Origin of the sequence: Streptomyces sp. 796.1 (assembly GCF_047525675.1) — a bacterium.
GTDB lineage: Bacteria > Actinomycetota > Actinomycetes > Streptomycetales > Streptomycetaceae > Streptomyces.
This window is the reverse complement of sequence record NZ_JBLIWA010000009.1, coordinates 115343-173013: the sequence shown is the minus strand read 5'-3', so window position 1 is coordinate 173013 and position 57671 is coordinate 115343. Positions and strand designations below refer to the sequence as shown.

Annotated in this window: 40 protein-coding genes (2 of these 40 running past the window's edge); 18 read left to right on the top strand and 22 right to left on the bottom strand. The window is 73.5% G+C overall.

Translation table 11 applies throughout. The features are described from left to right. The 11 genes from ACMA1D_RS08955 to ACMA1D_RS08905 form a co-directional block, all read right to left on the bottom strand. Window positions 1-1452, bottom strand: partial view of a hypothetical protein gene (locus ACMA1D_RS08955; protein WP_414723324.1) — the 5' portion only. Its footprint begins 768 nt before the window's first position; only the first 1452 of its 2220 coding nucleotides appear in the window; the start codon lies at window positions 1450-1452; its stop codon lies beyond the left edge, outside the window. Further along, entirely contained in the window at window positions 1449-4043 is a 2595-nt protein-coding gene (locus tag ACMA1D_RS08950) for a hypothetical protein (RefSeq protein WP_414723323.1), read from the bottom strand. The genes ACMA1D_RS08955 and ACMA1D_RS08950 overlap by 4 nt, the downstream gene beginning before the upstream one ends. Further along, complete coding sequence (locus ACMA1D_RS08945; protein WP_414723322.1) at window positions 4040-8209, bottom strand: tubulin-like doman-containing protein; 4170 nt, start codon at window positions 8207-8209, stop codon at window positions 4040-4042. The genes ACMA1D_RS08950 and ACMA1D_RS08945 overlap by 4 nt, the downstream gene beginning before the upstream one ends. Window positions 8210-8313: 104 nt before the next feature. After that, window positions 8314-10608: a VWA domain-containing protein gene (locus ACMA1D_RS08940; protein WP_414723321.1), complete on the bottom strand. Its 2295-nt coding sequence runs from the start codon at window positions 10606-10608 to the stop codon at window positions 8314-8316. 136 nt (window positions 10609-10744) lie between these two features. Continuing rightward, a complete protein-coding gene (locus tag ACMA1D_RS08935) occupies window positions 10745-11296 on the bottom strand; it encodes a Pycsar system effector family protein (protein WP_414723320.1) in 552 nt (183 codons plus the stop codon). Further along, window positions 11296-12846 (bottom strand): hypothetical protein, encoded by a 1551-nt coding sequence (locus ACMA1D_RS08930; RefSeq protein ID WP_414723319.1) that lies wholly within the window; start codon window positions 12844-12846, stop codon window positions 11296-11298. Before ACMA1D_RS08930 ends, ACMA1D_RS08935 begins: the two co-directional genes overlap by 1 nt. Then, window positions 12839-15517 carry a hypothetical protein gene (locus ACMA1D_RS08925; RefSeq protein WP_414723318.1) on the bottom strand — a complete coding sequence of 893 codons (2679 nt, stop codon included), beginning with the start codon at window positions 15515-15517 and terminating at the stop codon, window positions 12839-12841. Before ACMA1D_RS08925 ends, ACMA1D_RS08930 begins: the two co-directional genes overlap by 8 nt. 5 nt (window positions 15518-15522) lie before the next feature. Continuing rightward, window positions 15523-16437 carry a hypothetical protein gene (locus ACMA1D_RS08920; RefSeq protein WP_414723317.1) on the bottom strand — a complete coding sequence of 305 codons (915 nt, stop codon included), beginning with the start codon at window positions 16435-16437 and terminating at the stop codon, window positions 15523-15525. A gap of 209 nt (window positions 16438-16646) precedes the next feature. After that, on the bottom strand, window positions 16647-17357 hold the full coding sequence (locus tag ACMA1D_RS08915) for a Crp/Fnr family transcriptional regulator (protein WP_414723316.1): 711 nt from the start codon (window positions 17355-17357) through the stop codon (window positions 16647-16649). 864 nt (window positions 17358-18221) lie between these two features. Next, window positions 18222-20690 carry a bifunctional serine/threonine-protein kinase/ABC transporter substrate-binding protein gene (locus ACMA1D_RS08910; RefSeq protein ID WP_414723315.1) on the bottom strand — a complete coding sequence of 823 codons (2469 nt, stop codon included), beginning with the start codon at window positions 20688-20690 and terminating at the stop codon, window positions 18222-18224. 112 nt (window positions 20691-20802) lie between these two features. Continuing rightward, window positions 20803-21561, bottom strand: a complete 759-nt coding sequence (locus tag ACMA1D_RS08905; protein WP_414723314.1) for a hypothetical protein — start codon at window positions 21559-21561, stop codon at window positions 20803-20805. A gap of 376 nt (window positions 21562-21937) precedes the next feature. Between ACMA1D_RS08905 and ACMA1D_RS08900 the strand changes: the two genes are divergently transcribed. After that, on the top strand, window positions 21938-22171 hold the full coding sequence (locus tag ACMA1D_RS08900; RefSeq protein ID WP_414723313.1) for a hypothetical protein: 234 nt from the start codon (window positions 21938-21940) through the stop codon (window positions 22169-22171). Between the two features lie 91 nt (window positions 22172-22262). On the opposite strand, the gene ACMA1D_RS08895 is transcribed toward ACMA1D_RS08900, so the two are convergent. Then, window positions 22263-24716 (bottom strand): SpoIIE family protein phosphatase, encoded by a 2454-nt coding sequence (locus ACMA1D_RS08895; protein WP_414723312.1) that lies wholly within the window; start codon window positions 24714-24716, stop codon window positions 22263-22265. 260 nt (window positions 24717-24976) lie between these two features. Between ACMA1D_RS08895 and aspS the strand changes: the two genes are divergently transcribed. Further along, entirely contained in the window at window positions 24977-26812 is a 1836-nt protein-coding gene (aspS, locus tag ACMA1D_RS08890) for an aspartate--tRNA ligase (RefSeq protein ID WP_414723331.1), read from the top strand. Between the two features lie 140 nt (window positions 26813-26952). Here the strand turns inward: aspS and ACMA1D_RS08885 are convergent, their stop codons facing one another. Further along, the gene (locus ACMA1D_RS08885; protein ID WP_414723311.1) at window positions 26953-28707 is read right to left on the bottom strand and encodes a tetratricopeptide repeat protein; all 1755 of its coding nucleotides are present in this window, start codon (window positions 28705-28707) and stop codon (window positions 26953-26955) included. A 292-nt stretch (window positions 28708-28999) separates the two neighbouring features. Here ACMA1D_RS08885 and ACMA1D_RS08880 point away from each other — a divergent pair, with 292 nt between their 5' ends. Then, on the top strand, window positions 29000-29803 hold the full coding sequence (locus ACMA1D_RS08880) for a hypothetical protein (RefSeq protein ID WP_414723310.1): 804 nt from the start codon (window positions 29000-29002) through the stop codon (window positions 29801-29803). An 84-nt stretch (window positions 29804-29887) separates the two neighbouring features. On the opposite strand, the gene ACMA1D_RS08875 is transcribed toward ACMA1D_RS08880, so the two are convergent. The 3 genes from ACMA1D_RS08875 to ACMA1D_RS08865 form a co-directional block, all read right to left on the bottom strand. After that, window positions 29888-30385, bottom strand: coding sequence for a hypothetical protein (locus tag ACMA1D_RS08875; protein ID WP_414723309.1), 498 nt, complete (start codon window positions 30383-30385; stop codon window positions 29888-29890). 448 nt (window positions 30386-30833) lie between these two features. After that, window positions 30834-32450 carry a methionine--tRNA ligase gene (metG, locus tag ACMA1D_RS08870; protein WP_414723308.1) on the bottom strand — a complete coding sequence of 539 codons (1617 nt, stop codon included), beginning with the start codon at window positions 32448-32450 and terminating at the stop codon, window positions 30834-30836. A 200-nt stretch (window positions 32451-32650) separates the two neighbouring features. Beyond that, window positions 32651-34729, bottom strand: a complete 2079-nt coding sequence (locus ACMA1D_RS08865) for a vWA domain-containing protein (RefSeq protein WP_414723307.1) — start codon at window positions 34727-34729, stop codon at window positions 32651-32653. 478 nt (window positions 34730-35207) lie between these two features. On the opposite strand from ACMA1D_RS08865, the gene ACMA1D_RS08860 reads away from it, so the two are divergent. From ACMA1D_RS08860 to ACMA1D_RS08820, 9 genes are all read left to right on the top strand, one after another. After that, entirely contained in the window at window positions 35208-37295 is a 2088-nt protein-coding gene (locus ACMA1D_RS08860) for a PhoX family protein (RefSeq protein WP_414723306.1), read from the top strand. 566 nt (window positions 37296-37861) lie between these two features. Continuing rightward, complete coding sequence (locus ACMA1D_RS08855; RefSeq protein ID WP_414723305.1) at window positions 37862-38626, top strand: alpha/beta fold hydrolase; 765 nt, start codon at window positions 37862-37864, stop codon at window positions 38624-38626. A 142-nt stretch (window positions 38627-38768) separates the two neighbouring features. Beyond that, window positions 38769-39278, top strand: a complete 510-nt coding sequence (locus tag ACMA1D_RS08850; RefSeq protein ID WP_414723304.1) for a hypothetical protein — start codon at window positions 38769-38771, stop codon at window positions 39276-39278. 147 nt (window positions 39279-39425) lie between these two features. Then, complete coding sequence (locus ACMA1D_RS08845) at window positions 39426-39941, top strand: hypothetical protein (RefSeq protein ID WP_414723303.1); 516 nt, start codon at window positions 39426-39428, stop codon at window positions 39939-39941. 147 nt (window positions 39942-40088) lie between these two features. Beyond that, complete coding sequence (locus tag ACMA1D_RS08840; RefSeq protein ID WP_414723302.1) at window positions 40089-40982, top strand: TIGR03619 family F420-dependent LLM class oxidoreductase; 894 nt, start codon at window positions 40089-40091, stop codon at window positions 40980-40982. Continuing rightward, a complete protein-coding gene (locus ACMA1D_RS08835; RefSeq protein WP_414723301.1) occupies window positions 40979-41416 on the top strand; it encodes a nucleoside deaminase in 438 nt (145 codons plus the stop codon). The genes ACMA1D_RS08840 and ACMA1D_RS08835 overlap by 4 nt, the downstream gene beginning before the upstream one ends. A gap of 150 nt (window positions 41417-41566) precedes the next feature. After that, entirely contained in the window at window positions 41567-42325 is a 759-nt protein-coding gene (locus ACMA1D_RS08830; protein WP_414723300.1) for a class I SAM-dependent methyltransferase, read from the top strand. A gap of 203 nt (window positions 42326-42528) precedes the next feature. Then, complete coding sequence (locus tag ACMA1D_RS08825; RefSeq protein ID WP_414723299.1) at window positions 42529-43875, top strand: hypothetical protein; 1347 nt, start codon at window positions 42529-42531, stop codon at window positions 43873-43875. Window positions 43876-44062: 187 nt separating this feature from the next. Further along, window positions 44063-44917, top strand: coding sequence for a class I SAM-dependent methyltransferase (locus tag ACMA1D_RS08820; protein ID WP_414723298.1), 855 nt, complete (start codon window positions 44063-44065; stop codon window positions 44915-44917). Window positions 44918-44974: 57 nt separating this feature from the next. Here the strand turns inward: ACMA1D_RS08820 and ACMA1D_RS08815 are convergent, their stop codons facing one another. Together ACMA1D_RS08815 and ACMA1D_RS08810 are read right to left on the bottom strand one after the other, a co-directional pair. Further along, window positions 44975-46066 carry a restriction endonuclease gene (locus tag ACMA1D_RS08815; protein WP_414723297.1) on the bottom strand — a complete coding sequence of 364 codons (1092 nt, stop codon included), beginning with the start codon at window positions 46064-46066 and terminating at the stop codon, window positions 44975-44977. A gap of 119 nt (window positions 46067-46185) precedes the next feature. Continuing rightward, window positions 46186-46479, bottom strand: a complete 294-nt coding sequence (locus ACMA1D_RS08810) for a hypothetical protein (RefSeq protein WP_414723296.1) — start codon at window positions 46477-46479, stop codon at window positions 46186-46188. A 478-nt stretch (window positions 46480-46957) separates the two neighbouring features. On the opposite strand from ACMA1D_RS08810, the gene ACMA1D_RS08805 reads away from it, so the two are divergent. Continuing rightward, window positions 46958-49291, top strand: a complete 2334-nt coding sequence (locus tag ACMA1D_RS08805) for a heavy metal translocating P-type ATPase (protein WP_414723295.1) — start codon at window positions 46958-46960, stop codon at window positions 49289-49291. 967 nt (window positions 49292-50258) lie between these two features. Beyond that, a complete protein-coding gene (locus ACMA1D_RS08800) occupies window positions 50259-50801 on the top strand; it encodes a class I SAM-dependent methyltransferase (RefSeq protein WP_414723294.1) in 543 nt (180 codons plus the stop codon). A gap of 187 nt (window positions 50802-50988) precedes the next feature. On the opposite strand, the gene ACMA1D_RS08795 is transcribed toward ACMA1D_RS08800, so the two are convergent. Next, window positions 50989-51723 carry an alpha/beta fold hydrolase gene (locus ACMA1D_RS08795; protein WP_414723293.1) on the bottom strand — a complete coding sequence of 245 codons (735 nt, stop codon included), beginning with the start codon at window positions 51721-51723 and terminating at the stop codon, window positions 50989-50991. A 101-nt stretch (window positions 51724-51824) separates the two neighbouring features. Here ACMA1D_RS08795 and ACMA1D_RS08790 point away from each other — a divergent pair, with 101 nt between their 5' ends. The 4 genes from ACMA1D_RS08790 to ACMA1D_RS08775 all read left to right on the top strand — a co-directional run bounded on the left by ACMA1D_RS08790 (window position 51825) and on the right by ACMA1D_RS08775 (window position 55262). Then, window positions 51825-52772: a helix-turn-helix transcriptional regulator gene (locus tag ACMA1D_RS08790; RefSeq protein ID WP_414723292.1), complete on the top strand. Its 948-nt coding sequence runs from the start codon at window positions 51825-51827 to the stop codon at window positions 52770-52772. 494 nt (window positions 52773-53266) lie between these two features. Next, entirely contained in the window at window positions 53267-53500 is a 234-nt protein-coding gene (locus ACMA1D_RS08785) for a hypothetical protein (protein ID WP_414723291.1), read from the top strand. After that, on the top strand, window positions 53493-54194 hold the full coding sequence (locus tag ACMA1D_RS08780) for a Crp/Fnr family transcriptional regulator (protein ID WP_414723290.1): 702 nt from the start codon (window positions 53493-53495) through the stop codon (window positions 54192-54194). Before ACMA1D_RS08785 ends, ACMA1D_RS08780 begins: the two co-directional genes overlap by 8 nt. Window positions 54195-54290: 96 nt before the next feature. Continuing rightward, a complete protein-coding gene (locus ACMA1D_RS08775; protein WP_414723289.1) occupies window positions 54291-55262 on the top strand; it encodes a hypothetical protein in 972 nt (323 codons plus the stop codon). A gap of 187 nt (window positions 55263-55449) precedes the next feature. Here the strand turns inward: ACMA1D_RS08775 and ACMA1D_RS08770 are convergent, their stop codons facing one another. The 3 genes from ACMA1D_RS08770 to ACMA1D_RS08760 form a co-directional block, all read right to left on the bottom strand. Continuing rightward, the gene (locus ACMA1D_RS08770) at window positions 55450-56235 is read right to left on the bottom strand and encodes a VOC family protein (RefSeq protein ID WP_414723288.1); all 786 of its coding nucleotides are present in this window, start codon (window positions 56233-56235) and stop codon (window positions 55450-55452) included. A gap of 244 nt (window positions 56236-56479) precedes the next feature. Beyond that, window positions 56480-57352, bottom strand: coding sequence for an ABC transporter permease (locus ACMA1D_RS08765; protein WP_414723287.1), 873 nt, complete (start codon window positions 57350-57352; stop codon window positions 56480-56482). Continuing rightward, a protein-coding gene (locus ACMA1D_RS08760; RefSeq protein WP_414723286.1) for an ATP-binding cassette domain-containing protein crosses the window boundary here: on the bottom strand, window positions 57349-57671 show its end. It continues 739 nt past the right edge of the window; the window shows 323 of its 1062 coding nt (coding positions 740-1062); the start codon falls outside the window, past its right edge; its stop codon occupies window positions 57349-57351. The genes ACMA1D_RS08765 and ACMA1D_RS08760 overlap by 4 nt, the downstream gene beginning before the upstream one ends.

Sequence of the window (57671 nt, the reverse complement as noted above, 5' to 3'; positions counted from 1 at the left end):
CGGCCTGGTGCGGCCCTGCGCGTCGGTGATCAACAGCGCCTCGATCAGCGAGGCGAAGCCGGTCAGGCCGAGGCCGCCGGTGTGGCCGAGGACCTGGCCGTTGCGGAGCGGCTGGACCCATTCGCGGACGAAGCGGGCGTGTTGTTCGGGGTTGACGGACTGCCAGGAGAGGCCGAAGGGCTCCAGGCCGCCGTCGGTGATCTCGGCGATCATCTGGGTCAGCAGATGGGTCTTGCCGGTGGAGGACTGGCCGACCATGGCGATCGTCAGCGGCCGGCCGTGGGTGAGGTAGGGCACCGGGATGTAGTGCTCGGGGAAGTCCGGGTCGGCGGCACACTTTTGGACGGCGGCGCGCATCACGTCCTTCAGCCGCACCGGATTGCCGATGCCGGAGATGTCGAGCTTCTGGTACTGCATCCGGTCGTCGGCCGCGTACAGGGCGCCCAGGTCCAGCCGGATGGTCTCCAGGCAGTACGGGCACAGCAGCCCCTCGTCCGGGTGCTCGGCGCCCGGCCTGCGGGGCCGGCCCGGGGCCTGCTGCTTGAGGCGCAGGGCGTGCGCGAAGGCCCGCGCGTGCGGGGCGCCGTCCTCGCCGGGCGTGGGCAGCACGATGCGGCCCGGGCTGCCGGGCGCGAGCAGGTCCAGGAGCTCGGTCGGGGTCGGCCGGTCGGCGGCGCGCGGCGCGAACGCCTCGCGCAGCGTGCCGGCCAGCACCCGGTGTTCGCCGAGGTCGGCCGGTGCCCGGTCGGCCGGCCCGGCCCGCCCGGTGACCAGTTGGTAGAGCACCTGGGCCACGCTCCACAGGGCGTCCCGTGCGTCCGCCTCGCCCTCGGCGCGGCGCTGCTCGGGCGATGCGTAGGGGGCTCGGCCCCAGCGGGTGCGGGGCCGGCCGGTGCGGGCCGCCGACTCCAGGCCCCACAGTTGGGCGGCGGTGCCGTCCCACAGCACGCTCGCCGGCGAGATGCCGCGGAGCACCGTCTGCTGCCCGTCCAGCAGGTGCAGCGCCAGCAGCAGGTCGCGGGCGAGTACCCGCTGGTCGGTGGCCGAGATGACGTGGGTGCGCAGCGCCGGGGTGCCGCGCGGCGCCGCGTACAGCAGGTACGGCTCGACGGTGTCGAGTTCGTGGCCGACGATGCGCGGGAAGAGCTGCGCGTACTCGCTGTCCTCCACGGTGCGGTGCAGGTGCAGGGCCGTGCCGACCTCGGTGTCGAGCAGGGCGCGGGCAGCCGGGTTGGCCGCGTCCGTACGGGCCAGTCTGACCTGCACGATCGGCTGGCCCTCGTCGCCGAGGAGTCCGTTGCGGACCAACTGCGGCAGCGCCGGGTCACGCCGGGTGGTGGGGCCGAACCTGATGGGGGCGGTGTGCCGCTGCCCCGCCGGCGTGCTGAAGGCCAGCATCGCCCGGTGCGCCCCGGTCTCCGGCGCCCGGTGCGGCTGTGAGGTGCTGGTCACCAGCGGTCGCCGTCCCTTCGCTCGTACGCGTCGACCCGGTCGCTGTCGTCGGCGTGCCGCGGCCGTACGGTGTCGACCACGCCCATCCGCAGCGGGGTCAGCCTGATCAGCCCGGCGTACCGGCCGGTGGTGGTCCACAGGGCGTCGTCCGCCTGATCGGTGCCGGTGGCCCGCCAGGACCGCTCGACGTCGCCGCGCACCGCTTCGGGGGCGAATCTGATCCACACCGCGGCGCCCGGGTCGCGGCTGAGCAGCGTGGCCTGTTCGGGCGACGACAACTGGACGACGATGTGCCGTTCGGCCTCGGCGCCGACCAGTTCGGCCACCCGGTGCGGGTCGGTGCCCAGCAGGTTGGTGCAGGTGGCGCGGGTGCGCTGGCGGTCGGCGAACGGGGGCGGGGCGAGCACGCCGGCCCGCTGGAGGTGCCGGCGTGCGGTGGCGAGGAGTTCTCGTACCCGGTCCTCGGTGCGCTGGACGGCCAGCGCACCGGCCTGCCCGCGCTCGACCGCGCCCCAGTACGGGCGCATCGCCTCAAGGGCGGCGTCGGTGAGGTCGTCGGCCAGGGTGGCGACCAGTTCGGGGCCGCCCTCGCCGGTCTCCCGCTCCAGCCAGCGCGGGGTGTGGGCGGCGCTCCACGGTTCGGCGGGGAACTCGGCCGGCTGCGGCGGGACCGGGTCGGCGGCCACCTCGCCCGCGCTCGCCTCCTCCCAGGTGCTCGCCTCCTCCCAACTGCCGCCGCCTTCCCAGGAGTAGGCGGTGGCCCAGTCGTCGTCGCCCGCCTCGGTCGGCAGCGGGCCGGTCTCCAGCGTGGAGGTACTGTTGAGCCAGTCGTCGCCGGCGAGCGCGTCGGGCGAGGTGGGCCCGCCGGCCGACGGCGCGGACACCTCGCTGGCCGCCTCCGCGTCGGCCGCCGCCGCGGTCGCCCGCAACATGCCGGCGACCGAGCGGGCCGCATCGGCGCAGTACAGCCGCTCGTCGGCGGCCCAGTGCTCGCGCACCGCCTCGGCCAGCAGCCCGTCGAGCCCGTCGAGGACCTGCCGCAGCGCGGCGATGCCGTACGCCTCGGACCACGCGTCGGTCGCCGCGTACCACAGCCGGCGCGCGGTCTCCACGGCGAGCACCAGGCCGACGACGAGCCCGGACACCCCCAACCACAGTGGTGGGGTGGCGAGTTGGCCCGCGGTGATGCCGGCGCCCGCGCCCAGGCAGACCGCGACCCGGGGGCCGACCGCCCACCGGTCCGGGTGGCCCGGGCCCCACAGCCGGGCGGCGCCGAGCAGCACGATGCCGATGAAGACCAGCGGCACCGCGGCGGCTGCGGCGAGCAGCGGGCCCGACCACAGCGCGCCCAGCAGACCGGCCGCGCCGGCGGCTGCGGTGCCGAGCGCCGGGGCCGGCACCGGCGCGCCGTGCTGTGCGCGGCGGGCGACCCGCTCGGGCGCGTGCTCGGCGAGGCCGGGCAGCAGGGCGCTGCCCGGCACCGGCTCCACCCGGCCGGCGAGGCCGACGAACCGCTGGGCCACCGCCCGCAGCGCCAGCTTCTGGGCCAGGAGCTTGCCGGCGAACTCGCGCAGCCCCTCGCCGATCCGCTCCCCCACGCCGTCCGCGGACGGCACCCGCAGGCCGAGTGCGGCGAGCCGGGTGGCGGCCTCGGCCGCGGCCGGCGCGGAGCCGGTGGTGCTGCCGCTGCGCAGCGCCGTGGCGACCAGGTCGCGGTAGTCCACCAGCGCCTGGTGGGCGCGGTCGATCTCGTCCTCGAACGCCTGCCGGCGGGAGGGGGCGAGCAGCCCGGGCAGCGTCTGGAGTTCCAGCAGCGCCTCCTCGGCGTCCACCAGGGCCTGGGCGCATGCCAGGTAGGCGCCGTCGGCGACGCCGCCGGGCTCCCGGTGCGCCCGGCCCCGGCCGCCGCGGCCCGCGACCAGGCCGCGCAGCGGCTCCGGCAGGTCGGCGCCCGACCAGGCGCGGGTGGAGAGTTCGGCGCCGAGTTCGGTGTCCTCGCCGGCGAACCTGCTGAGCGCGTCGCGCCAGGCCCGGTCCCGCACCTCGGGCGGCAGGTCCTGTTCCAGCAGCCGCACGCCGGGCGCGGCCACCCCGTCGGGCAGCGCCCGCGCGTCGGCCAGGACGCGCAGGAACACGTCGGGCACCGACAGCACGTCAAGGAGTACGGCGAGCGCGTGCGGGTCGTCGGGGCCCGGCTGTTCCAGGGCGGTGCGCGCGGAGCGCAGGTCACCGGCCCACAGCAGGGCGGTGTGCGAGCCGCGCAGCACGGCGGGGCGCACCAGCCTGCGGTCCGGCTGGTACGCCCCGCCGGCCCCGTCCGCGGTGCCCGGCGCGCTGCCGACCAGCAGCACCAGCATCCGCACCTCGCCGATCGCCCGGTAGGTGGTGAAGAGTTCGTACTGTTCCTGGTGGTCGGCGAGGCCGCCCGGGGTGTCCACCACCAGGAAGAGCGGATGGTCGGGCTCGGGCAGCCCGGCCAGGCCCAGTTGGCGGGCGACCTTGGCGCGCACGGCCTGTGCGGTGTCGAGTTCGGCGGCTCCGGCCCGCAGGTCCACCTGCACGACGGCGCCGATCTCCTCGGGCGCGATCACTCTGCGTCTCCGTCCCAGGGGTTGTGGCGGCTGCGGTCGCGCGGGGCATCCCCGCCGGGTTCGCCGGCGGGGTCACCGCCCGGGCCGCCGCCGGGGCCGCCGCCGGCCCTGCGGGTCCCCGGGTCGTCCCACGGCGCCCACGGCCGCTCGCCGGTGGAGTACCCGTTGACCCGCTCGTCGGCCGCGCGCCGGGCACCGGTGTCCCGCGCCGGGTCGTCGTGGCCGCTACCGCCCGGCGCGGCGTGCGGGGCGCCGAGCGGCGCACCCGCCCCACCGGACGCCGCTCCGTAGGGCGTGCCGGGCGCCGCGCCGGCCGCCGCACTGGAGGGCCGGCCCGGGGGCGCGGCCGAGGCCCGGTCCCACGCGCCGAACTCGGCCCCCGCGCCGCCCCGCTCCCGCGGGTCCCGGCGGCCGTCGGCACCCCGCAGGTCGTCCGCGTCCCGCCGGCCCCCCGCCGCGGCGCGCTCGTCCGCGTCCCGCCAACCGTCGGCCCCGTCCCGGGCGTTGCGGTCGCCCCCTTCCGTACGGTCGCTCCGCTCCCCGCGCTCAGCGCGCTCCGAACGATCGGCACGCCCCGCACGTTCCGCGTGCTCAGCCCGCTCCGAACGATCCGTACGCCCCGCGCGCTCCGAACGCTCCCCCCACCCCGGGTCCTCGTCCCGGTCGGCCCGGGCGCCGCGTCCGCTCCACTCGGCCCAGTCGCGCGCGGTCCGCTGGCTCCGCTCGGCGCGGTCGTAGCCCTCACCCTGGTCGTACGCGCCACCGCGGTCGTACGCCTCGCCACGGTCGTACGCACCACCGCCGTACGCCTCGCCCCGGTCGTACGCCTCGTCGCGGCCGTACCCCTCGTTCCGGTCGGCGTCGTACGCCTCCGCCCGGTCCTGCGGGTCCCCGGCGCGCGGTCCGTCGTCGGTGGGGCGGGGCGGGTGCGGGGTGCGCGGGGCGGTGCCCCAGTCCTCGTCGTCCGGGGCGGGGCGGCGGGGGGCCGGGGCGTCTCCGGGGCCGGTGCGCCGCGGGGTGCCGCCGCGCACGTGCTCAAGGAGGGTGCGCAGGGTGGGTTGGATGGCCCGCTGGTCGGTGAACTCGGTGTCCAGCGCGGCCGGCAGGGTCTCCGCCCAGAACTCCCACAGCGGGCGCACCCACCCCTCCACCCGTTCGCCGCCGCGCTCCCGGCGCTCGGCGAGCAGGTCGAGCTGGCGCGGGGCGATCTTCTCCACCAGTTCGGTGAAGAGCGCGTGCGGCTCGCTGCCGTTCCTGGCCAGGCCGGCCGGCTGGGCGCCCATCAGCTCCCGGCAGTAGTCCTCCACGATCCGCTCGTCGTCCAGCACCGTCCACCTCTCGTACGCGCGCAGCAGCTCGGCCCAACTGGAGACGCCGCCGGGGAAGTCGCCGAGCCGCAGCCGCACGCCCGGCACCTGGTCGCCGGTCTCCGGGAAGAGCCGCAGCCGCACCCGCTCGGGCGAGCCCACCGCGCCGTCGACGACGTCCACCTGGCCGTTCCACATGCAGCACAACAGCCGGTGCAAGATGGTGCGCCGGTCCTCCTCGCTGCTGACCATCCAACTGTCACGGAAGCCCAGCCGCTGCCGCCAGCGCAGCACGTCCTGCGCCTGCTCGTGGTCCTTGGCCCGGGCCCACTGGCGCAGCACCTTGCGGGCCTCGGGCACCTGGGTCAGGCTCATCTCGCTGCGGAAGAGCACCACCGTGATGGAGTCGGACTCCACGCCGCGGTACTCCACCGAGTTCTTCGCGTCCGAGGGCAGCCGCAGCGCCTTGCCCAGGTACTCCTGCACCTCCTCGATCGCCTGCACCCGCGGGTGGGTGACCAGCACCCGCAGCGGCCCGGTGCCCTCCGGCGTGAAGCCCACCGGCAGCAGCCCGGTCAGCTTGCGCCCGAACAGGTCGAGCGCCTCCTTGCTGACCTGCTCCGCGGCGTCCGAGTCGCCGGCAGCCGCGGCCAGCAGGGTGCCCATCGGCGGCAGCAGCGGGCGCTCTTCGAGCTGTTCGCCGCTCTCCGCGAACAGTCGGGTGATCCGCCCTTCGAGCTGCGTCTTGACGGCCGCGACCGCGCTGTCGGGGGTGCGCCGGCTGAGTGCGTGCACCCGCCGCCAGGTGTCCCCGTCGACCAGCTTGAGCAGCAGCGCCCCCGCCTCGTCGTGCTCGCGCAGCCCCTCGCGCCGGATCAGCCGGGTGACCAGGTCCTCGTAGAAGTGGTTGAGGGTGCGTTGCGGCGGCAGCAGGTACGAGATGCCGGTGCGGTCCTCGTACAGTTCCAGGCCCTTCTGCGCGGAGACCTTGCGCTCCCGCTCGGAGTGCTTGAGGAAGGCGTTGACCAGCCGGGTCAGGTCGCCGGCCGCCGCGTCCGCCTGCGGCTGCCAGCGCTGCTGCTGCTCGCGCCACGCCTCGTGCCAGACGGTCAGCGAGCGCCACCGGTACCAGGCGTCCTGTTCCTGGATCGCGGCCTGCACGTCGTCGTCGCCCCAGCGGGCGGGGGACATACCGCCGAGCCGGCCCTTGATGCGCGGGGCCTTCGGCGGCTGGTCGGACAGGCCCGGCGGGCGCTGCGGGGCGACCGAGCGGCTGTTGAGCATCCCGAGGAAACCGAGCCTGGCGATGGGCTCCTCGCTCTTGGGCACGCCCCGTACGACGCGTTCGGCGAAGAACGGGTCCTCGGTCTGGAGCAGCTTGTCGATCGCCGGGCGCGGTGAGAACCGGTCGGCCATCGACGCGGCCTGCCGCTCGGCGATCGCCTGGAGGTCGTACAGCAGCCGCTGCATGTCGGTGATCCGCTCGCCGAGCGCCTGCTCGATGGCGCGGCTGCCGCGCGGCAGCGGATCGGGCTCCGGCACCGCCAACTGCCGGCGTTCCCACAGCTCTTCGAGCTGCGCGTCGGCGAAGAGCTGGCGGATCAGCGGGACCGCGTTCTCCGGCAGCGCGGTCCGCGGGCGCTCCACGAGTTCGGTGACCGCCTCCCGCAGCAGCCGGCCCGCGACCAGGTCGGCGAGCTGGTCGATGGGGGCGGTCATGGAGGCCACCAGGCTGGTGGAGACGCCCTGGCGGCCGATGCCGGTGGGCGAGATGGCGCTGCGGTGCACGCCGCGGTTGATGAAGCTGGCGGCGAAGGTCTGGAAGTCGTCGTCGGAGGCGAGCGCCCGCCCCCGCGCGGGCCCGTCCCCGAGTTCGGTGCCGACCAGCGACATCACCAGCGAGACGATGGAGCGCCGCAGGTCGTCCTGGCGGATGCCGGCGGTCGGGCTGAACAGGAACGCGGTCGGCAGGATGCCGGTGCGCAGCCGGACGGTGGTGGAGCCCGGGTAGCGGATGCCGAGCCCGGCGTCCTGGTCGAGGTCGCCGATCTCGGCGCCCTCGGTGGGCGCGTTCTGCCCGTCGACCATGCGGAACAGGTCGACCAGGGCGCGGGCCGCGTTCAGGTCGGCCTCGCGCCCGCCGCCGGCCGCGTTCGGGAACGAGGACGGCATGACGACCAGCGGGTAGATCTTCGCGCCGTCGAAGCGGCGGAGCTGGAAGGCGTAGTTGATCAGGTGCAGGTAGTCGAGGAAGATGCCGGCGCCGGTGCCGCCGGCGACCGAGAACGCCACGAACACGTCGCAGCCGTTGACCTTGCCGCCGCCCAGTTCGCTCAGCTCGCCGGCGGACCTGGCGATGGCGTCGATGGCCTGGAGCAGCGGTTCGAGGACCGGCGCCAGGCTGTGCCGGAGGGTGGCGAAGAGCGCGGCCCGGCCGACGGTGGGCAGTTGGCCCGCGCCGTTGTGCAGCGGGGTGACCTTGGGTTCGTCGATGCGCGGCGGCAGCCAGTCGGCGACCTCGTCGCGCAGGCTGGCCCGCAGCATCTTGGTGACCTCGGGCGAGCTGTCGAAGTTCGGCAGCAGGTTGTGGGTGGCGCGCGAGGTGTGCGCGTACGCGGCGCGCAGCGAGGGGTCGACGTTGAACTGCGGCAGTCGTTGCAGGTCCGACTCGCTGTAGTCGGCGTACACGAACTGGAGGCAGTCCGGGAGCTGGTAGGGGGCGTGGCCGCTGAGCCGGCTGCTGAGGGCCACGCCGTCGGGGCCGCAGAGTTCGCCGCGTAGTCGGCGCTCCAGTTCGGCGCCGACCAGGCCGCCGGTGCCACCCAGTCCGACGAAGAGCATCGGCTGGAAGATCTTCATGGGTTTTCCTCCCCGCTCGCGGCCCCCGCCTGGCGGCCGTCGTTCTCGCTTGCGTCTGTGTGCCGCGCCGCTGCCGTGCCGCGCTGCGACGCCCGGGGCGGGCGCTACCGGTAGGAGTCGTAGATGCTGGGCGCCCCGCCGCCGCTCTCGCCGGCGGGCGGGGTGCTGGGCGGTGCGGTCCGCGACCTGGTGGGCCCGGGCCGGCCGGTGCGCGGTCTGCGCGGGCGCGGCGCGTGGCTCTCCTCGCCGAGCCGCAGGCTCAGCTCCTCGGTGAGCGCCGCGGCCTGCTGGCCCTGGAGCCGGGTGCGCGCGCCGCCCTGCTTGCGGAGCACGGCGCCGCCCTCGGGGCTGCGTTGGACGGCGTACGGGCCGTGGGTGCGGCGTTCGATGCGCGGGTTGCGGTGCGGTTCGACGATGGCGAACTGGAACCACTGGTTGCGGCCGTGGGTTGCGGTCAGTCGGTGCAGTTCGTCGCCGTCGGGCGAGACCAGTTGCAGCACCAGGCCGCGCGGGTCGCGGCGGCTGCGGCGCTGGCGCAGCAGCAGGAGTACGGCGGCGGTGGCCGCGGCGAGCACGGCGGCGCCGGTGACAAACGCCCACCAGTACCGGTCCCAGAAGCCGGGCGCCGGCGTGACCTCGATCGACACCGGCGAGCTGACCAGGGTGCGGGCCTGGTCGGTCTCGTCCTGCACGGTGACGGTGGCGGCCAGCCGCAGCCCGTCGTCGTCGAGCCGGCTGCCGAAGGTGCTGCCCGGCGCGACCTTGAACCGCACCGTGCGGGTGCCCGACTCGCCCGGTTGCACGGTGATCCGGTTCGGGCTGATGCCGAGCAGGTCGGGCCGTACGCCGTCCAGCGACAGGCGCAGGGTGTGCGCGGTCTGTTCGGTGTTGCGGACGGCGAGGGTGCCGGTGACGGTGGCGCCCGGGTGCACGCCGGCGGTGGGCGCGGTGAAGGTGGCGGCGACGGCCGGGGTGCCGCTGGGCGCCTGCCCGTTGGCGCTGCGGGTGTCGGCGCTCAGCCCGGAAGCGGTGAGCGTGCCGCGCACCTTGAGTGCGCCCTTGGCGCCGGCCGGGATGCGCACCGAGCCGCTGAACGAGCCGTCGCTCGGCTCCTGGTCGGTGCCCCTGCCGTCGTCGGTCAGCCGCACCGGCACCGGCGCGAACCCGTCGCCGGTGAGCTCGCTGCGCACCCGCAGGCCCGCGTAGTCGGCCGGGTCCTCGATCACGTACCCCTCGCGGGTCTGGAGCCGCAGCGTCACCTTGGCCTCCTGGCCGGCCTGCGGGGACGGCGGGTCCATGGTGATGGCGCCGCGCAGTTCGCCCTGCCACAGCACGCTGACCGCCACCGGCAGCGAGCGGTGTCCCTCGGGAGCCTTCGCCACGATCTTCCAGGTGCCCGGCACCGGGTCGGTGATCTTCAGCGCCTCCACGGCCTGGCCGGCGCCGGCCAGTTCGAACTGGGAGTTCTGGTAGCTGCCGGTGGTGGGCACGGTGTGGCCGCTGGGGTCGCGGTAGCTGACGGTGACCTCGGGGTCGCCCTTGTCGACGACGATGCTGCCGACCGTGGCCAGCGGCGAGATGTCCACCTCAAGGGTGGCCGGCGGGCGCTTGCTGGTGCCCTGTTCGTAGCGCAGGCAGTGCGCCGCTGCGAAGATCTTCTCCAGCGTGCTGCCGACGTCGGCCGCACCGTCGACCTTGCTGGCCTTGGGGCGTGCGGTCTCCAGCGCGACGCAGCCCTGTTGGTAACCGCCGGCGGCGATCCGGTCGAGCTGTGCCTTGTCGGGGTCGTCGCCGAAGCCCAGCGGCCAGATCTGCACCTTGCTGCGGGCTGCTTCCTCCAGCGCCCGGGTCAGCTCCCGTTCGCCTTCGGCCGCGCGGTGCGCCGGGTCGCCGTACTGCGGGCTGCCGGTGACGTCCAGCTTGCCGTCGGTGAGCAGGAACAGGACGCGCGGCTCGCCCGGGTCGGTGCCGGTGGTCAGGTCGTGCACGCCCTGCCGGATGGCGCTCGGGAAGTCGGTCCCGGTGCCCTGGCCCTTGCCGCGGCTGCGCAGCTTGCTCACGCACGCGCCGATCGACTCCCTTCCTGTGGCGTCGAGTTGGGTACGGGGGCAGACCGGGTCGATGGCCCGCTGGTCCTCGGATTCGGCCGCGGCGAAGCCGAAGACGGAGGCGTGCGAGGTGTGCGAGACGTCGCCGAGCGCGATCCGGGAGGCGGCGGCCTTCTCCGCCTTCAGGTCCTCCGCCGCCAGGCTCGCCGACTCGTCCACGGCCACCGCGTAGTTGACCGAGGCGAAGGTCTGCTTGGGCCGCTCGTCGGCGGCCGGTGTCGGCGCCGGTGCGGCGCCGGCGGGTGTCAGCAGGGTCGCCAGCATCGCGGTGCCGCCGAGCGCGGTCGCCACGACGCGCCGCGCCCAGCCCCTCGATGTCTGCCGTCTTCCCCTGTCGGTTCCCACGGGCTGTTCCCCTTATGTCATGTATGCATCAGGTCGTGCGGTGCTGCGTGCCGTCACCCGACGGCGTCGTCGCGGCGGGGGGTCAGCGCGCGGTCAGGCCCCAGGTCAGGGCCAGCGCGGCGGACGGCGCCAGGGTGCTCGCGCCCCAGCGGATGGCCCGGTACTTGGCGGCCAGGATCGAGCTGACGTCCACCGCCTGCACCAGCAACCAGCGCGCCGGATCGCGGCCTGCCTCGGTCAACTCCCTGGTCAGCCGCCCGAAGTCGTGGGGCGGCAGCAGGTCACGGAAGTAGGTCACGCCGTCCTGCGGGCGGATGGTGCCGGTGCGCGGCAGCAACGCCCGTACCAGCGCCACCACCGCCGCCGCCCACAGCAGCCCCGCCAGCGCCAGCAGCAGGTCGCCCGCGCCGGTCCAGTCGGGCGAGCCGTGCCAGCCGACCAGGAACGCCGGCAGCGCCAGCGCCCCGGACAGCAACATGCCCGCCTTCGAATCGGCCCGGCCCAGGTCCTCCCGAACCGTGTTCAGCAGGCGTTCGGCGATGCGTTCCCCCGCCCGGTCGAGCCCGTGCTGACCCCCGTCCGGCACGAGGACGACCGGGTCGGGGGAGGTCCGTGCGCCGCCGTCGCCACCCATCACTCCTCCTCCGCCCAGGGCCACCCGTCGTCCTGCCGGCGACTGCGCCGCCGCGGCGGCTCCGGCTCGGCGCCCCCGCGCCCCGCCCCACCACCGGCGGACCCGGCGGCGGCCCCCGGCTGCACGGCGTCCGCCGGGTCGTACGGGGCGTTGCCCGGGTCGTACGGGGCGTCGGCCGGGTCGTGCGCCGGGGCGGGTCCGGCGTGCGGGTGGTGCGGGCGGGCCGCGTCGTACGGCGGGTCGGCGGCCGGCGCCGGATCGCGGTAGGAGGGGGCGGCCGGGTCCCGGTAGGAGGGGGCGGCCGGGCCGCGCTGCGGCGGCGGCTGCGGAGTGTCGTCCCACACCCAGTCCGGCGTGAACGGCTCCCCCGGCTGCCCGGGCCGCGCGGCAGGGCCGCGCCCCACCGGGTCCGCCGGGCCCACCGGGTCCAGCAGCCCCGCCGCGTACGGGCCGGCCGTCGGCGGTTCGGGCGGCGGCGGCAGTTGCGGGGCGCCCCGGTGGACCGGCGAGGAGCCGATCGGACCCTGCACCCGGTGCCGGCCCCGGTTCAAAAGGTGCAGGGCCTGCGTCTCCAGGTCGGTGTTCTGGATCTGGCCGCTGGTGACCATGTCGAAGAGCCGGTCGATGCGCTCCTTCTCGTCCTGCCGGCCCTCCTGCCGGATCTTCTCCAGGAAGTGCTTGGCCTCCTCCGGTTCGGCCGCCAGCATGTACGTGAGCTGCTCCAGGTCGCCGCCCTGCAACATCGCCCGGAAGTTGTCCTGGTGCACCCGGGTCACCTCGGCCGACGCGTGCGCGTCCCGGATGCCGTCCGCGTACTCGATGGTCCGGTCGTCCACCCGCAGCCGTACGTACAGCCGCACCCGCAGCCCGAGGTCGGCGCCGAGGTCGTCCCACCGGCCGCTGGCGCACTGCCGGGTGATGGCCCGGTCGGCGGCCTCCGCGTGCGTCACCCGGTGCTCGGCCGACACCTCCCGCAGCCGCTCAAGGGTCGGCCCGGTCAGCCGCTGGCCGACGTCGGTGACCACCTGGGTGGCGGCCAGGTACGGATCGACCACCGTCCAGTGGATGTCCACCTCGGCCTTGAAGAACGCCGCCCCACCGGCGGCCGGCAACTCCAGTTCCAGGGTGGTCACGTAGGTGCCGAGGGCGATCTCGCAGACCGTGCGCGGCCTGGCCAGCGCCGGTTTGTTGGTGTGCTCGACGCCGGAGACGGTGGCGATGGAGTAGCCGCCGTTGCGGTAGAAGAGCACCGACGCGGTACGGGCGCTGGTGTGCCGGAAGCCGCCCACGGGCTGGTAGTCCCGCAGGAACGGGCCGACCGGGCTCTGGCCCGCCCCCTCCTGTTCGTCGCCGTCAGGCTGCTGTCCGTCTGGGCGGCCACCGCCGTGCCCACCGGGCACCTGCCGCGCCCCTGCGCCCAACTGCCTTGCCACATCAGCCCCGTTGAACTGCAAGGGCGTGCCGTTCCCGTTGTACTTGGCGCGCCACTGCCCGGCTGCCCCCGGGCGGACGGCGCCCCCGCGCGCCGCCCGGTCCTCGTCGTCAACCATGGTTCTCCCTCTCCTCGCGCCGACCCCGCGCGGCCCCGCCCCCGGCACGCTCGCGCGGCGTGGCCAGCCACCACAGCTCGCGGGCCTGTGCCTCGGGGAGTGGGTCTTCGGAGTCGTTCATCATGCGGCGCAGCAGCCAGTCCAACTGACGCCGGTCGTCCTCGGCGGCGGTCAACACGGGCAGCAGCACAGCCAGGCCCGGCTTCGACTGCTGCGTACTCTCCTGGCGAACCGCCGACCGCAGCAAGTCTTCGAGCGCGTTCGTTGCCACTTCTTTCGACCGGTGCGTGTTGAGCGCGGTCCATACCAAGTCGGCCATCTGCTCCACGAGTTCTGGCCGCGTGTCCGCCAGCGCCAGCAGCATCGGCCAGTCGCTGCGCTCGCCCAGTTCCGTGCCCGGCTCGTCCACCAGCAGCTCCGCCACGTCGTGGCTGGCCATCCGGACGGTGGTGACCAGACCGAGGTCCTGGTGCGCGGCGCTGCGATGGTGTGTCCACTCGGAGATCCGGCGCAGCACCGCCGCACCGTCAGGACGGGCCAGCAGCCGCACCACGTTGAAGGAGGCGACCGCCAGTTGGTCACCGTCGCCGCGCACCCCGATCCGGGTCAGCGCGTCCAGCGTGTCGCCGGTGGTGGCCGCGGCATTGCCGTAGCCGAGCGCCCACGCCGCCGTCCAGCGCAGTTCCGCACTGCCGCGCCGGGTCCAGCGGCCGACCACCTTGCGCACCATCGTGCGGTGCGAGGCGTGCGCGGCCACCTGGTCGAGCAGGGTGGCCGCGAAGATCCGGCGGCGCGCGGTCGGCGCCTCCGCCAGCGGCCTGATCAACTCCTCGTAGCCGTAGTCGAAGTCCCGTACGCACAACTCGCCCGCGGCGACCGCGGCCCGCACCCACACCTGCGGCCTCGGGTCGTCCGCCAGCAGCCGCAGCCAGCGCACCACCGGGGCGCGCACCGGGAAGTGCCGGTCCCACACCTCGCTCAGCACGGCCGCGGGCAGCGCCGAGCCGCGGTACCAGAGCAGCCGCGCCGCGATCTCGTTGCCCAGCACCTCCACGGTCCCGTCAGTGACCTCCGCGCGCGAGAGCGCCAGGTCGGAGACCGGGTCGTCGCAGAACAGGGTGCGCGCCGGGGTGTGGTCGGGATCGGCCTGTACGGAGAGTTCCCAGGTCAGCAGGTGGGCGGCGGTGGAGACGGCGCCCTGGGTCGCGCCGCCGAGCGCGGCCAGCGCGATCCGGGAGGCCACCGGGTGGAAGAGCGCCGCGGCGTGCGAGCGCGCCCGCTTGCCGCCCCGCCCGTCCCGGCCGCCGGCCCCGTACCCGTCGCCGTCGCCGTCGGGCCGCGCCGTCAGCGCCCGGTCCACGCCGGCGAACCACTCCTGCGCCTGCACCGCCGCCAGGCTCCGGCAGCCGGCCAGCAGCTCCGCGTACGGCAACTCCTCCAGCAGGTGTTCGGCCAGCAGCGAGGCCAGCACCTCGGCCTCGGCCGGCCGCAGGTCCTTCAGCCCGACCGCGGCCCGCACCTCGGCCCGACTCGCCAACTCCTCGGCGCTGGCGAGCAGTTCGGCGACCGTACGGGTCGGCGCGCCGTCGGCGGCGTCCCTGGCCGCTGCCACGTGGTCCTCGATGCGCTCGCGCAACCGGGTGGCCAGCAGCTCCTGGGTGGGCGCCGGCGGGCACAGCATCCCGTACCTGCTGGACAGCAGCGGATTGGCGGCGGCCCCCAGGGTCACCACGAGCACCGCGTACGCACCGGCCGTGGCCAGCGCCGCGGCCAGCCGGTCCAGGTCGAGCACGGCGGGCGGCTGCGCGCCGGGCTGGGTGAGCGAGAGGGGCAGCGCGAGGAGGTAGCCGGTGGCCCAGCGCTGCTGGCCGTCGTCGCCGCCGGCGGGCTCGGCCGGCGTACCGGTCAGCGAGTCGGCGAGGCGGCCGACGCCCCCGTCGGGGTCCACCCGCAGCACCCGGGCGACGCACTCGCCCCGTTCGTCCTGCTGCCCCTGCTCGTTGGCGTCGGCGGCGGCCAGCGCGGTCACCTCGTCGAGCAGCGACAGGGCGGTACTGGTGCGGCCGGTGCCGGGCGCCGCGCCGAGCACCAGCAGCCGGCGCGCCCGCAGCGCGCTGCGCAGCCGCACGTAACCGGCGGGCACCACGTGCACCCGGCGCAACCGCCGCAACTCCTCCTGCGGCACCGGCCCGCTGCGCATCCCCGGCACCGACTGCCGGGCGTCCATCCGCAGGTGGATGTCGCCGATGTGGGCGCTCTGGATGTACGAGCGGTCGAAGCTGTTGAGGTCGCGCCCGGTGTCGAAGAGCAGCCGGGTGGCCTGCCGGGCCCGGGCAGCCGCGCCGAAGTCGGACGGGCCCTCGTCGCCCTCGTCGTCGGCCATCGGGTCCCTGGTGTGCTCGCGGAACCGGCCGGCCGCGCGTTCGTGTTCGCTCTCCTTCTCCTCACCGCCCTCACCGCCGCCCTCGCCGTCCGGCTTCCCCTCGCGGCGCTCGTCGTCGGCCTTCCCCTCGCCGCGGCGGTCGCCGCCCTTGTCCCGGTCGCGGTCGCGCTTGTCGCGGTCGCCGTGCTTCTCGCGGGGTGACCGGTCTGCGCGGTCCGAGCGGTCAGCCTTGTCGGACGCACGTCCGGCGGACTCGCCTCCGCCGCCGCCCTGCTCTTCCTCGGCCATCTCGGTCAGTCCTTCCGCGGTCCGGCGCCGCCGGTGTTCCGCCCGATGTGTACGGGCTGGTGGTAGACGTTGTTCTGGTGCTGGGACAGGTCGCCGTGAACGGTGTACCGGACGGTTTCGGGACGGGTCCCGAGATCGTCCTCGTCGGCCGCCCCGCGCCGGGCCTCCTGTCGGGCCTCCCCGCCCCCGCAGTCGTCGCCGTCCCCGGCCCCCGATGCGCTGTCCAACGCCTGGTCGAAGGCGTCGTCGTCCGGGTCGGCCGCGGGGGCCTCTGCCCGTACGCCGCGCGGCGGCACCACCCGGCGGTCAGGTCCGCCGGTCGGCAGTTTCGGTGCCGGCCGGCCGGGCACCTGGCACCAGGCCGTGACCTCGCCCTCCTTCAGCAGCAGCCGCGCCGGCGCGTACCGCTCGGGGTGGATGAACTTGCCGCCGCTGCTGACCACGTCCTCGTACAGCGCGTGCGAGACGACCACCACCAGGTCGGCGCCCTCGGCGGCCAGCAACTCCCGGGCCACCGGCGCGTCCGCCAGCCGGCAGGCCAGGTCGACGGCGCGCCCGCTGATGCCCCGCGCGTCGTGCCGCACCGGCCCCACGTGCAGGCCGATGCGCAAGCCCAGCGGGGTGCGCAACTCCCGGTTCTCCTCCCGCAGGTGCTCGTGCACCTCCACCAGCCACAGCCCCAGCAGCCGGGTGACGGCCACCCGGCCGGCCACCGAGACCAGCACCCCGTCGCCCCTGTCCTCCAGGTGCACGGCGTCCCTGGCCACCTTGGCCTGCCCGAACGCGGATTCCAGGACCCGGTAGACGCGCGCCCGCATGCGCGGCTTCTCCGTGTCGTCCCACCCGCCGGAGCCGCGGGCATCCACGCTGATCACCAGCTCGTAGCGCGCTTCGGCGGCGTCCCCCGGTTCCTGGTCCACGCCCGTCCCCCTGTCTCTCATCGCCCGTCCCCCTCAGCGTCCGCCGGGGGCGGCGGGGCGTCTGTAGCCGTTTACACACGGCAGGCGTCGCGTTTACGTGCTTTCGCGCGCGAGGCCGGTCGCCGTGCGCCCGGCCTTGTTCGTTCCTGGCCGTACCGGCCGCCGGTCGTGTCCGTTCCTGACGCGCTCGTCCCGGTTCCCGACCGCGTTCATTCCTGGTGGCCCTCCGCGAGCAGCGCGAGGAGCGCGGGGTCGAGGATCTCCACCTGCCGGTTGCCGGTCCGCACCACGTCCTGGTTGCGCAGCAGCCGCAGCGCCTTGGCGACCGCCTCCCGGGTGGCGCCCACGGTGGCCGCCAACTCGTCCTGCGCGAGCCGTACGACGGCCTCCGCGCGGGTGGTGCCGGCGCCCGCCGCGGCGTACGGGCCGGCCGGGTTGGCCTGCGCGAGTTCGGAGAGCCTGGTGGCGAGCCGTTGGAGCACGGTGAGCGAGGCGAGCGCGGAACGCTCCTGGTCGGCGCTGCGCAGCCGGAAGGTGAGCTGCCTGATCACCAGCCCGCTGACCCGGGGCTGCTCGGCGAGGAAGCGGCGGAACGCGTCCCCGGGGATCACCTGGGCCTCCACCGGGCCGAGCGCCCGCACGGTGGCGCTGCGCGGGTGGCTGTCCAACGCGGCCATTTCGCCGAGGAGTTCACCCGGTCCGCGCAGGCCGAGGATGAGCCGGATGCCGCCGCGCTCAGTGGCGACGGAAACGGTCACCCATCCTCGCAACATGATCATGACGTGGCTGCTTCGATCTCCTTCCGTCAGGAGATGGGCATTGGCGTCGTAACTCCGGCGGTTTCCCAGCGCCATGACGCTCTCGTATTCCTGGGCGGTCAGAGCCTCAGCGAACCCCAGTTCATCGCCGAGCAGCCCCATGGCCACTCCCCCCACGGCACTACCTATGGCCTGATTCCACTGGCGTAGATGGTCGCAGAGCCGAACCCGGTTGGGAGTGAAATGCGCCACATTACTGGCGTGCACACGTCGGGATGAACGACCAGGTAGATCGGCGGGCGCCCACCGATCCGTTGGCGCATTCCCCACCCTGCGCCCGGCGCACGCCCGGCTCGCCTTCCGCGCGTCCGGCCGGGCCACGACGCCGCGCACGAGGTCAGCACGGGGAGGTCGGTGGCCGCTCGGCCGGGGAGCGGGAAATCGGACAGGAAGGGCCGGCTTGGCGGAAAGTCAGGTTTCCGCGGCCGACGTGGTGTTTAGGGCTGCGACGCGGCGCGGCGGCCCGTCCGCACCGCTTCCCACCGCCCCGGGCCAGCGGCTCCGGGCCCCGGCCGCAGGCCGGTATTGGCCGGTCCGGCGGGGGTTTCCGGTGTCCACCGGGAGCGCCGGGCGAGGTCGTAACGGGCTTGCACCGTACGAGAGTTGGCCACTGCGAGGGCCACCGCCAGGCGGTCCGAGAGCCGCCGCTCGCCGCGGTCGGGATGCGTCACCCGGCGAAACGATGACCCGCCGGAGCGGTCACGGTCCGCGCCGGTACGGTCGCCTCCGGTCACCCGCCGATCGGGCCCGCACGGTTCCCGCCACGCGCCGCCGCGCACCGGCCCGCGCCGCTCGGGACCGGCCCGCGCCCGTCCCGCGCCGTCCGGACCCGCCGCGCTCCGGCCCGCGCCTTACCGCCGGCCAACCCGCGGCCCGTGCCCCGTGGCCCGCGAGCCACGCCCCACGCCCACCGGCCGCTGCCGCCCAGCACCCCAGCACCCCAGCACCCCAGCACCCGCCACGTCCCTACACGTCCCACGCACTCCCCACGTACCGGAAGCGCCCCCGCTCCACCCGGTAGAGGAACGACCCCTCCTGGGGCTCGTACCGGCCGTACTCCTCGCCGAAGGCGATCTCCTTGGCGACGCCCCGGTACCGCGCCGTGCGCAACCGGTCGAGGACCTGCTTGCGCTGCGGCGTGCGCACCCGCCCGGCCCCGGCCGACGCCGTCGCCGGCGCCGTGCCCCCGGCCCGCGGCGCGCCCGACCCCACCGCGACGGCGCTCGCCGAAGCACCCGGCTCGGGCGACGCGCCACCCGCCGCCGGCGCCCCGCTCCCGACCGACGGCGCCCCGCCGCCCGGCCCCGGTCCCGCACCGCCCGACGGCGAAGGGCCGCCGCTCGGGACTGTCCCGGCCGCGGCGCCGGTGGCCAGTTCGGTCAGCGTGCGCAGGATCAACTGGGCCACGTCGTACGCCTCCGCCGCGTGGTACGGCGGCTGCTTGCCGAAGCGCCCCCGGTACGCGGCGGCGAAGCGGGCCGCCTCCGGCTTGACCGTGGCGTCGATGAACGAGGCGTTGACCATCCAGCCGTTGGCCGCGTCCCCCGCCTCCGTCAGGAACTGCGGGTCGAGCGCCGGCTCGCCGGCCACCCGCGGGCCGGTGAACCCGTTCCGGTCCAACTCCTTCGCCACCTCGGCCGCCCCGTGCGGCCCGCCCGCGTACACCACCGCCCCCACCTTGCGGTCCAGCAACTCCCGTACCAGCGGCCGGTAATCGTTCACCAGCTTCGGCAGCACCCGCGGCACCGGCGTGAAGTCCGCCAGCGGCAGCAGCTTCACCGCCGTCTTGGTGGCGGGCCGGCCGTAGTCGTCCAGGTGCCGGTCGTAGATCACCGCCGCCGTCTTGGCCTTGGTCTCCTTGCGCAGGTAGATCGGGAACGGGCCGAGTTCGCCGCCGCTCTCCGGCCGCGCGTACAACAACGTCCCGTCGATCGACTCGCTGGGCACCACGATCTTGCTGAACGACACCGCGAGCCAGGCCAGCGAGGGCGCCTCGTAGATCGGACCCGCCGGGCCAGCGGTCGCGTCGGTGCTCGGCCCGACGACGGCGAGCACCGTGGGGTCGGCGACCAGGGACCTGGCCGCGGCGGCGGACCGCTGGGGGCGCCCGCCGTCGTCGGCGCTGCGCAGCCCCGCCTCGAACGGCCGCCCCCGACGGGCGTTGAACTGCTCCACGGCCAGCAGGGCTCCGGTCCGCTGGGCCTCGCCGCGCGCCGCGTACGGGCCGGTCAGCGCGGCGTGCAGGCCGATACGGAAGATCGGCAGGCCGTTGCTGGCCCGGGCGCGGTCGCCGCCCGCCCCGTCGTCCCCGCCGGCCCCGTCATCGGCGTCGTCGGTTGCGCGCAGCACGGCCCACCCGCCGACGCCGGCGCCGACGGCGAGCGCGGCGCCCCCGGCCACGGCCAGCAACCTGCGCCGCCGCGGCCGGCCACCGCCCGCCGCGCCACCGTCTCCGGCCGACGCACCCGAAGCCACCCCGGCCACCCCGGCCGCCCCGGCCGCCCGGGTCGTCCCGTCCGCGTCGGCCACCGTCGCCTCGACGTCGGGCAGGTCGAGCGACTGCGCGGACCGCCAGGCCACCAGGTGCGTCACCGGTCCGGGCAACCAGTCGTCGCCGGCCGGGCCCGCCCCGCCGACGGCCAGTTCGCGGCGGAGCGCGGCAGCGCTCGGGCGGCGCCGCGCGTTCTTCTCCAAACACCGTTCGACCAGCGGAAACAGCTCTTCCGGCACCCCGTCGATATCGGGCGCGTCATGCATGGTCCGGTACAGCAGCGCCGGCGCGTCGCCGCTGCCGAACGGGGCCCGCCCGGTCGCCGCGTACGCGAGCACGCAGCCGAGCGAGAACACGTCGCTGGGCGGCCCGACCTCCGCGCCGTCGGCCCGCGCCTGCTCGGGCGAGAGGTAGCCGGGCGAGCCGATGACCATGTTGGTCGCGGTCAGCGCCGTGTCGTCCAGGGCCCGCGCGATGCCGAAGTCGATCAACCGCGGCCCGTCGAGCGCGAGCAGCACGTTGCCCGGCTTGACGTCGCGGTGCACGAGCCCGGCCGCGTGCACCGACTCCAGCGCCTCGGCGAGCAGTTGGCCCAGCCTGCGCAGGGTGGGCAGCGGCAGCGGCCCGGTGCGCACCACGGCCTCGCTGAGCGCGGGGCCCGGCACGTACGCGGACGCCAGCCACGGGGCCCGGGCATCGGGGTCGGCGTCGACCACCGGCACCGCCCACGGACTCTGCACCAGCCGTGCCGCGGCCACCTCGCGCCGGAACCGCACCCGGAAGCCCGGGTCTTCGGCCTGCTCGGGATGGATCACCTTCAGCGCGACGAGCGTCCCCCCGGACGACCGCCCGAGGTAGACCACGCCCATGCCACCCGCACCGAGCCGGCCGAGCAACCGGTAGCCCGCGATGGTCGACGGATCGGAGTGCCGCAACGGTCGCATCAGAAACGTCCTTCGCACAGGTCACACGGGGTGCACAGGGTGCACAGGAGATCGCACGCGGGCTCGCACGCGCAGGGGTGCCCGGCCGCGCGGCCGGGTCGGTCCGCGGGCCTCACCGGAGCGCCTTCTTGGTCCGCCACTGGAGCTCGCCGAACGCGCGTGCCCGTATCTGGCTCACGCCCTCCGCGGAGTGCCCCTTGCTGCCGCGGACGGTGACCGTGATGGTGACGGGCCCGAGCCGCGAGGTCGCCCACTCGTACGGATAGGGCCCGCCGGTGGACCGGCTGCGGTAGCTGCCGCGCTCGAAGAGGTGGTCGTCGACCGTCTCCTGCCCGTTGCTGCCCCAGGCGTTGGCGTCCGACCGCAGGTCGCTGAGCACGTCGTCGGCGTTGAGCCGCTGCGTGGGGCAGCGCAACACCTCCTCAAGCGAGGTCGCCATCTCCCGGTCGGCGCTGTACGCGTCCCGGTGCACGGAGATCACGGTGGTGGCCTCCAGCGGGCCCTTGCCGCCCGCGGCGGGCTGCGCGTAGTGCCGCGCCACGCTGGTGAACACGGAACCCGGCAACTTGCCGCGCTGCCACGCACAGTCCGCGCCGAGCACGCCCCACTGGCTGCTGTCGTCCTCGTACGGCACGCCCCGCGCGAAGTCGGGCCCGAACGACCCCGGCTGCACCGTGATCGACCTGGCCAGCCGCTCGGCCCCGGCCCGGTCCCGCGGCAACCGGTCGGCCCGCGGCACGAACGCACTGGCCCCGGGCGCAGGCTCCGCCCCGGCGTCCCCCCGCTCACCGGCCTTCGCCGCGGCGTGCCCCCGGTCCTTCCCGTCGGCCCCGTCCCCACCGCCCGAACACCCGACGGCCAGCACCATCATCCCGACGACGGCTCCATACCCCCATCGCCCACCAAAACCGCGCATGTCGCGCTACTCCCCCCGCTCTCCCCGAGCCTCACCCTAGGACGCCGGACAGAGCATGAGACGCCAATTCCCCCAAGAACAACGGCTGTTCCTGGCCAACCCTGGGGGGTGTGGCGGTGGGGGCCGGCGGATGGACGGGCGGTTGCGGACGGCTGGCGTCAACGACGTGGCCACCCGGCACGGGGGGTGCGTCCGCACGGCGGGCGAACGGCGAGCCCCCGCGGGCGCCACCCGCACCCGCCTTGGCCGACTCCGCGCTGGCCCGACTCCCTTACGTGACGGCAGAGTTGGGGACTTCAGGTCGGAATCGAGGGAATGGGGGCGAACCGTCATGTCGCAGCGCGAGGAAGGTGAGCGAAGAACCAGCAACCCGGGCCTGCCGATCGGGGCCACGGTCCTCTTCGGTGTGGTGCTGAGCCTCGTCATGCGCGAGGTCTACGGCTTTGGCTACTGGATCACCTTGTTGACTACCGTTGTTGGTTCACTCGTCATCGGCGGCGCCGACCAGCTCATCCGCCGGGCGGCCACCGGCCGGCGAGAGCGCGCCACCGGCGACGGCGGCTGAGTCGTCGCTCGCGTGCCGCCGGGGACGAGCGGCTGAGTCGTTCGTATGCCGCCGGGGCCGGGCGGTCGGCTCGCCCCGGTGGCGTACGGGCCTACGCCCGCCCCGCCGACGACGACTCCGCGGCGCCCTCCCGCGCCAGCGGCTCCCGTTTCCGCTCCGGTTCCGGTTCCGGTTCCGGTTCCGGGGGCTGTTCGCGGAGTTCGAACCAGATGCACTTGCCTTCGCCGCGCGGGTCCACGCCCCAGTCGTCCGCCAGCATCTCCATCAGGAGGAGGCCGCGGCCGGACGAGGCGAGTTCGCCGGGGTGGCGGCGGTGCGGGAGTTCGTCGCTGGCGTCGGCCACGTCCAGGCGGAGCCTGCGGCTGCCGTGGGCGCCGCTGACCTCGGCGATCACCAGGGCGTCGCCGTCCGTGTGCACCAGCACGTTGGTGATCATCTCGGAGAGCAGCAGGACCGCCGACTCCACCTGGTCGTCGTTGGACCAGTCGTGCAGCGTCTGGCGCAGTTGCTGGCGGGCGTCGGCGAGCCGTTCCGGCTGGGCCTGGGCCACGGTGATGGCGGTGCGGCGGCGCGGCGGGCCGGCCGGTGGGTGTTCGGTGAGCCCGCGGGATATGAGCACGAAGGCGATGTCGTCCTCGCGCCGGTCGGCCAGCGGGCCGGTGCGGTAGTACGAGGGCGGGCCGTGCACGGCCTGGAGCAGCGCTTCGGCCAGCGCGTCCAGGTCCTCCTGGTTGCACAGCCAGGGCGCGGGCCCGGCCGCGTCCCGCGCGGCGGCGTCCAGCGCGTCGGCGGCGGCTTCGAGGGTTGCTTCGGCGGCTGCCTCGGCGGCGGCTTCCGTGACGGCTGCTGCGACCGCCTCCGCCGCGGCTTCGGCCGCCGCTCCGGTCACCCTTTCGGCCCTGCCGGCCCCTGCCTCCGCCCCCGGTTCCGGCCCCGCCTCCGGCGCGGCCCCCGCCTTCGGCTTCGGCTGCGCGAGCCGGGAGGTGACCTCGCGGAGGTGTTCGGTGAAGACCGTGCGGATGCGGTCCCACCCCGTCTCCAGGTCGTGGCCGCCGGTCTCGATGAGGCCGTCCGTGCAGACCAGGAGGGTTTCGCCGGGTTCCAGGGTGAGCCTGGTGGTGGGGTAGTCGGCGTCCGGTATGACGCCGAGCGGCAGACCGCCGGCCGTGGGGCGGACCAGGACCGTGCCGTCGTCGTGGGCTATCGCCAGGTCGGGGTGGCCGGCGCGGGCCACGTCCAGGGTGCCGGTGGTCGGGTCGAGCTCCATGTAGAGGCAGGTCGCGAAGCGCGGCTCGGCCTCCTCGCTGTCGTCCGGGCCCGCGCCGTCCGACCAGCCGCCGCTGTCGGTGAGGCCGGCGAAGAACCGGGAGGCCCGGGAGAGCACCGCGTCCGGGTGGTGGCCCTCGGTCGCGTACGCCCGCAGCGCGATCCGCAACTGGCCCATCAGCCCCGCGGCCCGCACGTCGTGGCCCTGCACGTCCCCGATGACCAGCGCGGTACGGCCGGACGGCAGCGGGATCACGTCGTACCAGTCGCCGCCGACCTGGAGCCCGCCGCCGGTCGGCACGTACCGGGCGGCGACGGTCAGCCCGGGTATCTCGGGCTTGCGGTCGGGCAGCATGGTGCGCTGGAGGCCGTCGGCGAGTTCGCGCTCGGTGTCGTGCAGGCTGGCGCGCGAGAGGGCCTGCGCGAACATCCGGGCGATGGTGGTGAGCACCGAGCGCTCGTCGGGCGTGAAGGAGACCGGCTCGGAGAACGCGGCCAGCCAGGCGCCGATCGTCTTGCCCGCCACGATCAGCGGCAGGAAGGCCCACGAGTGGCGCCCGTACGGCTGCGAGAGCGGCCAGGCGGCCGGGTAGCGGCTGCGGTACTCCTCGGGGCTCGGCAGGTAGATCGCGCGGCCGGTGCGTACCGCCTCGGCCGCCGGGTAGTCGGTCTCCACGGTCAGGTCGAGGAACGGCTCGGCGCCGCCCTCCCCGTACCCCTGGTGGCCGAGGACCACGATCCGGTTGCCGTCCACGCCGAAGACCGCGAGGCCGTCCGGGGTGAAGCCGGGCATCGACAGGCCGGCGGCCACCCGCAGCACCTCGGCACTGGACTGCGCCTCGGCCAGCGCGCGCCCGGCGTCCAGCAAGAACGCCTCCCGGTTGCGCCGCCAGTCGCCGGTGATCGGGGTGGCCGACGCGGTGCCCGGCAGCGGCTCGGGCACCTCCTCCAACGTGCCGACCAGCTCGAAGAACTCGCCGTGCACGACCGGTCTGGTGCGGCTGCGCACCGTGCGCAGCACCCGGCCGGCCTCGTCCACCACCCGCAGCCTGGCCTCGGCCAGCGCGCCCTCGGCCAGCGCCAGGTTGACCACGCCGTTGATCTCGACCCAGTCCACGGGGTGGAAGCGGGCCCGGACGGTGGACTCGGGGAGGTCGGCGGGTACGGGTGGCAGGCCCAGGAGACGGGCCGCCTCGCCGTCGAGGGAGACCTCCCCCGAGGCGTTGCCCCACCGCCAGAGGCCGGTCCTGATGGTGGCCAGAACTTCCTCGGTGCGCATTGCCCTACTTTAGGTTCATTTAGTCGGTACCTACCAGTGTGCTGGTGCGGGCGGCTGGCCGCCCGGTGCGGGGCGCCAGCCTGCCAGTACGAGGCGGCCAGCCGCCCGGCACCGCCTTGCATGGTGACACCGTGCGGGTGGGGCGCGGGCAGGGCGGTAGGCTGGCACCTTGCCCGTAGTGGCACTCGCGCCCGGGCCCCGGCCTTGCAAAGCCCCCCGCCCGAGCCGTCCACGCCCCGATCAGACGACTTGGATGAATGATGCATCGGTACCGGTCCCACACCTGCGGCGAGCTCCGTGCCGCTGACGTCGACACTGAGGTGCGGCTGAGCGGCTGGCTGCACAATCGACGGAACCTGGGCGGCATCCTCTTCATCGACCTGCGCGACCACTACGGCCTGGTGCAGCTCGTCGTGCGCCCCGACACGGCCGCCAACGAGGCGCTCAGCTCGATCAGCAAGGAGACGGTCGTCCGGGTGGACGGCCGGGTCATCGCCCGCGGCGCCGACAACGTCAACCCGGAGCTGCCCACCGGCGCCATCGAGGTGGAGGTCAGCGAGGTCGAGGTGCTCGGCGCCGCCGAGCCGCTGCCGTTCACGGTCTTCCCCGAGGACAACGTGAACGAGGAGCGCCGCCTTGAGTACCGCTTCCTCGACCTGCGCCGCGAGCGCATGCACCGCAACATCATGCTGCGCTCGCAGGTCATCTCCACGCTGCGGGCCAAGATGACCGCGCTCGGCTTCAACGAGCTGGCCACCCCCATCCTGTCGGCCACCTCGCCCGAGGGCGCCCGCGACTTCCTGGTGCCCTCGCGGCTGCACGCCGGCAAGTTCTACGCGCTGCCGCAGGCCCCGCAGCAGTTCAAGCAGCTCCTGATGATCGCCGGCTTCGACCGGTACTTCCAGATCGCGCCCTGCTTCCGCGACGAGGACGCCCGCGCCGACCGCTCGCCGGGCGAGTTCTACCAGCTCGACGTCGAGATGAGCTTCGTCGAGCAGGAGGACGTGTTCCAGGTCATCGAGAAGGTGATGACCGACCTGTTCAACGAGCTCGGCGGCGGGCGCGAGGTCACCTCGCCGTTCCCGCGCATCCCCTTCCGCGAGGCGATGCTCAAGTACGGCTCGGACAAGCCCGACCTGCGGGCCCGCCTGGAGCTCGTGGACGTCTCGCACATCTTCGCCGGCTCCGGCTTCAAGGCCTTCGCCGACAAGCACGTACGGGCCCTGGCGGTGCCCGGCACCGGCGAGCAGCCGCGCAAGTTCTTCGACCAGCTCGGCGAGTACGCGGTGGAGCAGGGCGCCAAGGGCCTGGCCTGGGTGCGCATCGGCGCGGACGCCACGTTGACCGGCCCGATCGCCAAGTTCCTCACCGAGGACGACGTGGCCAAGCTGGTCGCGGAGGTCGGCGGCGAGGCCGGCACCTCGATCTTCTTCGGCGCGGGCGACTTCGACGAGGTCTCCAAGATCATGGGCGCGGTGCGGGTCGAGGCCGCCAAGCGCGCCGGGCACTTCGAGGAGAACGTCTTCCGGTTCTGCTGGGTCGTCGACTTCCCGATGTTCGAGAAGGACGAGGAGACCGGCGCGATCGAGTTCTCGCACAACCCGTTCTCCATGCCGCAGGGCGGCCTCGAAGCGCTCCGCACGAAGGACCCGCTCGACATCCTCGCCTGGCAGTACGACATCGTCTGCAACGGCACCGAGCTCTCCTCCGGCGCCATCCGGAACCACGAGCCCGAGGTCATGTTCGAGGCGTTCGGCATCGCCGGCTACTCGCAGGAGGAGGTGGAGCGCGAGTTCGGCGGCATGCTCCGCGCCTTCCAGTTCGGCGCCCCGCCGCACGGCGGCATCGCCCCGGGCGTGGACCGCATCGTGATGCTCCTCGCGGACGAGCCCAACATCCGCGAGACCATCGCCTTCCCGCTCAACGGCAACGCCCAGGACCTGCTGATGGGTGCGCCCAGCGAGGTGGACGAGGCGCGGCTGCGCGAACTGCACCTGGCGCTGCGCAAGCCCGCCCCGGCCAAGCAGGCGGCGGCGAAGCCGGCCAAGGGTGCCGAGGCCGCCGCGCAGGCGGAGAAGCCCGGGCAGGACGCGTAAGACAGCACCATCGGGGGGCCGCCCGCCGCGGCGACCCCCCGCGAGCGTGACCACGGCGCCCCGGACCAGCGAGGTCCGGGGCGCCGTGGCGTGCGGTGCGCGGCCGTGGCGGCGGCCGGCGCACCCGGGTGGGCCGCAGGTCATTCGAGGTTGACCAGCGGCTCGAAGGCAGTGCGGACGTCGGCGGGGGACTCGCTGACCAGCCAGTCGGAGGGCGGGCCCCCGATGCCTCGGCTGTGGCGGAAGCTGGCGGGGCAACTCGTCCCGCCGATCTCCACCGTGCGCTCCGCGACAACCTCGCCGGTGCGCAGCGCGTACACCTTCACCGGCACTGCGATCTTGTGGAACGTCACGTCACCCGACAGGTACGGGCTGTCCTCATCGCGGTACGGACAGGTCGCCGTGGCTGCCCCGGCGTCGGTGGCCGCCGTGTCGTCCGCGCACACGATCAGCGCCGCCTTGCTCGCCTCACTGGCCCGCCAGCCCTTGGGCAACTGGTCGGTGTACTCGTCGTTCCCGTAGAACAGGGCCCGGTTGACCGCACCCTTGCGGGCCGCGGGCGCCGCGCTGTACTTGGCCGGGTTCGAGCAGTACGCGGGCTGGCCCCCGTACGCGTCGCTGAGCCGGTCGCGCACGGTCGCCAACTCGCCGGCCAGGGTGGCGCGGTGGGCGCCCTCGCGGGCCCGGTCGGCGAGCGGGCTCGTCGGGTACCGGTCCAGCAACTGCTGGTAGCGGTCGCGGGCGTGGTCCCAGTCCTCGCTCCCGTGCAGGGTGTCGGCGCAGTCCACCAGCGCCTGCGGTGCGGTGCGGCGCACGGTGCCGGCCACCCGGTCCAGTACGTCGTGACGCGTCTTCCTCGCCCGCAGCCAGTCAGTGACGCGCACGGTACGGCAGGGCTCGTTGAGCGGCAGCCAGCGCAGGAAACCATCGAGTACGACGGTCACCGCCTGGGTGTACTCCGGCTCTTTGAGTACGTCGGAGAGGACGTTGAAGCCGTTGGTCAGCTTGCGAGGGTCGCTCTCCCCCTGGAGGCCCCGGTTCAACTCGTCCCGCGCCCCCAACAGCCGGCGGCACACCTCCACCACGCCGTCGCCGCGCTCCGCGCCCGGCGCGTCCGCGAGGCGCTGCCAGAAGCCGACCCCGTCCTGCGCCGCCAGCACCGCGTCGCAGTCGCCGCGCTCGCGGGCGCTGGTCACCTCGTCCTGGATGCCGGCCGCGTCCCACCGCAGCAGCCCCGCGGTCAGCAGCACCGCCAGCGTGAGCGCGGCGGCGGCCAGCCGGTGGCCGCGCGCGGTGGTGCGCGGTTCGCCGCGGCGGGCCAGGTACCAGCCGTGCGCACTCGTCAGCAGCCACCAGCCGAGCACGGCCAGCTCGCACCACGTCTCCGCGTGCCCCCACACCACCACGGCCAGCGTGAGCGTGCCGGCGAGTTGCCACAGGGCGAGCAGCCGGTGGCCGAGGAAGAAGTAGCCGACGCCGAGCAGCGAGGCGTTCCCGAGCGCGACCGCCAGCGGATCGTACGTGCGCCTGCGCGGCGGCTTCGGGGGCCGCCAGTCCGCGCCCCAGACCAGCGGCGCGGAGTCCGGACCGCCCTGCGTGTCTCCTTCGCCCCCCGCGTCCCGTGCGTCCGCCGCGCCCTGCGCGTCCCGCGCACCCTCTGCACCCCGCGCGTCCCAAGCGCTCTGCGCTTCCCGCGCGTCGTGCGCATCCGTCCGTACGGCGTCCTGCGCGGCGGCCCCCGAGGGCGCCGCTTCCGCCACCGCAGGCTCCGACGGTGCAGGTTCCGACGGTGCAGGTTCCGACGGTGCCGCGTCCGACGGCACCGGCTCCTGCGGTGGTGGTCCCGGGGTGGCGTGCGGCGTGTCGTCGTCCATCGCGTTCTCTTCCCGTTTCACGGAGCGAGCGTGGCCGTACCCCATTGTTGGTGGCCGGAACGGGACGGGTCCCGTGGCCGGCGCCCGGTCGGGAGGGGGCCGGACGGGCCCACCACGGCCGGCGCATGACGGAACATCAGCCTCGTACGTGCGACCCGCCGACGGAGAAGCCGACCGATGGCGGCACACTGGACCCGTATGACGCGTTCGGACGTCGAGCGGCTTTCGCCCCCCCCCGTGGGCCGCCCGTCCCGGCCGCCTCACCGAACGGCGTCGGCCCAGGCCAGCGCCCTGCCCCCGGAAGAGAGCGATCATGTCCCCGCAGTCGCTGCCGCAGCCGCCCCACCGCCTCCCGTTAGCCCGCGGCATCGCCGCGGCATTCGTCGTCCTCGGCACGCTCGGCGCGCTCTCCGCCTGCGGTGCCGGCGACGGCGACGGCAAGAGCGACGGCAAGGCGGGCGCGCCGGCCAGCGCCCCGCGCGCGGCGAACGGCAGCGAGGCCGGCCGCGCCGCCCCCACCTCCCTGCCGCACGAGCTCCCGGGGATAGGGCCGAGAACGCTCGCCCAGCTCCCCGACCGGGCCCGGCAGGTGCTGCTGGTGACCGGCGCCGGCCGCGACTCCTCGCGGTCGAAGGCGGTGCTGTACGAGCGGGCCGACAACGGCGACTGGCGCCCGGGCCCGAGCTGGCCCGCGCACAACGCCCACCGCGGCTGGACCGACAAGCACCTCCAGGGCGACCTGCGCTCGCCCATCGGCGTCTTCGGCCTCACCGACGCCGGCGGCCTCGACGAGGACCCGGGCAGCAAGCTCCCGTACGAGCGCTCGCGGGCGTTCACCGCCACCGGCAGCGGCATCGAGGGCGAGCCGCTGGCCGGCTCCTTCGACTACGTGGTGGCGATCAACTACAACCGGGTGCCCGGCACGTCACCGCTGGACTGGACCCGCCCGCTGGGCGCCGAGCGCGGCGGCGGCATCTGGGTGCACGTGGACCACGGCGGCGCCACCCAGGGCTGCGTCAGCATCGCCAAGCACCACATGCGCGACCTGCTCCGCAGGCTCGACCCGGCCCGCCACCCGGTCATCGTGATGGGCGACACGAAGTCGCTGGCGCGCTGAGCGGTCCAGTGGGGCTGGCCCGTGGCGCGGGCTCCCTTCGCGGGGCCCGGCCGGCACGCACCGAACATCACGATCAGCCGGGGGCTACGGCCGGCCGCGCCGCCCGCAGTCCGGGCGGACGCACTCGCGGCGGGTGCGTTCGCCGCGGGCGAGCAGGGTCCTGATCCGCTCGGGCGTCAGGTCGCCGTCCTCGCGGGCCGTGCGCTGCACGGCCCGCAGCAGCCGCTTGCGGGTGGCCTGGTGCCGCCAGAGCACCGCGCGCACGCCGTACTCCAGGACGGTCATCAGGTCGTTCTCGGGCAGCTCGTCGGCGATGACCACCACCCGCCGGCTGCCGCCGCGCACCAGGCGGCGCAGCTCGGCGCCGGCCAGTTCGTCGAACCGGCCCGCCAGCAGCACCGCGACCGCCACGCCGGCCGGCGGCTCGGGCACAGGCGGGCCCGACCCGTCCACGAGCCCTTCCGCGAGCCCTTCCCGTCCGTCCGCGGGCCCGTCCACGAGCTGCACGCCCGGCTGGTCCCGCAGGTGGCGGACGACCCCGGCCCGGGAGAGCGGGTCGGTGCCGTGCACCGTCACGGTCACGCGTTGATCCTGCACAGCAGTCCTCATCTTCCCGTGTCCCTATCACTCCCAGGGTGGGCGCGTGGCCTAAACGATCGGTTGGCGAAACGTCAACGCCCGGGCCGCGAGGGTTCAACGAGAGAGCGCCGGCAGCCGGCCCGGCACCGCCCCGCCGCCCCGCCGCACCGGGCGTGGCCTGCGGCTTCGGAGGACCTTCGGAGGACCGGGACGGGTATGGGGCCGGCGCCGGCCGGACGCGCGGCGGGGCGGATGGACGGCGTGCCGGCAAGCGCGGCGGCCCGGGGCGGATCACCCGGAGTGATCCCGCCCGGCCCCCGCACACCACGCAACCACCCCGCGACCCGGCCACCCGTCCGCCCGAAAACGCCGTTCGGCCCGTCGCGCGGGGATGCGCGGCGGGCCGAACGGCGTGACGGCCGGTGGGGCCGTGGCGGAACGTGGGCGGGGGTCAGCCCTTCGCCGGCTCCTCAAGGCGGGGGAAGAGGATCTCCCCCTTGGTGACGGTGGCGCCCGCGGGCAGCACGCCCCAGGTGCCGGCGCCCGTCACGCGCTGCTCGGCCAGCGGGCCGACGTGCGGCTCGGCACCGAGCGAGACCCACAGCTTCTCGCAGGTCGCGGGCATCACCGGGGCCAGCAGCACGGCCGTGCCGCGCAGCGCCTCAGCCGCCGTGTACAGGATGGTCGCCAGGCGGGCCTGGCCCTCGGGCGAGGTGTCCTTGGCGACCTTCCACGGCTCCTGCTCGGTGAGGTAGCCGTTGACCTGCTTGATGAAGTCGAAGATCGCGGCGATGCCGCCGGAGAAGTCCAGCTCCTCGCCGATCTTCGCATCGGCCTGCGCGACCGCGGCGGCCAGACCGTCGGCGACGGCCTGTTCGGCCGGGCCGTGCGCGGTGGCCTCCGGCAGCGTGCCGCCGAAGTACTTGCCGACCATCGCGGCGACCCGGGAGGCCAGGTTGCCGAAGTCGTTGGCCAGCTCGCTGGTGTAGCGGGCGCTGAAGTCCTCCCAGGAGAACGAGCCGTCCTGGCCGAAGGCGATGGCCCGCAGGAAGTACCAGCGGTACGCGTCGACGCCGAAGTGCGAGGTCAGATCCTGCGGCTTGATGCCCGTCAGGTTCGACTTGGACATCTTCTCGCCGCCGACCATCAGCCAGCCGTTGGCGGCGATCTTGCCCGGCAGCGGCAGCCCGTTCGCCATCAGCATCGCCGGCCAGATGATCGCGTGGAAGCGCAGGATGTCCTTGCCCACCAGGTGCACGCTGGCCGGCCAGGTGGACTCGAACTTCTCCTGGTCCGAGCCGTACCCGACGGCCGTCGCGTAGTTGAGCAGCGCGTCCACCCACACGTAGATCACGTGCTTGGGGTCCCACGGCACCGGGACGCCCCAGTCGAAGGTGGAGCGGGAGATCGACAGGTCTTCCAGGCCCTGCTTGACGAAGTTCACGACCTCGTTGCGGGCCGACTCGGGCTGGATGAAGTCCGGGTTCTGCTCGTAGTGCTCAAGCAGGCGCTGGCCGTAGGCGGAGAGCTTGAAGAAGTAGTTCTCCTCCTTCAGCATCTCCACGGGCTTCTTGTGGATCGGGCACAGCTTCTGACCTGCGAAGTCACCCTCGCCGTCGAGCAGCTCGCCGGGCGTCTTGTACTCCTCGCACCCCACGCAGTACGGGCCCTCGTAGCCGCCCTGGTAGATCTCGCCCTTGTCGTACAGGTCCTGCACGAACTCCTGGACGCGGTCGGTGTGCCGCTTCTGCGTGGTGCGGATGAAGTCGTCGTTCGCGATCTCCAGGTGCTCCCAGAGGGGCTTCCACGCCTCCTCCACGAGCTTGTCGCACCACTCCTGCGGGGTCACCCCGTTGGCCTCTGCGGTGCGCATGATCTTCTGACCGTGCTCGTCCGTGCCGGTGAGGAACCACACCTTCTCACCGCGCTGGCGGTGCCAGCGGGTGAGCACGTCGCCTGCGACGGTCGTATAGGCGTGGCCCAGGTGGGGAGCGTCGTTCACGTAGTAGATGGGGGTCGAGACGTAGTACGCGCTCGCCCCTCGCTGCTCGGTTCCAGTGGCCGCCATGGACGAAATCCTAACGGTCGACGGAAGCCGATCCCGCCTCGTTTACGCACGGTGATCGGGGCGATCGGGGTGGTCAGGGCGGTGAGAGCGGGCGTTCGGGCGGACGTACGGGGACGGCCCCGGCCCCGGGCCCCGGTGGGGGCGCTTCGGGGCCGGGGCCGCGGGGCCTCTCGGGCTGGGTGGCCGTTCGGGCCGCGGGGTCAGCGCAGTACGCCGGCCGCGCGGGCCTCCACCAGCCACTCGGGGAACTCCACCATCAGCTGGCCGTACAGCTCGTCGTCGGCCACCTCGCGCGGTTCGAGGCCCGCGTGGAAGAAGCCCGCGTTGTCCACCTGGCGCCGCTCGGGCACCGCGAGGTCGTCCAACTTGCGCAGGAAGTCGAAGCCCTTGGCCTGCGGGTCGCCGAAGCCCACGAACTGCCAGAAGATCGGCAGCCCGGCGGCCTCGCAGAGCGCCTTCTCGGCCGCCGGCTTGCTGGTCGGCGCGCCGTCCGTCTGGAAAATGACGAACGCGGGGTCGGTCGAACCCGACTTCTCGTAGTGCTCGATGACCGCCTTGACCGCCCAGTGGTAGTTGGTCCGCCCCATGTGCCCGAGCGAACCGTGCAACTCGTCAATGCGGCCCGCGTAGTTGGACAGGTCCAGCTCCGCGGTGCCGTCCACGTCGGTGGAGAAGAAGACGACCGGTACGACGCCGTCGTCGTCGAAGTGCGCGGCGAGCCCGAGCGCCTGCTCGGCCAGGTGCTGCACGGTGCCGTCCTTGTAGTACCGCCGCATCGACCCGGACCGGTCGAGCACCAGGTACACGGCCGCCCGCTGCCCGCCGAGCCCGTGCTTGGTCAGCGCGGCAGCCGCCGCCTTGTACAGGCTGACCAGGCCCGGAGCCGACTCCTGCACCTTGCTCAGCGAAATGGCGGCGGCACCGCCGCCGGCCGCGGCGGCGGATTCGGTCACGTCGGCCTCCGGCCCACTCTCGACTGCTGCGGGTGCGGTTGCCGCTGCCGCGGCGGGCTGGGGGGTGGGTTCCGGGGCGACGTCGGGCTCCGCCTCCGCGGGCTCGGCTACCGCAGGCTCCACCTTCGTGGGCTCGGTCTCGGCGGGCTCGGCTTCCGCCGGGGTTACGGGCGCGGGCTCCGCGGGTTCGGCTTCCGCCGTGGTCACGGGCTCGGCCTCCGCGGGCTCGGCCTCCGCGGGCTCGGCCTCCGCGGGCTCGGCCTCCGCAGGGTCGGCTGCCGCCGTGGTCGCGGGCTTGGCCTCCGCGGGCTCGGTCTCCGCCGTGGCTGCTACGGGCTCCGCCGCGACGGCGGCCGGGGCCGCAGCGGGCTCCGGTACCTCGTCGGCCGGGGCTGCAACCGGCTCCGGGGCCGGCTCGACGGGCTCGGCCTGCGCCGCGGGCTCCGCTGCTTCCTTCGTGGTCTCCGGCGCGGGCTCGGGCTCCGTTTCCTCCACGGCCGCCGTCACGGTCTCCGGCTCCGGCTCGACCTCAGCCACGGGCTCGGCAACGGGTTCAGCGTCAGCCACGGGCTCGGCGGCGACCTCAACCTCGGGCGCGGCGGCCGGCTCGGCAACAACCTCGGCTATGGGCTCCGCCTCGGGAGCAGCCGCAGACTCGGCGGCGACCGCAGGCTCAGCAGCGACCACGGGCTCGGCGACAGCCTCCGGCTCAGCGACAGCGACAGGCTCGGGCTCCGCCACGACCTCCGGTACGGCCTCGGCCTCCGACACAGCCACGACCTCCGGCTCCGCCTCGGCAACCGGCGCAGCCGCCGAAGCAGCGACGACCGGCTCGTCCGAGGTGGCATCCCGTACGGCCTCGTCCCGTACGGCTTCCTCAGTGCGCCCCAACTCCCGTACAGCAGAAGGCTTTTCAGTTTCCTCGGCGTCGATCGGGCGAGCCGCAGCGGACTCGTCAGCCGTGCTGATCTCAAGCCCAGACCCAGACCCAGACCCAGACCCGGCCTCGGACCCGACCTCGGCAACCGGCTCACTCGTACGCGGTGTGCTCGGGCGGTCGAAGAACTGGGAGACGGCGAGTTCCGCGGCGGCCTCCGGGGAGAGGGGGGCCGCTTCGTCGGCCTTGTCCTTCGCGGCGGGGGTGTCGGTCGTGTCGGCCGTCGACGGCGCCGCGCCGGCCCCGCCCCCAGTCGCCTCGCCCGCGGCCCCCGCCGCCGCCTCGTCCGCGGCCTCCGCCGCGGGCTGCGTCGTCTCCGTGGTCTCGCTCTCGTCGGTTGCCTTCCGTGAGCGGCGGAAAACGTTGCGCAGCAGGTCCCGTATGCCCATGGATGAAGCCCCTCACCTGTCGAGTGCGATGCGCGCCAGTGCTGCCGGTCGGTCCGGGTGTGCGCCGGTGGTGCCGGTCGGTCCGGGTACGTACCGGGCCTGGCGCCGCGTGCCTGGCCGGGCCGGCCACGTAAGGCTAACGGGCCCGTGACCACCGGCCCGTGCGAGGCGGTGGGGCGGAACACCAACGCGCACGCCGGGGCGTGTGATGAAGGTGTGACGGGTGGTCTGCTACGGGCGGCCGGGCGGCCCGAATCGCCCCCGACCATCACGGACAAAACCGGCCACACGCGGCGCGCGACGGCCGAGATGCCCGGGGCCGACCCTCACCGTACGTGACGACTGACCGGCGTCGTTCACTCCCGCTTCACCCTCACGTCGCCATTTCGCGACACCACCCCCATAGCTTCGCGGCGGATCGATTCCGACACCGTGTCGGCGCGGGCCTGCGCCGGTGACCCAGAACGAAGGGAATGACGTGCGCAAGCTACTGCCACTGATCAGCTCGCACCCGGGCGGCCGTTCCGCGCTGACCTGCCGCTACCGCTGTGGCGACGCCTGCTTCCACGAGGTGCCCAACACCAGCGACAACGCCTACGTCGGCGACGTCATCGCCAGTGCGCTCTCGCGCCGTAACGTGCTGCGCGCCAGCGCCGTGGTCACCGTGGCCGCCGCTGCCGGTGCCGCCGTCGGTCTCGGTCAGGCGCCGCAGGCGTCCGCCGCCACCCCCGCCGTCGCCGCGCACGGCGGCAAGTCGCACGGCAAGGGCCGCTCCGGCGCCGCCCGCGGCCTGCGCTTCGACCCGGTCGCGCCGAACACCAAGGACGCGGTCGTCATCCCGCGCGGCTACGAGCAGAACATCGTCATCCGCTGGGGCGAGCCGATCCTGCCCGGCGGCCGTGACTTCGACCCGAAGCACCAGAGCGCCAAGGCGCAGGCCAAGCAGTTCGGCTACAACAACGACTACATGGCCGTGCTCGACATCCCGCACGAGCGCCACCGTCAGCTCCTCGTGGTCAACCACGAGTACACCGACGAGGTGCTGATGTTCGCCGGGTACGACGCGGACAACCCGACCCGCGAGCAGGCCGAGATCGCCATCGCGGCGCACGGCCTGTCCGTCGTGGTCGCCGCCGAGGACCGCCGCTCGGGCAAGCTCACCGCGCTCCGCCGGCACCACCTCAACCGTCGCGTGACCGGCTCGACCCCGTTCGAGGTCACCGGCCCGGCCGCGGGCAGCAAGTACCTGCGCACCTCCGCCGACCCGCGCGGCAAGCGCATCCTCGGCACCCTCAACAACTGTGGTGGCGGCATCACGCCGTGGGGCACCGTGCTCTCCGGCGAGGAGAACTTCAACCAGTACTTCGCCAACGCCGGCAAGGTCACCGACCCGGACACCAAGGCCCGTTACGCCCGCTACGGGCTCAGCGGCGAGGCCAGCGAGCGCAAGTGGGAGCGTTTCGACAAGCGCTTCGACACCCTCCAGGAGCCGAACGAGCCCAACCGCTTCGGCTGGGTCATCGAGATCGACCCGTTCGACCCGCACTCCACGCCGCGCAAGCTCACCGCGCTCGGCCGGTTCAAGCACGAGGCCGCCGAGCCCCGGCTGACCGACGACGGCCGCCCGGTGCTGTACATGGGTGACGACGAGCGGTTCGACTACTTCTACAAGTTCGTCTCCTCGAAGCGGATGATGCACGGCAACAGCCGGTACGCCCGCGCGCACAACCGCACCCTGCTCGACGAGGGCACCCTGTACGTCGCCAAGTTCACCGGCGACAGCCCGGCGGGCGAGATCGACGGCTCGGGCAAGCTGCCCGCGGACGGCGAGTTCGACGGCAGCGGCGAGTGGATCCCGCTGGCCACCGGCACCACCTCGCACGTGGACGGCATGACCGCCGAAGAGGTGTACGTCTTCACCCGGCTCGCCGCCGACAAGGTGGGCGCCACGAAGATGGACCGCCCCGAGGACGTCGAGCCCAGCCCGCGCACCGGTCGCGTCTACATCGCGCTGACCAACAACAAGGACCGCGGCAAGGCCGGCAAGCCGGCCGCCGACGAGGCCAACCCGCGCAACAACAACAAGCACGGCCAGATCCTGGAGCTCGCCGAGCACTGGGACGACGCCGGCGCGGACCGCTTCAACTGGCGCCTGTTCCTGGTCTGCGGCGACCCGAGCGACCCGAGCACGTACTTCGCCGGGTTCCCCAAGGACAAGGTCAGCCCGATCTCCTGCCCCGACAACATCACCTTCGACGTGCACGGCAACCTGTGGATCTCCACCGACGGCAACGCCCTCGGCACCCACGACGGCCTCTTCGGCGTGGCGACCGCGGGTGAGCGGCGCGGCGAGGTCAAGCAGTTCCTGACCGTCCCGAACGGCGCCGAGACCTGCGGCCCGATCGTCCAGGAGCGCCGCGTCATGGTCGCCGTCCAGCACCCCGGCGAGATCGACGGCGCCACCGTCGAGAAGCCGAAGTCGGCCTGGCCCGACGGACCCGGCAAGCTGGTCCGCCCCGCGGTCGTCAGCGTCTGGCGGCGCGACGGCGGCCACATCGGCGCCTAGCAACCACGCCGGGCGCGGCTCCCCGCCGCGCCCGGCCCACCCTCCCGGCCGCGCCTGCCGCACGGCCGGGAACCGGACGCCCGGCGAGGCGGCGCGTGGGGCACCACCGCGCCGGGCGCCCCGACACGGACACCCCCGTTCCCACGGCGCGGGGTGACCACGGCCGCTCCACGGGGGACGCGGGACGGCCACCCACTCAGCCGCGAGCCGCTCGGGGGCGGCTCGCGGCTGCTGGCGTTCATGCTTCAACTACACTGTTACACCTGCCAGTTGACCCACAACGGGTCGCAACCGGCTGCGTACGGGGTGTTGCCCGTGGCGTGCGGCGGAGGGGGCCGCACGGATGGGCAACGACCGTACGACGGTGGGGGCTTGTGGCCTTCAGGGCCGCTGGCCTGGGGGGGTACGGGGCGGAATGGCGGTACGGCTGGGCGCCGGCCGCTCCCACCCGGCCGGCGGAACCACGGCGTGAGCGAACTACCCGCCAGCCGAACCACCGCGCGAGCGAACTACGGGCCCGGCGAACTACCGCACGGCCGACCGCACCGGCCCCTACGCTCGACGCCATGCGAAGCTCCTTCACCGTGGGCGGGCGGAAGCTGTCCTATCTGGACTTCGGCGGCCCGGGTAGCCCGCTCCTCGCCCTGCACGGGCACTACAACGAGGCGGCGGCGTTCGCGCCCCTCGCCGCGGCGCTCGCACCGCGCTGGCGGGTGATCGCACTCGACCAGCGCGGCCACGGCGAATCCGACCGCGCCACCCGTTACGCGCGGGACGACTACGTGGCAGACGTACTGGCCTTCCACCAGTGGCTGGGGCTCGGCCCCGTACCGCTCATCGGCCACTCCCTCGGCGGCGTGAACGCCTACCAGTTCGCGGCCCGCCACCCCGCCCGAGTCAGCCGCCTGATCGTCGAAGACATCGGCGCTGACCTGGACCTGAGCTGGTCCTTCACCCTGTCCCTCCCCCGCACCGCCCCGTCCCGCGCGGCCCTGATCGAAGCGCTCGGCCCGACGGCCCCCTACCTGGAGTGCGCCTTCCGGCAGACGGCGGGCGGCTGGGGCTTCTCCTTCGACATCGACGACACGATCGCCTCCCAACAAGCCCTCAACGGCAACCACTGGTCCGACTGGACGTCCGTCTCCTGCCCCACCCTCCTCATCCGCGGCACCCACAGCGACGTCCTACCCTCCCCCCACGCCCAGGCCATGACCACCCGCGCCCCCAACGCCCGCCTGGTAGAACTCCCCACGGGCCACGTCACCCACCACGATGCGCCGGAGCGGTTCGCGGCTGCGGTGGGGGGTTTCCTGGCGGAAGGCAGGAAGTGAGGGCGCGACGGATCGACCACCGGAGGCACGCAACTGATGCGGGCCTGTCTACCCATGGAGGACCACCATAAAGAACAAGAGGATAACTAACTTAACGCGCTTACTCCGACCCATACGCACACGCTCCGGCATCGCAGCACTCATGGTCGTGGCAATTCTCTCGGTCGGACTCTGGATCGATTTATCGAAAAAAGACGATTCGGCATCATCGACTGAGGTACGCCGGGCCTCCGATGCAGAAGACGAGGCCGCCCGACTGGCGAGCGATATTTTCGATGCGGCCGGCGTAAAAGGGAAGGTGACCAAGCCAGGACCCCTTACCGCAGAGTGCGCCGGGAAGGACATCGAAAAGTACTACAGGATCATTCACTTCTGGTCCATTTGGGACGTCCCCATCCAGGACCTCAGGCAGGGCATGGAGAACCTCAGGGAGAAGCTTCCCGGCAGGGGATGGAGCGTCGAGAAGTACGGCCCGGATGAGAGCCCGAGCCGAAGCCTGGAACTGATCGCAGGTTCCCGGAATGGAAAATTCACGGCGGTGATTCACCTGTACGACAAGAGCAAGAGATCTGGCCCCAAGGCCCCGAAGTCCATCATCAACGTGGCCCTTACCTCAACGTGCTTCCAGGCCCCCGAAGGGGAGACCGTGTGAGACGCGGCGGACCGACCACCGGGGCCACGCGACCGATGCGGGCCCATCCATCCCTGGAGGACCACCATAAACAACAAGAAGCCAACTGACTTAACTCGCTTACTCCGCCCCATACGCACCCGCTCCGGCATCGCAGCACTCGTGGTCGTGGCAGTTCTCGCGGTCGGACTCTGGATCGATTTATCGGAAAAAGACGATTCGGGGCCGCCGGCCGAAGTACGCAGCGTCTCCGATGCAAAAGACGAGACCGTTCGGGTATCTAGCGATATTTTCGATGCGGCCGGCGCAAAAGGGAAGATGACCGAGCCGGGGCCCTTCACTAGGGATTGCACCGGCTCGGGCTCGGGCTCGGGGAAGAACTACAGGGTTTTTCATTTCTGGTCCATTTGGGACGCCCCTATCCAGGATCTCAAGCAGGGCATGGAGAACCTCAGGGAGAAGCTTCCCGGCAAGGGGTGGAGCATCAGGAGCTACGGCCCGGATACGAGCAAGAGCCGAAGTCTCGAACTGATCGCGGATCTCGGTCGAAAGAAATTCACAGTGATGATCCACCTGTACGACGAGAGCAAGAATTCTGACCCCCAGGCCCCGGAGTCCATCCTCAGCGTGGCGCTCAACTCTGCGTGCTACCAGGCCCTCGAAGGGGAGTCCGTGGACTCGTAAGGAAGGGCCTCACCGGAAAGACGCGGGTCCGCTGCGTCGCGCGGTCGTGGGGCCTCGCCCTCGGCGCCGACGCACCGGCCCCGCCCCCTCAGCCCCCACCCCCGGGTTCGCCCCTACCGCAGCCCGAGCCCGGGATAGCCTCACCGTATGCAACTAGGCGTCAACGTACCGAACTTCGGGCCCGGCACCGATCCCGGGATGTTGCGTGGGTGGGCCCAGGTGGTCGAGGGGCTCGGGTATGACCTGCTCATGGTGTCGGACCACGTCGCCGTCACACCGGACGTGGCCGTGGGCTATCCCGAGCCGTTCTACGAGCCGTTCACCACGCTGTCCTGGCTGGCCGGGGTCACCCGGCGGGTGCGGCTCGGCACCACCGTGCTGATCCTCCCGTACCGGCATCCGCTCCTCGTCGCGCGGATGGTGGGGAACCTCAACCAGCTCAGCGGCGGGCGGTTCGTGCTCGGGGTGGGGGCCGGGTGGGCCGAGGGGGAGTTCGCCGCGCTCGGGGTGCCGTTCGGCGAGCGCGGGCGGCTGACTGACGCGTGTTTGGGCGTGCTGCGGGAGGCCGGGGTGACGGCGGGCGCCACGGAACGCGTGGAGCGTACGGGGCGTACAGAGCCTGCTGGGGGCACGGTCGGTGTGGCGGGTGTGGGTGGTGGGGCGCCGGTGCCGGTGTGGGTGGGTGGGCACAGTGCGGCGGCGCTGCGTCGCGTGGTGAGGTACGGGGACGCCTGGCATCCGCTGCGGCTCTCGACGGCGCGGATGCGTACGGTCCTCGCGGAGCACGCGCTGCCGGGTTTCGCGCCCCGTATCGCGCTGCGGCTCACGGACGCCCCCGTCGACGATCCCGCGCGGCCGGCCGGCGTCGGCACCGTCGAGCAGGTCCGCGACGACCTCGAACACCTCAGGCTGCTCGGCGCCGAAGCCGTCGTGTTCGACCCGTACCACGGAGATCCCGCGGAGACCCGCCGGCCGGAGCCGGCCTGGCGGGCGCTGGCCGAAGTGGCCGAGGTGGCCAGCCACTGGAGGGCGGCAGCGTGATCGAACCCGCCGACGAGGCGCTGCTGCGCCGGGCCATCGACATCGCGGCCCACGCCGTCACCCTGGGGGACGCGCCGTTCGGCTCACTGCTGGCCGGACCGGACGGCACCGTCATCGCCGAGGCCCACAACACGGTGCGGCGCGACGACGACATCACCGCCCACCCCGAGCTCAAGCTCGCCCGCTGGGCGGCCGGCCGGCTCGACCGGGAGACGGCCGCCGGCACCACCCTCTACACCAGTTGCCAGCCGTGCGGCATGTGCGCGGGCGCCCTCGCCCTCTCCGGCGTCGGCCGCGTCGTCTACGCCCTGTCGGCCTCTCAACTCGTAGAGCTCGTACCGCTGTTGGGGTCGTGGTCGGCGGTGCCGCAGGACGGGCCCGGGTTGTTCGACGAGGCGCGCCGACCCATCGAAGCGTACTTCGGGGAGCGCTGAGGCGGGCGGGCCGCCGGGGCCGGCCCTCTCAAGGCGGGCCGGCCGCCCGGGGCCGGCCCGTCCCTGCCCCACCCACCCCGTATACCGTCGGGTACGGGGCAGCGCGCCGGCCCGGCCGCCCCTCGCCCCGGACCGGAAAGGACAGTCAGCGTGGGTTACACGGGTTACGACGAGTTGGTCGCCGAAGGGTTGACGACACCGTTCGAGGGGTGGGACTTCGGGGTGTTCCAGGGGCGGTACGCGGAAGTGGGTGACGCGGACCTGCCGTGGAACTACCTGGAGTTGGTGCGTGAACGGCTGGCCCCGGCCACCTCGCTGCTCGACCTCGGGACCGGCGGGGGCGAGGTGTTGGCCTCCTTGCAGCCGCTGCCGGCCAGGACCGCGGCCACCGAGGGGTTCGCGCCCAACGTGCCGGTGGCCAGGGAACGGCTCGAACCGCTCGGCGTCGAGGTCGCCGAAGTAGGCGAGGACGACCGGCTGCCCTTCGCCGACGCCGCGTTCGACCTGGTCGTCAGCCGGCACGAGTCGTACGACCCGGCCGAGGTGCGGCGGGTGCTGCGGCCGGGCGGGGTGTTCGTCACCCAGCAGGTCGGCGGCGGTGACCTGGTCGAGGTCAACCAGGCACTCGGCGCCCCGGCGCACGGCTACGCCGACTGGGACCTGGCCGCCGCGAGCGGGCAACTGCGCGCCGCCGGATTCACCGTCGACTGGCAGCAGGAAGCCCGGCTACCCGCCACCTTCCGCGACGTCGGGGCGCTCGTCCTCTTCCTCCGCATCACCCCCTGGCACGTACCCGACTTCACGCCGGACCGGTACGCGGAACGGCTGCGCGCCCTGCACGCCACGATGGTCGCGGGCGAGCCGCTGCGGGCGCACAGCCATCGATTCGCGCTGGTCGCACGGCCTTAGCTGGTCGCGGGCAGCCGTCGGCTGGTGTGTGGGGTGGGAGTTGGGTTGGCGGCGAGTGGTGGGTTGCTCGGTGAGTGGTGGGTTGCCCCGTGAGTGGTGGGGTTGCGCGGCGGGTGATGGGGGCGAGTGGGTGTGGTTCGGTGGGGGTTGGGGCTGCCGGGGGTAGGTGGTTCGGGTCGGGGTTTCGTGGAGGAGGGGTTCGGGTGAAGGTGGCTGGGTCGGATGCCGTCGGGCCGATCGACCGCGCCTTTCTGGCGCTCGCCCGCTACCACCAACCCACCACCGGGTTCCTGCTCGACTTCGCGGGCCCGGTGCCGGAGCGGGCGGCGTTCGCGGCGCGGGTGGTGCGGCGTGCGGCCGGGTTGCCCGCGCTCAACCTGTTGCGGCCGGCGGGACGGGCGCGGAGCTGGCGCCGACGGCGTACGGAGTTGGACCCCGAGGTGCACGTACGGTGGCGAGTGGGGCTGCGGAACGCGGCTGAACTCGCCGCCATGACCGACGAGTTGCTGAGCCGGCCACTGCCCGGGGCCGCGCATCCACCCTGGGACGTGTGGGTGTTGGGGTTGGATGCGGGCGCGGAAGCGGTCGCTGGCGTGGGTGTGGGTGTGGGTGTGGGCGCGGGCGCAGAGGCGGGCGTGGGCGTGGGGTTCCGGGTGTTGTTGCGGGTGCACCACGCCGTGCAGGACGGGGTGGGGGCCGCCCACTCCGCGTTGGCGCTGTTCGGCGACGAGCCCGCCGCGGGGCCGCACCTATATCCGGCCGGCCCGCCGACGGCGTCCGGGGCGCTGCTCGCCGCCGCGGACGCGGCCCGCCAACTGCGTGCGTACGGCGGCCCCCGCGACTGGCCTGAGCTGCGCGTTTCGCCGGCCGGCCGGACGGGGTGGGTGGGCCGTGACGTACCGCTGGCCCGGTTGCGCGAGCTGGCCGACGCGGCCGGTACCAGCGTCAACGACGTCGCGCTGGCCGGGCTGGCCGGGGCGCTGCGCGACTGGCACGGCGGTGGCGCAGCGACCGGGCGCAGTGAACTGCCCGTGTTGGTGGCGATGTCCACGCGCGGCCCGGCCGAACGGTACGCGCCGGGCAACCACGTGGTGGGCCACCGGCTGGTGCTGCCCACCGCCGCCGGGCGGCTGCCGGACGCGCTGGCCGCGGTGCGGCGGCAGACCGACGCCGTACGCCGCACCCACACCCGCGACGTACGCCGGCTGCTGGTGCGGATGGTGCCGCACCGGGCGGGCGAGTTGGCGATGGCCGTGGTCAAGAACGCGGTCCCGATCGGCGTCAGCTCGGTCACCGTCGCCGACGCCCTGCACTGCCTCGGCGCGCCGTTGACCGGTGCGTCGATGATCTACGACGTCCACGACGGGCTGCTCGGGTACGTCTCGTTCACCCGGGCGGCCGGGGTCCTGCGGTGCGGTCTGGTGTACGACACGGCGCTGCCGCGGGCCACGGAGTTGCCGGGGTTGTGGCAGCGCGTGGTGGGGGGCGACGTGACGGATTCCGCGCCGTCCGCGCCACCCGCCCGGCCCACGGCGGCCGACGCGGAGTGAGGCGGCTGCACGGGGAACCCGACGAAAGGGGCAGGAGAGGGCTGCTCCGGGCGGCGAGCGGAGTAAGAATGCCCCGCGCCAGAACGGCCGCGGAGCGGACTTAATGGGGCGAAGGGCCCGGTAGATCCAGCACCGACGGCCGAAGGGCGCCCTAGTGGTGAGCGCGTATGCGACGTACAAAAGGCCCATGACCGCAGACGCTTTCGAATCACGCGACGTGTCCGACCTGATCCGCGCCAACCGCGACAACTGGGACGCCCGGACGCCCATCCATGTGAACAGCGCGTTCTACGGGCTCGGCGAGGTGGACGGCGGCATCGAGTGGTTCGCCGACTTCGAATGGGCCGACATAGGCGACCTGACCGGCCGCGACGTGCTGCACCTCCAGTGCCATCTGGGGACCGAGACGCTCGCCTTCGCCGAACGCGGTGCCGCCCACACCGCCGGGCTCGACTTCTCCGGCGCGGCGATCGAGGAGGCGCGCCGGATCGCGGAGCGGGCGGGGCGCGAGGTCCGCTACGTACAGGCAGACGTGTACGACGCGGTGACCGCGCTCGACGGGCGGCGCTTCGACGTGCTGTACACCGGCAAAGGTGCCTTGCACTACCTGCCTGACCTGGGACGTTGGGCCGAGACCGCGGCCTCGTTGCTGCGCCCGGGCGGCTTCCTCTACCTGGTGGAGTTCCATCCGGTGCTGCACGCGCTCGGCTCGGTGCCGACGCCCGGCGAACAGTTCCTCCGGCTGCGGCAGGACTATCTGGGTGGCCGGGGCGCGCAGCGCGTGGAGGTGGCGCACACGTACACCGACGGGCCGCCGCTCGCCGAGGCGACCACCTGCTACGAGTGGCGGCACGGGCTCGGCGACATCGTGACGGCCCTGCTGGCGGCCGGCCTCACCGTCGACCTGCTGCGCGAGACGGACCTGCTGCCCTGGCCGCGCTTCGACGGCATGGAGCGGACCGCGCAGGGCTGGTGGCGGCTGACGGACGAGCACCCGAAGATCCCGCTCATGTTCGCCCTGCGGGCGCGCGCGGCGGGCTGACCGACCGGCCGGCCCGGCCGGTCGGGGCGCGGGTGACCCTGCTCGGCCGGGCGACGGCTAAGGCAGCAGCCCCACCACCGTCGACTCGTACCCACCGCCCTCGGGCCACAGCACGGCGCAGCCCTGGCTGGCGACCAGGGCGAGCAGGTCGGCGCGGGGCCGGGAGGGCAGCAGGACGGCCCGTCGCGCGGCGGGCAGGAACCGGCCGTAGTCAGCCAACTGGCCCACCGCCATGCGGACGTTCTCCCTGGTGACGCTGCCCTTGGCCTCCACCAGCAGGGAGAGGTCCGGCGCGTACAGGTCGGTGAACAGGGGGCGGCTCTCGCCCGGCGGCAATATCTGGTGCCGGTGCGCGGCGTGGCCGTGGCGCGCGAGGTGGGCGCTGAAGTGGGCGACGAGCCGCGCCTCGGCGCGCTCGGCCTCGTACGGTTCGCGCCGGGGCTGTACGTAGCTGCGCTCGCTGGCGGTGGACTCCAGCGGTACGGCCGTCACCGGGTCCGGCGCGTCGGCGTGCAGCCGGCCCAGCGTGGTCGTCGGCGGCTGCGGGGCGGTGTCGACGGGCCGCAGCCGGAAGACGATCACCTTGCGCAGCGGCCCGTCGTCGGTCTCCGGCGCATCCGCCTCGTACCAGGGGTCCTCCGGGTCCACGGCGAACTCGCCGCAGTAGGTCACGACGCCCCTGGCCCCCTCGAAGACCCGCAGCGCCCGGCCCTGCTCGCGGTGGTGCAGGACGGTGGCGTTGCCGGAGACCATCCGCTGGTCGCCGCGCTGGCCCTCGCCGGTGTAGTGGAACAGGCCGTCCGGCATCCAGCCGTCGTAGTAGCCGTGCTGCTCACCGGCGGCCGGGTCGGTGAAGACGAAGACGTGCGGCGTCTTGGCCGATGGCCCGATCCCGCCCTGCGACCGGCCGCCGAAGCGGGCGTGCAGTTCCTTGCGTGCGATCGCCTCGCCCGGGCGCAGCGTCCAGGGGACGTCGGCGGGCGTTCCGTCGGCGGCGGGCGTTGCGTCGGCGACAGGCGCGCCGTCGGCGCCGGGCGCCCCCTCGTCCACGGACACCACCTCGCTGGCGGACGCGCCCCCACCGGCGGACGCGCCCTCGCCAACGTACGGCCCGGTCTCGGCGGGCGCCGGCTCGTTGGGCTTGGTCATCGCGCTCCCCCTCGTGCGGTGCGCGGGCCCTGGCCGCGGCCCTGCGCTCACACCGACTCTGCCACGCCCCACTGACAATCCCCGCGGCGCTGCGGGCCGGCCCGCGGCCTGGTCGGCCGTCAGCCCTGGGCCGGCGGCGGTACGAGGCGCAAGGCCACGTCGTGCGGGGTGGTGGTGGGGTCCGTGGCCGGGTGGCCCGAGGGGTGGCCGGAGGGGTGGCCCGACGGGTGCTGCGACGGATGGCCCGACGGGTGCTGCGCGGGGCGCTCCTTCGGCTGGTTGCCGGGGTGGTCGGTGTGGCTGGCGGGCTTGGGGTCACCCACCGGGTCGACGGCGGCGCCCACCCCGTACGCGGTACCGAACGTCGCGGCGAGTACGGCGACGAACGTGGCCACCTTCAGTCCTGTGTTCATGGCGGGCTCCTTCGGGAGGGGTGTGCTGCGGGGTCGTACGGGTCTACGGGTCGTACGGGTGCTGCGTCCGTGCCTGTGCTGTGTGCCGCGTGCTGCGCACCTCAGACGCCATGCGCCTCGTACGCCATGGGCCTCGTACGCCATGGGCCTCGTACGCGGTGCGCGCCTCGTACGCGAGTGCCGGTGGTGCCTTTCTGCGGCGCCGGCCGCGGCGGGCGGTGCGAGTCATGCCTGACCGCGGCGGTCGGCGCCGTACGTGCGGGGTCGCCCCGCGGGGCGAGATTCCGACCCGCTGCGCGCTGTCCGCCCTGTTGAAGATACCCCCAGGGGGTACATAGTCAAGCGGACGACGGCCTTGCACCTGGCGCGCGCGAGGCGTATACCTAGAAGGGCAGGGGATACCCCCCAGGGGTATTGATCAGTCGCAGCGGACCAGCCGATGTGGGGCAGCCGCCCCGCCGGGCACGAGGAGTGGACGATGACCAGCACGGTGACCGAGCCGGCCGAGGTTGAGCTCGCCATTGGCGGGATGACCTGCGCCTCTTGCGCCGCCCGGATAGAGAAGAAGCTCAACCGGATGGACGGGGTCAGCGCGACCGTCAACTACGCCACCGAGAAGGCCAAGGTCAGCTACGCCGACGGGGTCACCGTCGCGGACCTGGTCGGCACCGTCGAAGCCACCGGCTACACCGCCACCCCACCCGCCCCGGCCCGGCCCCGGCGCCCGGTCGGCTCCGGCCCGTACGACACGTCCGCAGGTGCCGACGCCGGCAGCGTGGGGGCCGGCACCGCGCCGGCCAGGTCGCCGGGGCCGGGCGACCCGGACGGCGGCGGGCCCGACCCCCTCACCCCGCTCCGCCAGCGGCTGATCACCGCCGTGCTGCTGGCCGTGCCGGTGGTCGTGCTCGCGATGGTGCCGGCCTGGCAGTTCGAGTACTGGCAGTGGCTGTCGCTGACGCTCGCCGCGCCCGTCGTCACGTACGCGGCCTGGCCCTTCCACCGGGCGGCCTTCACCAACGCCCGGCACGGCGCGGCCACCATGGACACGCTGATATCGGTCGGCACCAGCGCCGCGTTCCTGTGGTCGGTGTGGGCCCTGTTCTTCGGCACCGCGGGCACCCCGGGCATGACCCACGGGTTCGACCTGACCGTCGCCAGGACCGACGGCGCCGGCAACATCTACCTGGAGGCGGCGGCCGGCGTCACCGCGTTCATCCTGGCCGGGCGGTACTTCGAGGCCCGCTCCAAGCGGAAGGCGGGGGCCGCACTGCGGGCGCTGATCGAACTCGGCGCCAAGGAGGTCACCGTGGTCCGCGGGGGCCGCGAGGAGCGCATCGCGATCGAGGACCTGGCGACCGGCGACCGCTTCGTGGTGCGCCCCGGCGAGACCATCGCCACCGACGGCGTGATCGTCGAGGGCAGCTCCGCGGTGGACGCGTCCATGCTCACCGGCGAATCCGTGCCGGTGGAGGTCGCGGTCGGCGACGCGGTCACCGGCGCCACGCTCAACGCGGGCGGCCGGCTGGTCGTGGAGGCGACCCGGGTCGGCGCCGACACCCAACTGGCCCGGATGGCCAAGCTGGTGGAGGACGCACAGAACGGCAAGGCGGCGGCGCAGCGGCTCGCGGACCGCATCTCCGCGGTCTTCGTACCCGTCGTCATCGCGCTCGCCATCGCCACCCTCGGCTTCTGGCTCGGCAACGGCGTCGGGCTGACCGCGGCGTTCACCGCGGCCGTGGCCGTCCTCATCATCGCCTGCCCCTGCGCGCTCGGCCTGGCCACGCCCACCGCGCTGATGGTCGGCACCGGGCGCGGCGCCCAACTCGGCATCCTCATCAAGGGCCCCGAGGTGCTGGAGACCACCCGGCGCGTGGACACCATCGTCCTGGACAAGACCGGCACCGTCACCACCGGCACCATGACCCTGCTCGCCACCCACACCGCCGCCGGCACCAGCGAGGAACAGGCGCTGCGGCTGGCCGGCGCCCTTGAGCACGCGTCCGAGCACCCGATCGCCCGGGCCATCGCCACCGGCGCCACCGAACGCGTCGGCGACCTGCCCACCCCCGAGGACTTCGCGAACGTGCCGGGGCTCGGCGTGCAGGGCGTCGTGGACGGCCACGCGGTACTGGTCGGCCGGGAGAAGCTGCTGGCCGAGTGGGCCATGGAACTGCCGGCCGACCTCGCAGCCGCCAAGGCCGCGGCCGAGGCCAGCGGCCGGACCGCGGTCGCGGTGGCCTGGGACGGGCAGGCGCGCGCCGTGCTCGAAGTCGCCGACGCGGTCAAGGACACCAGCGCGGAGGCCATCACCAGGCTGCGCGCGCTCGGCCTCACCCCGATCCTGCTCACCGGCGACAACACGGCGGTGGCCCGCTCCGTCGCCGCCGAGGTCGGCATCGACGAGGTCATCGCCGAGGTCATGCCGGAGGACAAGGTCGACGTCGTCAAGCGGCTCCAGGCCGAAGGCCGTTCGGTGGCCATGGTCGGCGACGGCGTCAACGACGCCGCGGCGCTCGCCCAGGCCGATCTCGGCCTCGCGATGGGCACCGGCACCGACGCCGCCATCGAGGCCGGCGACCTGACGCTGGTACGGGGTGACCTACGGGTGGCGGCCGACGCGATCCGGCTCTCCCGGCGCACCCTGCGCACCATCAAGTCCAACCTGTTCTGGGCCTTCGCCTACAACGTGGCCGCGCTGCCGCTCGCCGCGGCCGGCCTGCTCAACCCGATGATCGCCGGCGCCGCGATGGCCTTCTCCTCGGTCTTCGTGGTCGGCAACAGCCTGCGCCTGCGGGGCTTCAAGGCTGTGTAGTGGGGGGAGCGGGGGGAGTGGGGGGAGCGGGGGCGGTTTGTGGCGGGGGTGGCTCGCGGCGCGGGGCCGGTGTGGGTGGGGTGGCTCGCAGCGAGCGGCCGGTGGGTGGGTGCCGGATGAGTGGGGGTTGTTAGGTCCGTGGGGCCCGTGGGGCTCGTACGACCGGTAGAGCCAGTGGGTGCCAGTGGGGCCGGGATACCTCCCGGCCCCACTGGTGTGCGTACGGGGTGCCCGGGCCGGGTGGTGGGGGCATTGGGCCCACAGAGCGTGCAGTCGTACGGCGGCCGGGGCGCTGGAGCACGAAGGGCCGGGGCGCCGAGGCGCTGGGGCGCTGGGGCGCCGGGGCGCTGGGGCGCCGGGGCGCTGGGGCGCTGGGGCACCGGGCACCGCGCTACCGGAGTGCAGGACCAGCGGCCACCGAGGCATCGGGCCACCAGGCCACCGAGGCGCCGAAGCGCCGGGCGCCAGCCCGTCAAGACAGGCCGAATTAATCATATGAACTGCATTTCATTGCGCAGGCGACAATAGACGCCCTTTTCGTTATCCTCGGGACGCGTAACGTTATCCTTCGCAACCCGGAGGAAACGTTTCCCACTGCACCCGAATTTGCCATTCAGCTCGACCCTCCACATCCCGCAACCCGGCCCACGCACCCCATTCCGGCCACCCCTCCCGGAACCCCGCGCGTAACGCATTCACGTAAGCCCGCCCACCCCGTTCCACCCCGGGCGCGCGACGGGCCGACGAAGCCCGCCCCGCGCCCCCGCGGCCGGCCCCGAGCGAACCCCACCACCTGGCTGCACGCCAGGTCAGGTACCCGTACGAGGAGAACCCCTTGGCCATCGTCCCCACCGTCGAAGACGTCGTAGCAGGGCAGCAGGCGTATAACCCCGTCACCTTGAAGTTCTATGACCTCACTGTTTACGGATTCACCTGCCCGGTTCTCTGGAAAGTACCGCGAAAGGAATTGCTTCGACTCTACGACCGGAATATCTCCAGCACGCACCTGGACATTGGCGTGGGCTCCGGATATTTGCTGAGCAAGTGCACCATGCCGAGCGCCGACCAGCACATCACGCTGCTCGACATGAATCCGCACTGCCTGACCCACGTCAAGCGGCGGCTCTCCCACGACTACCGGGTCTCCACGGTGCAGGGCAACGTCCTGGAGCCGTTCCCGGTGCCCGAGCGGTCGCACGGCTCGGCCGGGCTGAACCTGATGCTGCACTGCGTGCCCGGCGACTTCGCGCACAAGGGCGTCGCCTTCGACCACGCCGCCGCCTGCGTACGCCCCGGCGGCAAGGTCTTCGGCAGCACCGTGCTCTCCCAGGGCGTACCCGTCACCAAGGCCGCGCGGGTCGCGCTCAACCGGCTCAACGCGCGCAAGGGCTTCAACAACCAGCACGACAGCCTCCAGGACCTGCGCCGCGAACTCAGCTCCAGGTTCAGCGACTTCACCCTCACGGTGCACGGCTGCACGGCACTCTTCGAGGCCACGGTGGAGGCGTGACCACCCGCCCGTGAACGACGGACCGGTCGGTGGCCAGCGCCACCGACCACCCCCAGTGGAACCGGCAGCATCAGCGGAACCACCGGCATCAGCGGAACCGTCTGGTGGGCCCAGTTGCCGGCGGCGGGTGGGCCGCGCCTCTCGACCAGCGCGCTAAGCGGGCGGCCAGCAGGCGGTCGGGTGACGATCAGGAGACGGCCTCGTCGAGGACCCGGGCGAGTTCGGCGGATGCGGACAGCATCGGCCAGTGCCCGGTGGGCAGGTCGAAGCGCCGCCACGGCGGCTGGTTCAGGTAGGCCAGCATCGGTGCCCCGGCGTCCAACAGTCCCGTGAAGTCATGGCAGGCGATCAGGACACGGTCCACTCCGGGGCCGGGCTCGACCGGGCCGGCGAGGCGCTGGGCGTAGGTGCCGAACGGCTGAGGGGTGGCACGCTCGCGCAGGGCGTCCCGCTGGCCCTCGTCCAGCCCGTCGAGGCTGCTGGACGAGCCCAGGACCTCCCAGGACGGCATCGGTAGCCGCCACCCGTCGCCGGAAGCGTCGACCTGCTGACGCAGGTCGTCCGCTGCTTGCGGCGACATGAGGTCGAGCATGCCCATGCCTGCGGCGAACGGGGCGCTGTCCACGTAGATCACGCGTTCCAGCCGGTCGCCGAGGCGTCCGGCCGCCCCGGTGACCGGGGCAGCCGCGTAGCTGTGGGCGACCAGCGTGACGTCGCGCAGCTCGTGCTCTGCGACGAACCCCATGATGTCCGCGATGTGCGTGTCCAGATCCGTCCGGGGCCCGCCCTGGTCGGCGCGCTCGGACAGGCCGGTCAGTGTCAGCGGCAGCGCCGTGTGGCCGCACTGCCGCACAGCTCGCGCGGTGTCTGCCCAGGCCCACGCGCCGAGCCAGGCACCGGGAACGAGTACGAAGGTGGCCATGTCATCTCCCTGGAGTGAGGTGCTGCGGGGAGCGTAGAGTCGATACAGGACAGAATCCGCCCTGAAATGTCGAGTGATCCGTGTCGCATCCCGTGACCCGTGTGCTGACCCTGCTGGAACTCCTCCAGTCCCATGCCCGGCTCACGGGGACGGAGTTGGCCGAGCGTCTGGACACCGACGTACGCACCGTGCGCCGCCACGTGGCCCAGCTACGCGAATTGGGCATCCCCGTGGAGGCCGAACGAGGCCGGTACGGCGGCTACCGGCTGGCCCGCGGCTACCGCATGCCGCCCCTGGTCCTCAGCAACGACGAGGCCCTCGCCGTCGTCCTCGGCCTGCTCGCGGCAGAACGGCTCGGCATGGGCACCACCGCACCGGCCAGTGCCGGCGCCCTGGCCAAGGTTGAGCGGGTGCTCCCGCACCCCTTGCGCGAACCGCTCGCCGCCATGCGGGAGACCCTGTCCTTCACCGCCAACGCCGTGCGCGGGCAGGCACCCGGAACCGGCGTCCTGCTGGCCCTGGCCCGGGCCTCCCGCGCCCGCACGACCGTCGGCATCAGCCACCGGTCCTGGCGCCAGGAACCCACCAACCGCGACGTCGACCCCTACGGCGTGGTCTTCCACACCGGCCGCTGGTACGTCGTCGGCCACGACCACCTCCGCGACAGCCTGCGGACCTTCCGCATGGACCGCATCACCTCCGTCACCCCCCGGGCCGACCGCTTCACTGCACCCGAAGGGTTCGACCCCGCGGCCCACCTGACCTCGACCCTCGCTCAGGGGACCTACCGCTGGCAGGTCGAGGTGACGATCCACGGCCCGCTCGACGAAATCGCCCGCCGACTGCCCTCCTCAGCGGTGACCCTCACCGCCAACGCCACCGGTGTTCTCTTGCGCGCACGGGCCGAACGGCTGGACGGCATGGCCCACCTGCTCGCCTCCCTGGAGTGGCCCTTCACCCTCCACCAACCGGACGAACTGCGGCAGGCGCTCACGGAACTGGCCGCCCGACTCACCGCAGCCGCCCAGCGGAATCCGGAAGAACCATAAGAAACAGAGGAACAGAAGAAACAGAAAAAACGGGAGAACCTGAAGAACTACCGCGGTGACGGGCGGTGGCAGAGCCCCAGAAGAACCGGCAGGACCGGCAGGGCGGGGTGCCGGGCCCCGGGGCGCCGAGGCAGCGGGGCAGCGGGGCAGCGGGACGACGAGGCTTCGGGGTGGCAGGTCAGCGAGGCGGCGGGGCTTCAGGGCAGCGGGGTCGCGGGACTTCAGGCGGCACGGCTTCGAGGTGGCGGGGCGTCAGAGCGGCAGGACAGCAGGGCGGTGAGGTGATCGCACCGGTGGCCGGACTCCGGACGTTCCGACTGCCCACTCCCCCACGCACAGCAATCCATACGGTTCTCGGGGCGAAAAACGGCAGGCTTGCGGACAAGTCCGCCGTACCGGTTGGCTGCGCCCCACCCTTGGGCACCATGGACGGGCGTACGCGGGACGGGTCGGCAGCGGCCGGCCGCCGCGCGCACAGTCCTTGGGGGCACGTCATGTCAACGACCAACCCAACACGCCTCACCCACGGCCGGACCGCACCACCCCCCGCCACCACCTACGGGCCGCACATCGCGGGCCTCTTCCCACGCCCCGCGGGCCCCTTCCCCCGCCCGATGGGCACCTTCTCGCCCGTGCTCGGCGCCCCGGCCGGCGGCTGTGCGCGGCGCGGCACCCAGCACCTCCACCGGGGCGCGACCCGTACCCACCAGGGGGAGAACGGTGCCTGACTTCCCTGCGGACACGTTCCTCGGCGGCGTCTCCCCGGAGACCGCGAAGCACCTCATGGCGGCGGGCACCCTCGCTGAATACGCGGACCGCCGCCCCCTGCTCCGCCAGGGCGATGCCGGGAGCCACGTCCTGCTGATCCTGCACGGCATGGTGAAGATCGTCACCTGCACCGTCGAAGGCCATGACGTGGTGCTCGCCTTCCGCCGCGCCGGCGACATGGTCGGGGAAATGGCCGCACTGGAGCACAGACCGCGTTCCAGCACCGTCGTCGCCCGCGGAAACGTCACCGTACGGGTCATCCAATGGCCCACCATGAAGAAGCTGCTCGGCCAGTATCCGGACGCCGGCGCCTCGCTGTTGCAGATGCTCTCCGCCCGGCTGCGCTGGGCCAACCAGCGCCAGCTCGACCACCACGCGTACCGCGCCGTGATCCGGCTCGCCCGCGGGCTCGTGGAACTCGCACGGCTGCACGATCCTTCACAGCACGGCGAGTTGGAAACACGGCGGGAAATCCCGGTGTCGCTCACCCAGGAAGAGCTGGCCTCCCTCGCCGGCCTCGCGCTCACGACCACGCAAAAGGCCCTCGCCGAACTCCGGCGCGACGGCCTCGTGGAAGTCAGCTACCGGAAGATCATCATCACCAATTTCCCCAAACTCCTCGTTCTCTCGAAATTGATCGACGAGAACCCGTAGTACGAGGGATTCCGCTTCGGACCGTCCTCCTAGCCTCGGCGTGAACGCATCGCGGAAGCAGCGCGACAGCGTCCTGTCAGAGAGAGGAAAGCCCACGTGGCCGAACGGTCCGGGTACCAACCCCGCACATGCCTCGCACTGGACGTCCAGGCGTACGGGGCGCGCAACGATCATCAACAGTCCGACGTCCAGCACGAGTTGCTCAGGATGCTGTCCCGCGCCGCGCTGATGGCTGGCGTCGACCGCTCGCAGTGGCTTTACCAGGCCCAGGGCGACGGGCAGTTGGCCGTCCTACCCATGGACGGTTCCGAACCGCTCGTGGTCGACGGCTACGTCCGTCAACTCACCGCGGTCCTGCGCGAACACAACCACCTCCGGCTCCCGGCGGCCCGCATCCGGCTGCGCGCCGCCGTGCACCACGGCCCGGTCGAGCCCGCCGACAACGGCTTCGCCGGCCGGGCCGTGGTCACCACCTGCCGGCTGCGGGACTCCGCCGTACTGCGGCACGCGCTCGTCGTCGCGCCCGACGCCGATCTGGTGCTCGCGCTCTCCGACAGCGTCTTCCACAGCACGGTCGGCGGTGGTCACACCTCGCTCGGTACGGCCGAGTTCCGGCGGATCGACGTGGTCGAGAAGGAGTTCCGGGCACCGGCCTGGCTCTGGGTACCCGGCCACGACGTCCACGGCCTGCCCCTCACCCAGGCCACCGCCCCCTCCGCGACGACAGCCGACCCGTACGTCGCGTCCGCACCTCCCGGCTTCCCTCCCCTCCGCCGGCCCACGCCCCCGCCGGCACCTGGCTCACCTGAGCCGGCCCAGTCCGCACCGGGGCGGCCCACGCCGGGTTGGCCCACGCCGGGTTGGCGCACGCCGGGCTCCCTTGCATCGGATCAGCCCGCACCCGGGCGGTTCACGCCGGACGCGCCCACACCCGGCTCACCCGAATCGGGCCAGCCCACACCGGGGCGGTTCACAGCGGGCCCGCCCGGACCGGACCGGGAGACCTGCCTCGGGCTACGGGCCGCCTGGACCGCTTGGGCCGCCGCCCAAGGCCACCACCTCGACTGAGCCGACGGGCTTGGCCGAGCGGGCGGGGCCGGAGGCGAGCGCACAGGACGGGCCTCCCCCGTTCAGGGGCGGGGGAGGCGCGTGGCCCCGGCCCCGGGCCGGCGGGGAAGGCACGCCGCCCCGGCCCCGGGCCCGTCCCGGAGTGGACGCCCCTGGCCTCCCCCGTTGCCCTTGGGCCCGCCGCGCGCTACCCCGCCTCGCTGGTGATCACCGCGAACTGGGCCCCGAACGGATCGAGCACCATGGACATCCGGCCGATGCCCGGCGCATCGTCCGTGGTGGTCAGGGCGGTGCCACCGTTCGCGGCCACGGCCGCCACTGTCGTATCGCAGTCCTCCACCTCGAAGTACGGGTACCAGCGGGACTTCAGATCGCCCACCTCGATCTGCGGCGGGAACTGCATGATGCCGCCGTGCGTGGCATCCCGGCCGCCACCGGGCGGGGAGACCACCGTGTAGTCGACGTCCGCCATGGGGGTGCGTTCCGCTTCCCAGCCGAAGACCTGCCGGTAGAAGTCGACCGCGGCCTGGGCGTCGGTGGTGTGCAGCTCGGACCAGCACAGCGAGTTGGGCACGTTGACGACGTCCACGCCCCGGGTGTCACCCGGCTGCCAGACGGCGAACTCGCCTCCCGTCGGGTCGGTGAACTGGGCCAGCCGGCCGGCGGTGAAGACGTCCATCGGCTCCGCGCGGACGTCGCCGCCCGCAGCGCTGACGGCCTGGGCCGTCGCCTCCGCGTCGGCCGTCTGGAAGTAGATCGTCCAGGCGGGGGAGGCGCCCTCTGCCATCAGCGGCCCGATGCCGGCCACCGTCTTCCCGTCCGCCTGGAACATCCCGTACCCGCCGGCGTCCGGGCCCGCCGACTGGAATTCCCAGCCGAAGACCGTGCCGTAGAACGCCGCGGCGGCCCCGGTGTCCGGCGCCCCGAGGTCGAGCCAGACCGGGGCGCCCGGCACGTAGTGAGTCGTGAGCATGGCTGGTCCTCCGACGTCGTGTGGGCGCAGGGCCGCAGCCAGCAGCTACGGCGCGGACCCGCACCCTCCGGTCCTTTCAGAATGACAGCGCCCCCGGCGGCGCGCCGTTCGAAGCCGTGGGCCCCGGCGGTACGCGGTGGCGGACGGTGGTACGCGGTGGCGGGCAAGGGAAGGCAGGGGCAGGCGGTGGTGCGCAGGGGCAAGCGGGCGAGGCGGGGCCCCGGCCCCGCACGGGCTCACTTGCTCACTTGCGGTTGTACAGCCGCATCGTCACCGAGCCGAAGACCGCTATCAGGACCGCGGCCCAGCCGAGGGTCCAGGCGATCTCCACACCGGGCCAGTCACCGTCCATGAGGGAGCGGACCGCCGAGGACAGATGGGTGATCGGGCTGTTGTTCACGAACGCCTGGAGCCAACCGGGCATGGTCTTGGGGTCCACGAAGATGTTGCTCAGGAAGGTGAGCGGAAAGAGCACCATCATGCTGACGCCCATCACCGACTTCTCGCTCCGCAGCAGCAGCCCGAACATGGTCCACACCCACGAGAAGGCGAACGAGAAGACGATCAGCAGGACGATGCCGGCCAGCACCCCGAGCACTCCGCCACCCGGGCGGAACCCCATGATCAGGCCCACGACCAGCATCACGGTCGAGGCCATGGCGTACCGCAGCATGTCGCCGAGGAGATAGCCGACCATGGCCGAGGGGCGCCAGATCGGCAGGGTGCGGAAGCGGTCGAAGACGCCCTTGGTGATGTCGGTGTTGACCGCCACCCCGGTGTACATGGTGATCATCACGACGCTCATCACGAGGATGCCCGGCAGCAGGAACTGGAGGTAGTCCGTGGTGGAGCCGGCCAGCGCACCGCCGAAGAGGTACGTGTACATCAGCACCATCATGATCGGGAAGGCGGTGACGTCGAAGAGCTGCTCCGGCACGTGCTTGATCTTCAGGACGGCACGCCAGCCGAACGCCACCGACGTCGTCCAGGCGCTGGGCCGCGGTGGCCGCTCCTTCGCGATCAGCACGGCGGACAGGCTCTCGACCGTGACCGGCGCGAGCTCGGTGGCCGCGTCGGCGCGGGTGGCGCGGGCTTCGGTCGTCGGTGCGGTGCTCATGCGACCGCTCCTTCCTTGCTGGTAGGGCCGTCGGAGCCCGCCGGCCCCCGGGTGTCGTGCGGGCCGTCGGACGCGTCGTCGGGGCGGGACGCAGGACGGTCGGTGAGGGCGAGGAAGACCTCGTCCAGGCTCGGCTGACCGAGTGAGAAGTTGTCCACGGTGATGCCGGCGCTGGACAGTTCGTGCAACGCGCGGGCGGCCTGCTCGGCCGCGCCTTGCCCGTCCCCGGCGAGGCCGACGCGGGCGGTGAGCGCCACCGGATCGTGCTCCAACTGCACCTGGGCGTCCAGTTGTTGGGAGAGCAGCCGCTCGGCCGCCG

Coding starts and splice junctions, on each gene's coding strand:
- ACMA1D_RS08945 (WP_414723322.1), bottom strand. CDS start 8,209: ATGAAGATCTTCCAGCCGATGCTCTTCGTCGGACTGGGTGGCACCGGC.
- ACMA1D_RS08935 (WP_414723320.1), bottom strand. CDS start 11,296: ATGGGTGGCGACGGCGGCGCACGGACCTCCCCCGACCCGGTCGTCCTC.
- ACMA1D_RS08930 (WP_414723319.1), bottom strand. CDS start 12,846: ATGGTTGACGACGAGGACCGGGCGGCGCGCGGGGGCGCCGTCCGCCCG.
- ACMA1D_RS08925 (WP_414723318.1), bottom strand. CDS start 15,517: ATGGCCGAGGAAGAGCAGGGCGGCGGCGGAGGCGAGTCCGCCGGACGT.
- ACMA1D_RS08915 (WP_414723316.1), bottom strand. CDS start 17,357: ATGGGGCTGCTCGGCGATGAACTGGGGTTCGCTGAGGCTCTGACCGCC.
- ACMA1D_RS08910 (WP_414723315.1), bottom strand. CDS start 20,690: ATGCGACCGTTGCGGCACTCCGATCCGTCGACCATCGCGGGCTACCGG.
- ACMA1D_RS08905 (WP_414723314.1), bottom strand. CDS start 21,561: ATGATGGTGCTGGCCGTCGGGTGTTCGGGCGGTGGGGACGGGGCCGAC.
- ACMA1D_RS08900 (WP_414723313.1), top strand. CDS start 21,938: ATGTCGCAGCGCGAGGAAGGTGAGCGAAGAACCAGCAACCCGGGCCTG.
- ACMA1D_RS08895 (WP_414723312.1), bottom strand. CDS start 24,716: ATGCGCACCGAGGAAGTTCTGGCCACCATCAGGACCGGCCTCTGGCGG.
- aspS (WP_414723331.1), top strand. CDS start 24,977: ATGCATCGGTACCGGTCCCACACCTGCGGCGAGCTCCGTGCCGCTGAC.
- ACMA1D_RS08880 (WP_414723310.1), top strand. CDS start 29,000: ATGTCCCCGCAGTCGCTGCCGCAGCCGCCCCACCGCCTCCCGTTAGCC.
- metG (WP_414723308.1), bottom strand. CDS start 32,450: ATGGCGGCCACTGGAACCGAGCAGCGAGGGGCGAGCGCGTACTACGTC.
- ACMA1D_RS08865 (WP_414723307.1), bottom strand. CDS start 34,729: ATGGGCATACGGGACCTGCTGCGCAACGTTTTCCGCCGCTCACGGAAG.
- ACMA1D_RS08855 (WP_414723305.1), top strand. CDS start 37,862: ATGCGAAGCTCCTTCACCGTGGGCGGGCGGAAGCTGTCCTATCTGGAC.
- ACMA1D_RS08850 (WP_414723304.1), top strand. CDS start 38,769: ATGGTCGTGGCAATTCTCTCGGTCGGACTCTGGATCGATTTATCGAAA.
- ACMA1D_RS08840 (WP_414723302.1), top strand. CDS start 40,089: ATGCAACTAGGCGTCAACGTACCGAACTTCGGGCCCGGCACCGATCCC.
- ACMA1D_RS08820 (WP_414723298.1), top strand. CDS start 44,063: ATGACCGCAGACGCTTTCGAATCACGCGACGTGTCCGACCTGATCCGC.
- ACMA1D_RS08815 (WP_414723297.1), bottom strand. CDS start 46,066: ATGACCAAGCCCAACGAGCCGGCGCCCGCCGAGACCGGGCCGTACGTT.
- ACMA1D_RS08810 (WP_414723296.1), bottom strand. CDS start 46,479: ATGAACACAGGACTGAAGGTGGCCACGTTCGTCGCCGTACTCGCCGCG.
- ACMA1D_RS08805 (WP_414723295.1), top strand. CDS start 46,958: ATGACCAGCACGGTGACCGAGCCGGCCGAGGTTGAGCTCGCCATTGGC.
- ACMA1D_RS08795 (WP_414723293.1), bottom strand. CDS start 51,723: ATGGCCACCTTCGTACTCGTTCCCGGTGCCTGGCTCGGCGCGTGGGCC.
- ACMA1D_RS08785 (WP_414723291.1), top strand. CDS start 53,267: ATGTCAACGACCAACCCAACACGCCTCACCCACGGCCGGACCGCACCA.
- ACMA1D_RS08770 (WP_414723288.1), bottom strand. CDS start 56,235: ATGCTCACGACTCACTACGTGCCGGGCGCCCCGGTCTGGCTCGACCTC.
- ACMA1D_RS08765 (WP_414723287.1), bottom strand. CDS start 57,352: ATGAGCACCGCACCGACGACCGAAGCCCGCGCCACCCGCGCCGACGCG.